The following is a 55,603-nucleotide window of genomic DNA, read 5'->3' on the forward strand; positions in this document are numbered from 1 at the left end:
GCGGGCACTCGTTCGCGGGACGGGCCTCGCGAACCCGTCCCGCACCCGGCACCACCCCGCTACACTCCCCACACCCAAGCCGTTGACCAGGCAAAACATCAAAGTCCGACTGGAGTACTAGAGCCTCCGGCTCCGAGTGCACGGCCAGCGGCCGCCGGGGAAGCCTCCAGCGGACGTCGCCGTCCCGCCGAGTTCGGCGAGCGGACTCGCGCTTACGGGGGCCCGGCCGCCTGCCGAGTGCCTGCCACTGTCGGGGATCCTGAGATGACGGGCGGTCGGCCATGCCTTCGACATCCCGGTCGTCAAGATCCCCGACCTCGGTACCCGCGATCAGCTCTGCGTGTCCTCGCGGCTTCCGACAGCGGCCGTGGCGGGGACGACGAGCAGCTTGCCGGTGGTACGACGAGCCTCCAGGTCGCTGTGGGCCTGGGCGGCCTCGGACAGTGCGTAGCGGCCCGTCACGGTGACCTCAAGCGCCTCGGAGCGCACCCACTCGAACACCTCGGCGGCGCGTCGGAGCAGTTCGGACCGATCGTCGATGAAGTCCCCGAGGCTGGGCCGGATCAGGGTCAGCGAACCGCCGTGGGCCAGCCGGATCGGATCAAAGGGAGGCACGGCGCCACTTGCCGCGCCGAAGAGCACGAGATGGCCGCGGGTTCGCAGGCTGGCGAGGCTGGCGTCGAAGGTGTGCGCGCCGACGCCGTCGAAGACAGCCGGCAGTCCCTGACCGCCGTTGAGCCGCCTCACCTCGGCCGCGAGATCGTCGACCGCGGAGGAAAGGATCACCTCGGCCGCCCCGGCACGCTTCGCCAGTTCGGCTTTCGCCGTGGTCGACGTCGTGCCGATCACCCTGCCCCCGAGATGGGTGATGAGCTGGGTCAACAGCAGCCCCATGCCGCCGGCGGCCGCATGCACGAGGACCGTGTCGCCCTTCTGGACCGGGTAGGCGTCCTTGACGAGATAGTGGGCGGTCATGCCTTGCAGGAGCACCGCGGCGGCTGTTTCGAAGCCGATGTCGTCGGGCAGCGGCACCAGCCGGGAGGAGTCCACGACAGCCCGCTCGGCATAGGTGCCGGGAATCTCCACCCAACCGACCCGGTCGCCGACTGCGACGTCAGCGACGCCGGGGCCGACCTCGACGACCGTGCCGGCGCCTTCGGAGCCGGGGGTGAAAGGCAGCGGGAGGCTGTACCGGCCTTCGCGGTGATAGACGTCGAGGAAGTTGACCCCTGATGCGGCGATCTCCACCACCGCCTCGCCCGGACCCGGCCGCGGCTGGTCCACCTCGGCCTCCTGCAGCACCTCGGGACCGCCCACTTCGTACACCTGAATCGCTCGCATGACCCCTCCAGTTACGGTTCATCCCCCCCAACCCCGTGGCGGGCGATCCGATTCCCGGACGGCCGATCAGTCGATGCACCCGTACCCGCACCCGCACCCGCACCCGCACTCGCACCCGCACTCGCCATCACCGGCCCCGGCCCCGACTCCGACTCCGACGCCTGGACCGGCCCGGCATCCAGGCCGGGGCGGCGGCGCGGATGCCGGTCGGTTCGTTGCGTTCGCTGTGACGTGATGGTGCGTCAGTGCGGGCAGGACGGTCGGACCCGGAGCAGTTCGGTCCGCAGCACGGGGGTGCCGTCGACCGGCGCCGGGTTCTCGGCGGTCGGTGTGATGCCTGCGGCGGCGACCTTGTCCAGGGTTGCCAGGCCATCGGGGCCGACGGTGCCGAACACCGTGTAGTCCGGCCGCAGTACGGAATCTCCGTAGACGACGAAGAACTGCGAGCCGTTCGTGTGCGGACCGGCGTTGGCCATCGCCAGCAGGCCGCGCTCGTACACCCGGCGGGTGCCGGTCGGATCGGTCGGCGCAGGCGGCAGGTCCACCGGGAGCTCGTCCTTGTACTTGTAGCCGGGCCCGCCTTCGCCGGTGCCGGTCGGGTCGCCGCACTGGAGGACCTTCAGTGTCGGATACGCCGTCAGGCGATGGCACACCGTGCGGTCGTAGAACCGGTGCCGCGCCAGGTGCAGGAAGCTCTGGACGGTGCACGGCGCCTTGGCCCGGTCCAGACGAAGGGGAAGCGGGCCCTGGCTGGTCGGGACGGCCACGGCGACGGTCCCCCGGCTCGGGGTGCGCCGCGGGTCGGGCGGCAGCGACACGGGGCGCGCGGGCGGCTCGTCCGGGGTCTGGGTGTACTGGCAGGGGCCGTGCGTGGTGCGCGGCGGAGCCGCGTCGGAGGCCGTGGCGACGCCCCCTGCGGAGACGACCAACGCCACGGCCGTGAATCCGCTGATCAGTAATCGGTTCATCTCGTACGCCCTCCCGATGATCTCCTGGTTCTGAAGCCGTCGCAGTCTAGGACGTGGGCCCGGTCCGGGGGAACGGGCAGTTGAAGGAGCGGCCGGTCGGTCCCCTTTCGGGGGGCAGGGACCGTGCGGTGCTTCTTCCGGTCGTTCCGCTGCCGAGGGTGGGCTGGGGCCGTCCCCTGGTTGTGTGCCAGCCGGCCGGCCAGCGCCGTCAGGGTGGCTCGCGCCTGACTCCCCGGGCGACGTCAGCGGCACGTCAGGGGGCCCGGGCAGTGTGCTCCCTATGCACGGCACGGGTGACCGGGCCGGACATGGGGAGAGGTGCCCGGAGTGGTTTATCGGGGACCAGAGCTCGCTCGAAGTCGGGTCCGAAGGGATCCACGCAGGTTCGAATCCTGCCCTCTCCGCCCCACCACCACCCACTGCGTACCGGACGGGTGGTGCGCCCGTCCTCGGCGCCGGGAAGCGTCCGGCAGTCCGTTCTCTCGTGCTGCAGGCACATGGATCCGGCACCCTGGCGGCCCGCGAGCTCGCCAACAGGACGCCCGTGCAGTGCCAGGACCAGGGCCTTTCGCCGTGTGGCGTCGGGTGAGGCGTTGCGGCGCAGGCGCCGGCCCCTTCCCGTCGGCGTTTGCCTGGCCGCCCGCCGATCATGCCCTGAGCAGCAGCAGCAGCAGCAGCAGCAGGAGGGGCCGGGCCCGGCAGAAGTACGCGGAGCCGTAGTTCTGCCGGTGGATCTGCCTGGGACAGGGCCCTCCCAGCGTGATCGACTGTGCCTGTCGCCGGGGCGCTCCACCGCCCTGCGCGGCCGCAAGGAAACGCGTCCGTGCCCGAACGGGGCGGTCGCAGGCACGAAGGAGAGACATGCTGGTACGCAAGTTGAAGGCGGCCGCGGTCGCGGCCACCGCCGTCGCGAGCGTCGCGGTGATGGCCGCACCGGCCCAGGCAGCGGCGGCCTACTGCTCGTACGGAGGTGGCGTCTACCTCTGCGACTACTCGCCGACCACCCGCGTACTGCCCGACGGCACCAAGCAGGACTTCGTCGTCGGCTCCGACCGCGCGGTGTGGACGCGCTGGACGGACTCCGACGGTGACTGGTCGCGGTGGATGTCCATGGGCGGCAAGGCGTACAGCAAGGTGTACACCTACGACTACGACACCACCGACCCCTGGTCCTTCCGCATGTTCTACTACGACCAGCAGGCGGAGTACTGGGGCCGCAACCGCGACCACGACGGCAACTGGTCCGGGTGGATCCACTACGACACCCCGCTCAACGGCTGACCACCAGGAGCCGACGGCCCGTCACCAGGGCTGATGGCTGGGTCAGTTGGAGATCCCGGGTCGTAGGAACTGCCGGGCCCCGCGCAGTGCGGTGCGCAGACCCCGCTGGGTCGCGCGGCTGTCGAGGCGTACGTCGAGGGCGCCGCGCAACGTGCTCTCGGCCCGCAGGCCGGTGGGGAGCCGGGAGGCGTCCAGTCCGTCCCGCTCGGCGATGAGGAGGCCCAGCTCGTGCCGGCTCACGGCGTCGGGCCCCGCGAGGTGGTGGACGCCGGCCGCGTTGGTGGCTGCCAGCTCCAGGAGGGCGGCGGCCAGGTCGGTGACGTGCACGGGGCAACGGAAGTCGTCGGTGAACAGGACGCCGTCGCGCGTGCCGGCGGCGAGTTCGTGCACGGCCCTCTCGTGCGCCGACAGCCCGTGGCCGACGATCAGCGAGGTCCGGGCGACAGCGGCTGTCGGATGCACGGCGAGGATGCCGGTCTCCGCCGCGGCCTTGGCCGCGCCGTAGGGGGTGACCGGGTCGGGGAGGCTGGCCTCGTCGTAGTGGACGTCCGCGCCGGAGAACACCGCGTCGATGGACACGTGGAGCATGCGGGCTCCGGACCTGGCCGCCGCTATCGCGAGGTGGATGGGGCCCGCTGCCGTGACCGCCCAGTCGGCTGATCCGCTCGACGCGTTGAGCACGAGCCGCGGGCGAACCTCGGCCAGGACGGCGTCCAGGCCTCCCGCGTCCCGGAGATCGAGATGGCGCCATGCGGTGGGGGAGGCGGTGCCGGGCTTGGTCGCGTACGTCGCGACGGTCGTATGCCCCGCCTCCATCGCCTGCCGGACCAGCTCGGTCCCGAGGAAGCCACTGCCGCCAACGATCAGAACTGTCATGACGACACCGTAGACCCGGCCCACCGCGACGGGGGCGGTCATCCTGGAGTCCGGGTGACCGCCCTCGTCAGCAGCGTGCCGGTATACCGGATCGGCCACACCGTGGCCCTTTCCGGCTGCCGGGAGGCCAGTCGTCAGGCGGCGCAAGCCGTCCAACCCACCGGCGCAAGCCACGCGGGAATCTCCCTCGTTCACGAGGGAGTGAGCTTCGAGGCAGCAAGTGCCCCAAGGCCGTCGCGAAGATCACCGAGGAGGGGACGAACTGCTCGCGTTCCACAACTTCCGCGCCGAGCACTGGACTCACCTGCGGACCACCAATCCCATCGAGTCGACCTTCTCCACGGTCGAGTTCCGCACCAAGGTCACGCGAGGCGCGGACAGCCCGACGGCTGCGTTCGAGATGGTGTTTAAGCTGGTCGCGTCCGCCCAGGCGCGATGGCGGGCGATCACAGAAGCCCACCTGGTGTCCCTGGTCCGCTCCGGCACACGATGCGAGCACGGCATGCCGGTCGAAAGCGAAGAGCAGGCCGCATGAACCTCGACGACATACTGCAGAACCCGGACGAGCACGTCCGCTTCGCGGCCTACCTCGACACGCTGGGGCACGTTGCCGACCCGGACGAGGTCGACCTGGTCGGCCGAGTGCTCACTGATCCGGACGAGGCGATGGCCCGGTCCGCCGTGCTGCGGCACCTGGACCGTCGAGCCGCTGGCCTCTACCCCGGTCCCACCTATGAGGGGTGGGCGCAGGCGATGGCCCGGGCCACGATCGACCACCCCTTCCTGGCTCAGCGTCTGCGGGAGTGGTCGCTCTTCCGCGCCGTCATGCTCAAGCTGCCCTGGCAGCCGGACGACCTGCTCACGTCATCCGACTGGCTCCAGCTCAAGACCGCCGCCGGGACGAACACCGAGGCCGCCGAGATCCTCGCCGAAGCCGGCCGCACCAAGCGGATCCGCCACACTGCCAGGACCACCCTCAACCACCGTAGCGAGAAGTGAAATCAACTCGCCGACAACTCCTGACTAATGCGGTCGAGGACGGCGTAGGATGCCCGCGCCGATGCGCGGCAGCGGATCGTCACCGCCGCCAAGGAGGAATTCGCCCGGTACGGGATCGCAGGCGCCCGCGTGGACCGCCTCGCCCATCAGACCCGGACCAGTAAAGAGCCCGTCTACGCCCACTTCAGCGGCAAAGAGACCCTCTACCAGCACGTCGCCGAGGAGGAACTCACCGCGCTCGTCGAGGCCACCCAGCTCGACACCGCCGACCTGCCCGGCTACGCCGGCATCCTCTTCGACCCCTCCAGGCCACCATCCCCCGCAAGATCGACCAACTCGCCGACGCCCAGACCGCCGGCCTCCTCGATGCGGGCTGGGACCCGGTCGACGTCCTCGCACTGATCAACCAGATCGCCACCACCTGGGCCGGCCGGCAAGCTCGGTGCAGTGCGCTGCGTCGGCCACTCCACCCGCTGGAGCAGCGGCCCCAGGGAAATCGGGTCGACGGAGCGTTGCGTAGCGGCAAGTATGCGACGCGACCGCCCAAGCTCCCGGAGACGCACGTGGGTAACCGACAAGCAGACATCGACTTCACCTTCCGGCGCCCAGCCACCGTGCGCGGCTTGCTGGAGCTGCTGACCCCGGCCGGCTGGTCCGCTGCGGAGCGCCCCGGCTGCATCTCGTACATGATCAACGACGCAGACGGCATGCACGAGTGGTACGACAGCACCCCCGACTGCCTGAACGCCGTGCTCGCGGAGCTGGACTCCGCGGCGAATCTGCCCCACACCGTGGCCCTGAACATCTACCACCCGCAGGGCGGGACCGGCGGCATGCTGATGTTCGCCGCGCACCGCAGGGAAGTCTCCTTCCTGCCCACCATCGACCGCCGGAGCATCCCGGACGCGCCACGGTTCACCGACCTCGCCTGGTACCTGTCGGCACTTGTCCCTTCCCTGTTCCGGGCCGGCCTCGAAGGGTACGAGGCCCGCGAGGACCCCCACTAGGCATCATCCACGGCGAAGCCCTTCGCCGCCGCTGGTCGGGCATGGCCGGAACACCAGACGACGCCGATCAACCTTCGATGGCGAACAGCCAAGGATCGCCTGCCTCGTCGCCGAACTCTTCCTGACACCGGCCAGGGCCAGGGACAGGGGGTAGGAGCAGGCGCGGGGTGTCCGGCCCGGGCCGGTACGGGGAGGGTCACCAGCGGAGGGCGGCCGCTGCCGGCAGGTGGTCGCTGACCGTGGCCGGCAGCACCCACGAGCGCAGCGGCTCCACCCCCCTCACCAGCACGTGGTCGATCCGCGCCATCGGGAAAGACGCAGGCCAGGTGAAACCGAAACCGCCCCCGGCGGCCCCCTGCACCGAGCGGAGCCGCGCGTCCGCACCGAGCCCTGCCAGGGCGCGGTCGTCGAGGGTGCCGTTCAGATCGCCGAGCACCACCACTCGCTCGCTGCGCTCCGCCGCGACGGCCGCGGCCAGCAACGCCGCACCGGCATCCCGGGAATCCGTCCAGAACCCGTGCCGGGGCATCAGCCGCACCGATCCCAGATGCGCCACGTACACCGCGACCGGCCCGCGCTCCGTGGCCACCGTGGCGCGCAGCGCCCGCGGCGGCTCCACGGGGCGGTCCTCGGCGCGCCGGCTCTCTGCCAGCGGCCCCGCATCGGGGCGCAGTACGTCCACCGGCCGGGAGTCCGTCAGCGGCAGTCGGCTCCACAGCCCGACCGTTCCCCGCACCGCGTGGTACGGGTACTCCGCGGCGAGGGCCGCTCCGTACGCGGCCGCGCCCTGTGGGGTCATCTCCTGGAGCGCCAGCAGGTCCGCCCCGGAGGCGGCCAGGGCGCGGGCGGTACCGGCCGGGTCCGGGTTTCCGGCGTTGACGTTGTGGGTGACCACGGTCAGGTCGCCGCCCGGCCGCGAGGAGTCGGCGAGCAGCCCGCCGACCAGCCCGCCGAACAGGCCGAACCAGCCGACGGCGGGCAGCAGCAGGGCGAGGGCGGCCGCGGCGGAACGCCGCCACAACGCCCCCGCCAGCAGGAACGGGACGGGCAGGCCGAACCAGGGCAGGAACGTTTCCACCAGGCTCCCCAGGCCGCCCGCGTCCGGCACCGAGGAGCGGAACAGCAGGAGCAGCCCGAGCAGCAGCGCGGCCGCGGTGAGTACCGGTCCGCGCCGCCAAGGGCCCGCCCCGGACAGGGCCCGGATCGCGCGGCCGACACCCGTCCGGAGGGCGGATCCCGTCTGGGCCTGCGCCTCGGGCCGTGTACGGGGATCGGGTCCGCGGTCCTGCAGGGTGTCGCTCACTGGTCGGATGTCCTTCGGGGGAGGGGCGGGGAGGGCAGGTGGACGGTGGCGCGGAGGCCGCCCCCGGATCGCGGGGCGAGGGTGAGGGAACCCCCGTGTACCTCGGCGATCCGCCGGGCGATGGCCAGACCGAGGCCGGCCCCGGCATGGTCCTCGCGGACGCGGCCGGAGGCGCGCTGGAAGGGTTCGGTGAGGGTGGCCACCAGGTCGGGGGAGAGAGGCCGGCCCGTGTTCTCGACCGTGAGCTCCACGGCCCCGGACCTGACCCCGGCCCTGCCCCCGGATCCGTCACCTGACCCGCTGTCGGCCTCGCCGCTCGTGACCCACACAGTGGCCCCGCCGCCCGGGCCCACGTCGGCCTCCACGCCTTCCCCCACGCCTGCCTCCACGTCCCCGGGCAGGTTGTGCACGATCGCGTTGTGCACCAGGTTCGTCGTCAGCTGCAGCAGCAGCGCCTCCGAGCCGAAGGCCATGACCGTGGCGGGGACGCTGGTGAAGGTCTCGATGGCGACGCCGCGGTCCTCGGCGAGCGGTAGCAGGGTCTCGGTGGCCTCCTCAACGAGGAGTGAGAGGTCCACGGGCATACGGGTGAAGGCCGCCTGGTCGGCGCGGCTGAGCAGGAGCAGTGCTTCGGTGAGGGCGATGGCCCGAGCGTTGACGGAGTACAGCCGGTCGATGGTCGGGACGAGGTCCCGCGTCGGGTCCTCGCGGGCCACCTCCAGCAGGGACTGCGAGATCGCCAGTGGGGTCCGCAGCTCGTGCGAGGCGTTGGCGGCGAACCGCCGCTGCTCCGCGACGTGCGCCTCCAGGCGGGCCAGCATGGTGTCGAAGGCGTCGGCCAGGTCCCGGAACTCGTCCCGGCGGCCCGGCAGCCGGATCCGGTGGGAGAGGGATCCCTCGGCGGCCCGGGCGGTCGCGTCCGTGATCCGGGTCAGCGGGGCGAGCATCCGGCCGGCCAGGAACCATCCGCCCAGCAGGCCGAACAGCAGCAGGAAGGCCAGCACCCCGGCCGCCCGCGGCGCGAAGACGTCCAGCAGGGCGGAGCGGACCGGGAACACCCCGCCGTCCGGCCTGTCGTCGGGGTTGATGAGCATCGCCCGGTCGGGAACGTAGCGCAGCAGGAACCCCCACACCGCGGAGAGCAGCAGCAGACCCGCGAACATCAGGAACCCGGCGTAGCTGAGGGCGAGCCGGAGGCGGACGCTGGGCCCCTGCCGGCGCGGCCGCCTATCCACGCGCCCCCTCCTGCCCGCCGTCCCCCGCAGGACCGGGGTCCGTCGTTCCGAGGTCGACGCGGTATCCGACGCCGGGCACGGTCGCGATGACCGGGGGGTCGCCGAGACGCCTGCGCAGGGACGACATCGTGATGCGGACGGCGTTGGTGAACGGGTCCGTGTGCTCGTCCCAGGCCCGCTCCAGCAGTTCCTCGGCGCTGACCACGCCCCCTTCGGCGGCCACCAGCACTTCGAGGACGGCGAACTGCTTCCGGGTCAGCGCAACGGGCCGGCCGTCCCGGAACACCTCCCGGCGGAACGGATCGAGCCGCAGCCCCGCAAGCTCTCGCACCGGCGGTCTGCTGTGCGCCCGCCTCCGGTCGAGCGCCCGCAGCCGCAGGACCAGCTCCCGGAGCTCGAAGGGCTTGGTGAGGTAGTCGTCGGCACCGAGCCCGAAGCCGGAGGCCTTGTCGTCGATCCGGTCGGCGGCGGTCAGCATGAGGATGGGGAGGCCGCTGCCGGAGGCGACGATCCGCCGGGCGATCTCGTCCCCGGAGGGCCCCGGGACGTCCCGGTCGAGGACGGCGATGTCATAGGCGTGGACGCCGAGCAGCGCCCAGGCCGTGTCGCCGTCCCCGGCGATGTCGGCGGCGATGGCCTCCAGACGCAGTCCGTCGCGGATGGCTTCCGCCAGGTAGGGCTCGTCCTCGACGATCAGCACTCGCATGAGGGGAGAGTACGAGCCACCCCATATCGCCGATGTATCCGAAACGGCTCGGGCCCGCCCGGATCGCCCAGGACCGCCTCGGACGCGGGTCCGGGCCGGGGAGCGGCAGCGGCGGATCGGCGGCCGGTGATCCTCTTCGGGGGAGTACGGCGAGCGCGGTGCCGCCGAGGATCAGGGGCAGACCGAAGAGGGTGTGGAAGAGCGCGGGTTCGCGCGCGAACCTGGATCGCAGAACGGCGGGTCAGTGGCTGCCCGTGAGTTCGCCGGTGACCCGGTGGACGACCGATTCGCCGTCGGGGTCGACCACGGCGGTGACCTCGGCGAAGTGGGCGACCCGCTTGGCGAGGACGACCATGGCGGTGATCGAACCGATGACGGCGCCGATGGCGAGGTCGTGGGTGGCGACCACACAGGCAACGGTGATCACCATGACGGCGATCTCGCCGGCGGGCATCCGCCTGAGGGTCTTGGGGGCGACGGAGTGCCAGTCGATGCACAGCACCATGAGGAACGCCCCGGAGAGGAAGGTGGACAGGCGCGTTCGGGCCCCGGAGACCTTCACATTGATCATGATCTGGCCGATCATGGCACAGCGGCCCATGGCGCCCATGCCGCCGAAGAAGCCGGTGACGATGTTCGCAATTCCCTGGCCGACCACGGCCCTGCGCTGCACTCCTCTTGCCTGGCCCTGGGAGGAGTCCGGTGGCCGGGGAGCCGTCGTCGGCAAGACCCCCGTCCGTGCCGACGGCGGCTCCCCGGCCACCGGACTCGTTTTCCCCGTCGCAGTGAGCGCGGCCGGACAGCGGTCCCAATCACATGGATTCGGGCCGGAGTCGGCGCGTCGTCACCTGATGAATCACCTGATGAAATTGCGGAAGGTCCTCGCGAATACCTCGGAAAGGCGAACCGATTCCGCACAGTCAAGCAAGGTCACCCATTTAACCTGGGGAACAGTATCTGCTGCACGATTTCCCTATCTTGCCAATTCAACAGTCTGAAGCCCTTGCAGCTCCAGGCAGGCCGGCGCCGAAGGCGTCATTTCCCGCCCGGTCGAAGACGACACTGAACACAATCGAGAAATCGATCCGTAGTCGCGTAGGACTCTCCCGGATTTCTCTGCGCCGTGTTGTGCTGCTGCTTTGTGGGCCGCTTGAGGACCGTAGCGCCGGGACAGGCCTTCAGGCAATCCCGATCAGGGGAGGCCGGAGCAACGGGCGATGCGGCCGTGATGCAGAGAAGTTGCAGCGTCGGTGTATGAGCCCGGCCACGGGCCGGGCCGGGCCTGCCGGCCACCTGCGGAGCCGTCCACTCGCGGGTGGTTCCCCTTTCGGGCCCCGATCCCTATGCGGTGTTCGAGATCTTGCTGCTGAGGGCGTCGGCTTCCTGGTGGCGGTGTTGGCTGCGGTAGTGGGCCTGGGCCTGTTTCCAGGCGTCGTGGGCCCCGGAGTGGTCCTCGGCTTCGTGGAGGAGGTCTCCGATGCGGCTCAGGGTGTCGGCCATCTGGTTGTCGTTGCGTTGTTCCTCGCGCAGGGCCAGGGCCTGGCGGTAGTGAGCGAGTGCCTGTCCGGTCTTTCCCGCGCTGCGGGAGATGTAGCCGAGGCTGTCGAGGGTCGCGGCTTCGCCGTTCGTGTCGTGGTGGGCGCGGAAGATGGTCAGGGCCTCGTGGCAGTAGGAGCGGGCCTTGGTGTAGCGGCCGAGGGCGGCGTGGCACCAGGCGACGGCGCTGAGGGCGTTGGCCTGCCAGATGGGGTCGGAGCGGCGGCGGTGGAGGTCCAGGGCGCGTTCGGCCTGCTCCAGTGCGCGTTCGTTGTCGCCCTGGACGAGCCAGGCGTGGCCGAGGGACTGGCTGGTCTGGGCTTGGCCCGCGAGGTCTTCCAGCCGGGTGTAGAGGGTGCGGGCTCGTTCGAGGTGGCCGATGGCCTCCTGGGGCCGTCCTCGCCATACGGAGGTGCCGCCCAGGTGCCAGAGCGAGAGGGCCTGCGCTTCGGGGTTGCCGGCGCGTTCGGCGGCCTCCAGTGCCTGCTGCCAGCAGAGCATGCGCTGGTCGTGCTGGTGGCGGCGGAAGAGGAAGGTGTGGGTGGCCCATGCCAGGTGCCACACCGCCTCGTGCACTCCCAGGTCGATGGCCAGTCGCTGGGCGGCGAGCAGGGCGTGGTGTTCGGTTTCGAACCAGGTCCACGCCGATTCGGTGTCCTGGAACTCCGCCCCGTGCTCTCCCGGCAGCTCCGCGGCATCGCCGGGGATCGCGGGCGGGCTCCCGGCCAGTACGGCCCGGGAGGGCCACAGCAGCCGGTCGGCCGCGTAGGCGGTGCGCGTCTGGGTCGCGATCAGGCGGTGCAGGGCCTTCGTACGGTCCAGTGCGGGAACCTCGGCGGCGCCGCGTTCGCCCGCGTGGAGCCTGACCAGGTCGTGCATGTGGTAGCGGCCCGGCTGGAGTTGGTGGAAGAGGTGCGCGTTCTCCAGGTTCTGCAGCAGCCGGCCCGTGTGGCGGACCGGGTGTCCGGTGAGTGCCACGGCGGTCCGGAGCGTGACGTACGGCCAGGGGATCATGCCCGCGAGGAGGAACAGCCGATCGGATTCCGTGTCGAGGGCCTGGCGGGAGGTCTCGAAGGTGGTGCGCAGGTCGGTGGCCACGTCACCGGTGTCCAGGGCGTCGAGGCGGTACTCCGGCCAGTGCAGCTCGTCGGCCAGGACGGCGAGGGGGAACTCGGGTCGGCCGGCGGCGCGGGCGGCGAGGATGCCGACGGCCAGGGGCAGTCCGGCACTCCGCTCGACCAGGACGTCCACGCTGGCGGCTTCCTCGTCCACGCGTTCGGTGCCGAGGTGGGCCGTGAAGGCCTCGCGGGCCTGGCCGGGCGAGAGCATGCCCAGGGGCATCAGGGACGCTCCGTGCGTGGTGGTCAGACCGGCCAGACGGTGGCGGCTGGTGACGATCACCGTGGCCTCCGTGCCGCCGGGCAGCAGGGGGCGCACCTGTTCCGCGTCGCGGGCGTTGTCCAGTACGAGCAGCAGGCGCCGGTCCGCGGTCACCGTCCGGTACAGCCCGGCCAGGGTGTCCTCGTCGGCCGGAACGGCCGCGGGCGCGACGCCCAGGGCGGACAGGAACTGGCGCAGCACCGCGGCGGGGGCGAGGGGAGCGGAGAGGGGGTCGTAGCCGCGCAGGTTCGCGTACAGCTGACCGTCGCGGTACTGCCCGCGCCGGCTGTGTGCCCAGTGCAGTGCGAGCGAGGTCTTTCCGACGCCACCGGGGCCGCTGACGACGGCGAGCGCCGGTCGCCCTCCCGGCGGGTCGGTGAGCATCCGGTCCAGCGCGGCACACTCGTCCCCCCGCCCGGCGAACACCGCCGGCGGGGCGGGCAGTTGGCGGGGGCCGTTCCACGCCGGTGCGATGTCGGTGGTGGTGGATCCGGTCGGGCGCGCCGGGCTGCCGGGGCCTCTGTCCGGGGTTTCGCGGTCCCGGTCCCGGGGCTCGGGATCCGGGCTTTGGCGGCCCGGGGCGTTCGCGGCGGGGGACTGCGGTCGCGGGGGTGGTGGCGGGAGGGACGGGGACGACGGCTGGTGGGCGTCGTCGGCGAGGACCTGCTGCTGGAGCCGCTGGAGCTCCGGGGCTGGTTCCAGCCCGAGCTCCTCGACCATGCGGCGCCGCAGCGCGGTGTACACCGACAGGGCGTCCGCACGTTGTCCGCCGCGGTGCAGGGCCCGTATGAGGTGTCCGTGCGCGCTCTCCCGCAGGGGGTGGTGGGCGGTGAGGGTGCGCAGGTCGTCGAGGGCTTCGCCGTGCCGGCCGAGCTCGATCAGTGCGGCGGAGCGCCCTTCGACGGCGACGACCCGAAGCTCTTCCAGGGGTTCTGCCTCGGTCCGGGCGAAGGGCAGGGCGACGCCTTCGAAGGGGGCTCCCCTCCAGAGGGCGAGCGCCTCGTCGAAGCCCGTGAGGGCGCTGTCGTGCCGGCCTTCGGCCAGGGCGGTACGGCCGCGTGTCACGCGGCGGCGGAACAGTGTCGCGTCGAGGTGGTCGGGGTCGAGGTGCAGTGCGTAGCCGGCCGCTTCGGTGCGGATGCAGTCGGCTCCGACCTCCGCACAGGCCTTGCGGACCCCGGCGACGAGCATGCGGATGCGGGACGCGGCCGATTTCGGTGGCGCCCCGTCCCAGGTGAGTTCCGCCAGCTTCTGTACGGACACGGATCGGTTCGCGCTCAGGAGCAGGATCGCCAGGAGGGCGGCTCGCTGGCCGGAAAAGCGCACCAGGCCGGCCGGTGCTTCCACCTCAACCGGCCCCAGCACCCGGAACCGCACGCCGACCGTGTCCTCGTCGCCCATGGATCACTCCTCTCTGGCCGAATATCATGCCCCACACGGCTTAAAGCATGATCGCAGGGAGACCCTTCCCCTCGCGTCGCGGCCCATCAACCCCAAAGGCGAGACGAGACGTATCGTCTTGACAGTCGGGCAGCAGCCCCCTACCCTCGTGCCCATGGGAACCCTGTGATGACAGCACGCGCCGCCGCGTAGAGCCCCGCTCCGCCGTGGACGCCCGCACCGCCAGCATCCGCCGTCACCGAAGGGGGTTCTGTTTTGCGTACCCATACCGCCCAACTGGCCGTACACGACCTCACCAAGCGCTACGACGAGAGGCCCGTCCTCGACCGCGTCCACCTCTCCATCCGGCCCGGCGAGAAGGTCGGTGTGATCGGCGACAACGGGTCCGGGAAATCAACCCTGTTGAAGCTGCTGGCCGGCCTCGTACGGCCGGACAGCGGCGAAGTCACCGTCAGCGCGCCCGGTGGGGTCGGCTACCTCGCGCAGGCGCTCGACCTCCCCGCCCAGGCCACCGTCCAGGACGCAATCGACCTGGCGCTGACCGAACTGCGCGCGCTGGAGCAGCGGTTGCGCAGCGACGAGCGGCGACTGGAGGAGGCCGACGAGGGCCCCGACCTCGAATCGGCTCTCCTCGCGTACGAGCGGCATCTCGCCCTGTACGAGGCGCGGGACGGCTATCGGGCCGACGAACGGGTCGGCACGGCCCTGTACGGCCTCGGCCTGCCCGGGCTGGCACGGGACCGGCGACTCGGCTCGCTCTCCGGCGGCGAGCAGTCCCGGCTCGCGCTCGCCGCGACGCTCGCGGCCCAGCCGGAGCTGCTGCTGCTCGACGAACCGACCAACGACCTGGACGACCAGGCCGTGGCCTGGCTCGAAGCGCACCTACGGGAACACCGCGGCACGGTGGTCGCGGTCACCCACGACCGCACCTTCCTGGCCAACCTGACCAGCACGATCCTGGAGGTCGCGGAAGGAAGGATCACCCGCTACGGCGACGGCTACTCCGGCTACCACACGGCGAAGGCCGCCGAGCGCAGCCGCCGCATCCAGGAGTACCGGCACTGGCGCGAGGAGCTCACGCGCAGCCGTCATCTGGCCGAGTCGAACGGGGCCCGCCTCAGGGCCATCCCGCGCAGTGCGCCGATGGCGAAGTTCGGGCACGGTGCGTTCCGCGCCCGGGACCGCAGCCACGGGGCGATGGTCCGGATCCGGAACGCGAAGGAGCGGGTCGCCCGCCTGACCGCCGCACCCGTCCAACTGCCGCCCGATCCCATGGTCTTCGCCGTATCCGTGCCCACCGGCACCAGCGACGGCCGGAGCGTCGGCGCGGCCGTCGAACCCGCCGCCGAGCTCGTCGACGTCCATCTGGACGACCGGCTCGACCTGCCACGGTTGTCGCTCGCCGCCGGTGAGCGGCTGCTGGTCACCGGGCCGAACGGTGCGGGCAAGTCCACTCTGCTCGGGATCCTCGCGGGCGAGGTCCGGCCGCAGCGCGGCACGGTGCGGGTGTCCGGGAAGGTGGGGATACTGCGCCAGCAGCAGGTGCCGTGGCCCTGTGGCCTGAGCGTGCTCGACGCCTTCTCCCGGGACCGGCCCGGCGACCGGGAGGAGCACCGCGACCTGCTGCTCTCCCTCGGCCTGTTCCGGCCCGGCGAGCTGCGGCTGAGGATCGGGGAACTGTCGTACGGCCAGCGGCGCAGGATCGAGCTGGCCCGCCTGGTCACCCGGCCGGTCGATCTGCTCCTCCTGGACGAGCCGACGAACCACCTCTCTCCCGCCCTCGTCGAGGAACTGGAGCAGGCACTCACCTCGTACGAGGGGGCCCTGGTGGTCGTCACCCACGACCGGCTCATGCGGGAGCGGTTCACCGGAAGCCGCCTCGAACTCGCCGACGGGCGGCCCGTGATGAGGGTCTGACGCACGGCGGAAGTGTACGAGGTCCCTCGCTCGGCGGTGAGACCCGCGGAGCCGCCTGGCGCCTGCCGCTGCAACGTCACGCAGCAGGCGCCAGGTCTCGGACGTCGCCTCGGCGAGGTGTCCTCCGCCCCGCTGCCCTGTCCGGCAGAGAAGGCCGGTCGGGAAGCGGGCAGCCCCGCCGGACACACCGCCGACACGGGCAGTCGTCGTGTACGCGGTCGTCAGTCCTCGTGTCCGAGTCGTACGTCGCGTTCGGTGCGGCCCGCGCCCGCCACCTGGAGGACGGTCGCCACCGGCGGGTAGCCGGCCGCGATGACCGTGTATTCGCCCGAGGGGAGGTCGACGAAGCGGAAGGTGCCGTCCGCGGAGGTGGTGAGGGTGTCGACCACGTTGCCCGTGGCGTCGAGCAGGGTGACCCTGGCGTCCTCGACGGGCCTTCCCGCGCCGGCGCGGACGGTGCCGCGGAGGACCGTGCCGCCGGCGAGTTCGATGTCCTGGCGGGTTTCGCGGGACGCCTGGACGCTGACCGGGAGTGCGGCAGGACGGAACGCCGGGGCACTCGCGGCCAGGGTGTACTCGCCCGCCACCAGCTCGGAGATGAGGTACACGCCCTCCGGCCCGGTGCGGGTGGAGGAGACCACCTCGCCCCGGACGTCGGTGAGGGTGACGGCGGCATCGCGGACGGGGGTGCCGTCGGCCGTGACCACGGTGCCGGCCAGGCGGCCGGCGCCGCCGAGCACCACGTCGAGGTCGACGGGCCGCTCGCCCACGTTCACACGGACGGCCTGCGGCTGATGGCCGCCGGCGGCCGCGATCAGGACGTACGAGCCGGGGCCGCGGACGCTGAGCGCGTAGCGGCCGTCGGTGCCGCTGGTGCCCCGGCCGACCTGGTGGCCGCTGCCGTCGATCAGGGTGAGGGCGGCGCTGGGGACCGTGCTGCCGTCGGGGTGCTGGACGGTTCCGCGGACCGGCAGCCCGCCCGGGTGGGCGGGGTCGGCGGGGACGCGTGCGGCGGGGACCTCGCCGGGGACCGGCTGCGGATGGGCCTCGGAGAGGAGGGGATCGGCTGCGGGGGCGTTGTGGGACACCAGCGGTTTCTCCTTGAGGAAGCAGGCGATGAGCAGGCCGAGGACGAGCACCGGCACCAGGTAGAGGAAGATCCGCGGCATCGCATCGGCGTAGGCCGCGATGTACGCGTCCCTGAGCGTCGGCGGCAGGGAGTGGACGAGCTGCGGGGTGATGGCGGAGGGGTCGGGGAGTCCGGCGCCGGCCGGCAGCCGGGCGGCCAGGGCGTCGGCGAGCCGGCCGGCGAAGACGGTGCCGAAGACGGCGGCGCCGATGCTGCCGCCCATCTGCCGGAAGTAGTTGTTGGCGCTGGTGGCGGTGCCGATGTCGGTGGGCCGCACCGAGTTCTGCACGGCGAGGACCAGCACCGGCAGGACGAGTCCGATGCCGATGCCGAGGACGGCCATCCAGAGGCTGTAGGCGAGCCGGCCGGTGCCGATGTCCAGCCGGGAGAGCAGCCACATGCCGAGCGTGGACAGCACCCCGCCGAGGACCGGGTACACCTTGTAGCGGCCGGTCTTGCTGATCAGTTGGCCGGAGGCGATGGAGGCGACGACGACCCCGCCCATCATCGGCAGCATCAGCAGCCCGGACTCGGTGGCGGTGGCGCCCTCGACCATCTGGAGATAGGTCGGCAGATAGCTGGCGGCACCGAACAGGGCGATGCCGACGACGGCTCCGACGAGCGCGGTGACGGTGAACACCGGGTCGCGGAAGAGCCGAAGCGGGATGAGCGGCTCGGCCGCGCGGTGCTCGGCGATCACGAAGAGGACGGATGCGAGGACTGCGCCGGCGGCGAGCCCCAGGATCATCCGCGAGTCCCAGGCGTACTCGGTGCCGCCCCAACTGGTCAGCAGGACCAGGCAGGTCGAGGCCGCGGCGAGGAGGGCGGCGCCGGTCACGTCGAGCCGGGGACGGACGGTGGGTCGGGGCAGCTTCAGCACCACGGCGATGACGGCCAGGGTGATCAGCCCGAAGGGGACGTTGATGTAGAAGCACCAGCGCCACGACGCGTGGTCGGTGAAGAACCCGCCGAGCAGGGGTCCGGCGACGGAGGCGAGGCCGAAGGCGGCGCCGATGAGTCCCATGAACCGGCCGCGCTGCCGGGGCGGCACGATGTCCGCGATGATCGCCTGCACGCCGATCATCAGGCCGCCGGCGCCGATGCCCTGGACCGCCCGGAAGGCGATGAGTTCGTTCATGGTGCGCGACCAGCCGGCCAGCGCCGAACCGATGATGAAGACCACGATGGCGAACTGGAAGACGCTCTTGCGGCCGAGGAGGTCGCCGAGTTTGCCGTAGAGCGGCAACCCGATGGTGGAGGTGAGCAGATAGGCCGTGATGGCCCACGACATCCGGTCCAGGCCCTGGAGTTCACCGACGATCTTCGGCAGGGCCGTGGCGACGATCATCTGCTCCAGCGCGGCGAGCAGCAGCGCCAGCATCAGCCCGACGAACACCAGCCGGACCCGACGAGGGCTGAACTCGGCCGGCGCCGGAACCACTTCGACGACAGGCGGCGGACCGTCCGCGGCGTCCCGACCACCCGGCGCGGGTCCGCTCGGGCTCCCCTTGTCGAAGCGGACCGCAGCCGCCTGCGGTGCGGCCTGCTCGTCCGTCACCAGAGTGATACCGCCCACGTACTGCTCCCCTCGTTGCCTCAGGCAATCGCGCCCGCGCCGTCCTTTTGTCGCACTCGGTAACAGCGGCGGCAAACATGGGGATTGACGTCCCGGACCCGTCCGAGGGGCATACGGGCTGCTGGGCGGGGGTGCCGCGAAGAATCGACCGTCACGGAGAACCACCCGAACCAGTGAAGGGCCGCCCCGGGCCGTGACCGGAGCGTGACGCCGGGCGCCGGAATCGGTCGAGGCCCTCGCCGGCACTTCCACAGCGGTGCTTACGGGGGGCAGGAGGATCAGTACCGCGCCCATGGACCCTACGCCGAGCCCGGCACCCGGTGCGGTCAGCCCCGGCGCGGCGCCGGGCGGCTCGGAGCGTGCCCGTCCGCTACCGGGAACTTGGCCAGTTCGCCGGGCTTCAGGACTCTGCTGAGGAATGCGTGATTCGGGCTGTCAGGCCACCGGCACCCCACTTGGCGGCACCCGCATTTCCCACCTCGAAGCCCTCGCACTCGCAGGTGAAGGCCTTGTGCCGGAACTTAGTCACAAAAACCAAGTGGGCGTGGAGGGCGAATGCGCAGTACCGACCTGTGCAGATACTCCGATGCGCAGTCATAAATCAACCGTAGTAAGATTGTTGGTGTGCAGCTTCGGTACCGCTTCCGCTTGTACCCGAACGGTCCGCAGCGTTCCGCGTTGGCCAGGGCGTTCGGGTGCGCACGCGTGGTCTACAACGATGCCCTTCGGGCTCGTGAGACCGCCCGCGTTGCGGGGCTGCCGTTCGTGACTTCGGCCGAACTGTCGAAGCAGGTCACGGCCGCGAAGCAGACCGAGGAACGTGCCTGGCTCGCCGACGTTTCCGCCGTCGTCCTGCAGCAGTCCCTCCGGGACCTGGACACCGCCTACCGGAACTTTTTCGACGGGCTCAAGGGGAAGCGTCCGCGTAGGGGTGCGCCGCGGTTCAAGTCGCGGAAGGACAACCGGCACACGGTCCGCTTCACCGCCAACGCCCGGTGGAAGGTCACGGCGGGTGGTGACCTGTCGTTGCCGAAGATCGGCGATGTGCGGGTGAAGTGGTCCCGTACTCTGCCGTCGGTCCCGTCCACGGTGACGGTGGTGAAGGACGCCGCAGGCCGGTACTTTGCCTCGTTCGTGGTGGAGACCGGCACGGACGAGACGCTGCCTGAGGTGACGCCCGTGGTTGGTATCGACCTGGGCCTGACACACTTCGCGATCCTCTCTGACGGCACAAAGATTGACAGCCCGCGCTTCCTGCGGCGGGCCGAGAAGAAGTTGAAGAAGGCGCAGCGGGACCTGTCCCGCAAGGCCAAGGGCAGCAACAACCGGGCGAAGGCCCGAGTCCGGGTTGCCCGTGCTCACGTCCGGACCGCGGATGCGCGGCGCGAGTTCCACCACCAGCTCTCCACGAAGATCATCCGCGAGAACCAAGCGGTGGCGGTGGAAGACCTGGCGGTCAAGGGACTGGCCCGCACCCGCCTCGCCAAGTCCGTGCACGACGCCGGATGGTCGGCATTCGTGACGATGCTGGAGTACAAGGCCGCCCGGTACGGGCGCGCCTTCACTCGTATCGGACGCTTCGAGCCCACCTCGCGGGTGTGCTCGCAGTGCGGTGTCAAGGACGGCCCCAAACCCCTTCCTGTCCGTACGTGGACGTGCGGGGTGTGCGGGGCCGTCCTGGACCGGGACGTCAACGCGGCGGTCAACGTCGCCAAGGCTGCCGGACTGGCAGTGTCAGCCTGCGGAGCGCGGGTAAGACCGGGATTCGTCCCGGCACAGCGCGGAGAAACAGGAACCCACCGAGACGGTCAGCCGACCGTGGTAGGAATCCCCTCCCTTTAGGGAAGGGGAGCGGAAGTCAAAAGCCGTCCGGCGACATCACCTCCATCTCCATCCGCCGGGACGACGGAGCGGCCGGCTTCACCACCGACCGCCAGTGCTTCACCTACGACCACCTGAGCCGCCTGACCGAGGCCTGGACGGGTAAGGGCGCCACCTGCGCGTCCTCGCCCACGGCCGCCGACATCGGCGGCCCCGTCCCGTACTGGCAGTCCTTCGCCTTCGACCTCACGGGCAACCGCACCAAGCTCGTCGACCACACGGTCTCCGCCCAGGGGGTCGCGCAGGACACCACCACGACCTACACCTCCCCCGACCCCGGCCAGGCCCGTCCGCACACGGTGACCTCGGCCACCACGACCACCCCCACGGGGGCCGCCGAGACCAGCTCCTACACTTACGACGCCGCGGGCAACACCCAGACCCGCCCCGGCGGCCAGACCATGGCCTGGGACCCGGAGGGCCGCCTGGCCTCCAACAACGGGAACGGCAACCTGTACGACGCCGAGGGGCAGCGGCTGCTGCGTGGCGAACCGGGAAGGGCGACGCTGTACCTCGGCGCCGACGAGCTCACGCTGACCGCCTCCAGCGGCAGAGTCACCGGCACCCGCACTTACCCGGGCATCGGCGGCGGCCCTGCCGTCATCCGCACGCCGACGGGCCTGATCTACGCGGCGGGCGACCACCACGGCACGGCGACCACCGCCCTGGACGCGTCCACCCTGGCGATCACCCGCCGCGCCCAGAATCCGTACGGCGAGTCCCGCGGGCCGGCCCCCACGGCCTGGCCGGACGACAAGGGCTTCCTCGGCCTGCCACAGGACGCGAGCGGCCTGACCCACGTGGGCGCCCGCGAGTACGATCCGGCGCTCGGCCGCTTCATCAGCGTCGACCCGATCATGGACCCGGAGCGCTCGCAGCAGATCCACGGCTATCTGTACGCGGGCGGCAACCCGGTCACCAACAGCGACCCGACGGGCCTGGACTACTGCCCGAGCGACATGTGCAACCACCACGACCCGGAGACCATCTCCATGCTGCGGGGCATCTCGAAGCAGGAGGGGGAAGAAGTCGTCGAGAACACGCGGAGGCTCTACAAGGAACTGGGCATCCCGTGGACTCCCTCGACGGTGAAGCCCAAGCCGACGCCGCCGCCCGCCAAACCGACGCAGACCATCATCAAGGTGACACCCCAGAACGACCCCCGCGCCGTCCCACCGGGGATCGCCGCACCGGGGTTCGACGCGCTGCACATCACCGACCTGTTCTACTGGGACCCCAACTGCGGCATGTCCAGCATCGAAGGGGCCTCGTGCTCCGTCCAGAACACGGCGGAGGGCCTCGTGTCCGTCATCACCGCCGGCCCGGAGGGGCTGCTGCACTACCTGGAGAAGAACAAGCTGCCGGTCCCGCCGAAGCTGGTCGACATGATGAAGACGGGCAACTACGTAGGGGCGATGCTCACGGTCGGGAACAACTTCCGCGAGGAGGGGTACACGTTCCAGGGCTTCGTCAAGGCAACCGCCAAGACCGCCTTCGAGGTCGCGTACGTCGGCAGGCTCACGGCGGCCGGCGCGGCGGCGGGCGGGGCGATGGCAGGACCTCCCGGCGCGGTCATTGGTGCGCTCGCGGGTGCCGGGTTCGCCGTGTACTCCGGCGACTGGTCGTCCAAGCAGTACGACGTCGCCGAGGCACGATTCATCGAGGGCGCCAGGACCGCCGCCACGTCGGTGTACGGCACCTGCTGGCTCCCGGGGTGCCGGCGCTGACAGCCCGGCACCCGCACCAGCCCGAAGGCCGGCTCCCTCGCGGAGCCGGCCCTCGGAGCCGGGCACGCATACCGCGGAGCGACCGGCAGGGGAAGGCCATTGTCCAGTGAGGACGGCACGCGGGATCGGATCCCACGTGCCGTCCTCGCCGTCGCCGGTCCCGGTCCAATTACCGCGCTGGGTCACCGAGGCGCCGCCCCAGCCGCCGGTGCCGATCCGGATCCGGGTGCCGAGCGCCCCGGTGCCGGTGCCGGGGTAGACGAAGAGCTTTCCGGAGTCCTCGACTGCGACGAGGGCCAGAGCGACCGGCTTCACCCCGCGATCCCGGTCTTGAGCAGGGGAGAGACGAGAGTGCCGGTAGAGGCGGTCTCGGCCGGACGCGCTTGCCCCCTCGACGCGCGGGGGCAGCTCGGTCATCGCGCACCTTCGGCGATGGGGTGTTCGCCAACGGCGTGTGGAGGGCGGTCCGCAGCACTTCCCCGGTGGTGGTGACCTGTGCGGCCGCGCGGGCGCGTTCGGTGAGGGCTTCGGGCGGGGCGGTACGCCGGCGGACCGTGTCCGGCCCCCACCGGTCCCCCACTTCCGGGTGACCTGGAGGCGGGGTCGGTTGGTCCAGTAGGTTCCGCACCGGAGCGGCACGGCCGCGCTGTCGGGAGGAATGATGCACAGCCGGCCCGTCAGCCCGGTCCCGCCGTGCTGGCCGGTCCCGCCGAGCAGTTGCCCGCCCTGCTGCGCATCCTCGGGCAACTGCTCCCACGCGCCAACATGCTGTGCGGATCGGTGGGCGGCCTCTTCGCACTCGGCTCCGAAGGCACCAGTCCGAAGTACGGCGTCCTGCTGTCCATCGGCGAGAAGAAGAGCGAGCTCATCGCCCAGCAGGCCCTGGAAATCGTGGCCGTCGCCACCATCGCCATCGCCGTGAGTTCCCTGTTCGCCCCGTAACTGACCCAGAGCGCAGGCCAGATCAACGTCGCCCTCGCCCCGCCGGACCTCGCCGCGGTGGGCGGCATCGGCCTGAGCATCGGCCTCCTCGCCACCGCGATCCTGGCCGCTTCCGTACTGCGGCTGAGCCCCCGCACCCTCCTCACGAAGGGCAAGTGAGCGTCATGGCCACCACCACGACCCCCGAAACCGCGGCCCCGGCCGCCCTGCACCTCCTGGACAACATCGGCCTCGACAAGGCAATGGCCACCCGCAACGAGGGCATCAAGGTGGACAAAGCCCGAGGCGGCCTTGACCTGAACTCCGTCCTGCCCTCGTAAGCCGTCCGGAAGTGCCTCCAGTACAACCCCGTGTCCAGGCAGGGCGGTGCCAAGGACAAACGTCCCGGACCCCGCTGGTGCACGTCGTCGCCTGGCCAGTGCCCCGCCAGGCGGCTCAGGGCCATCAGCGCCGCACGATGCGCCCGGCGACCAGCCGGGGTCCGCTGTTTCCTCACGGGAGCAGTGGAGTCCTGGCAGAGCCCGGGCAAGCGGCCACGGTTGCGCTGCCGCAGGTGGGACGCGGTCGGGTCACAGGAAGTTGTTGGGCCAGATCATGGTGCGCCACATGTGCGCGACGGGGGAGTCGTCGAAGCCGAGGCCGTCAGCGGGCTGGCGGAAGTGGCGGCCGACGACGTCCTCGAACTCCTGGAAGTCGACGTCCTCGTCGGGGTCGAAGGTGTAGACGTCGTTGATGGTGACGATCCGCGCGGACATGTACCAGCGGTGTTTGCGGGCCGCGAGGAAGGCGGCCTGGGTGTGGGCCGGAGGCTGGTACTCGATGCCGAAGAAGTCGTCGTACGCCTCCGGATAGCCGTAGCCGACGCTTTCGTCGGGGAAGTAGCGCAGGATCTCGTGCTGGCGGATCGCCCAGGCCACTTCCGGATCCACATAAGGCTCCACGAGTTGCGCGCCCCAGTGTCCGTGCTGGCTGCGCAGCAGGCCGGCTACGGAGATGTCGTGGAGGAGGCAGGCCAGCACGATTTTGTCGTCCATGCCCTGCAGGCGGGCTCGGCGGGCGCTTTGCAGCATGTGCCGGGTGGTGAACGGGTCGAGCATGAGCCTGAGTTGGAAGAAGTCGGCCAGAGTCGGCTCGGCAGGCATCGCGGGCAGCCTGGGGTTGTCGCCCATCATGAACACTTGTCCGGGCCCGCGCGATGCCAGATGCCGGTCCCCGGAAAGATGACTGACGGTGCCGAGGGTGGCTGCTGCCGGCGCACAGATCAGCCGGACGTGGTGGTGCTGGCCGTGAGACACGAACTGCCCTCCTGAGGGGATATGCCCGGCTGTGTTCGCCGGGCTTCGATCCCACCAGAGAGGTCAACACGGCCACTTCCAGATCCACCTGTACGGCGGAGCGCGGGGCGCAAGGAACACTCCCCTCAGTGGACCGGCGCACTGCTGTACTACATGGGCCGAAGGCCTGATCAGAACCGCTGGGCCACGGTGAGGGCGACCGCAGAATCCTCGACCGCTTCCCGACCCACGACCGCTTCCGGCAGGGCCGGCTGACGGATCGCAGGGTTCAGCCCGGACCCGAGGAGCCTCTGAGTCCTCGGAGTCGGCGACCATGAGCGTCAGGCCGACCGCGAGGCGCTCACGACCTCGTCCCGCACCACGCTGTTCCCCTTTCGCGTGGTCGCCCCGTGTCGGGGGTGGGTCAGCAGGTCTGTGTTCGTAGCGGGTGGGCCGGCTGGGCGCCGGTCCGGAGTCGCAGGCCGTCGGTCTTGGCTCGTGCGTCCTGCCGCTCACCGCCGTGCCGGTGCCAGGGACGGTCCGTGCGGTCGGGCCGCGACGGCAGGGTGGGCCGCGTGTTCGCCGCGCCCGCAGCCGCGGCGGGCGCGGCGACCGACAACGGCGGCACGCCCGGAACCGGAACGCAGGTCAATGTCGCCACTGGCGGTGGCGCGGGAGGAACGGGCCAGTTCCCGCTTCGCAACGGCGGCGCGGAGGCGGTTCCAGCGACATCCTCACCTGCGATTCCACTTCGCCCGGCTGCGTCCTGACCGGTGTACCGGCCACCGATCCGAGGCTGATCGTCGCGGGTGGCGGAGGCGGCTCCGCGCCCGGTTTCGCGGTCGTGACGAACCCGTCGCCGGGCGGCAATGCCGGAGACATCGGAAGCCCGGGGTCCACCCAGACGGGCGGCGCGGGCTTCGGCGGTGGCGGCACCCAGACGGCCGGCGGTGCGGGCGGCACCACCGGCACCGGAGCGAACTGCGTCCCGCCGGAGGCCGGCGACCTGCCGGGGGGCACCGGCACCCCGGGGGCCGGCGGCGCCGGAGGAGCCAGCGTCAACCTGGGCGGCGGCGGTGGCGGCGGCTGGTACGGAGGCGGCGGTGGTGGCGCCTGCATGGGCGGCACCTCGACGGCCGCCACCACGCCCGCCCGGGGACGGATCAGCATCTGTTGTCGGCGACGGCGACCGCCGTGGACAGGATGCGTGGGCGGTCCGTCGGGAACGGACGGAGCGGCCTGAGCAGTCCAGCCCTGGTCCAACTGCCTGGGGACATCACGGGCCCGCACCCCGGGTGCGGCTGGCCGCGTTCCTCTCTCCTCGTGGGCGCGCCGGCGCTGCCGGCGATGGACGCAGGACACAGCGGGGGCGAAATCGCGAACCGTCCCGCCGGTGTGCCGTGACCGCGGCCGGCAGGGGAGGCTCGACCTTCACGGAGGGGTTCTGCATAGGATCTGCGGGTCCCCCCAGCCGTGAGGAGTTCCGCCGGTGACCACCGTCCAGCAGTCCCCGACCGCGACCAGCGGCATACCGCTTCGGACGCTGTCCCGTGTCGAGGACGGGGAGGTTCTCCACAGCCTGCTGTGGCAGGCGGGTCCCGGCTGGCGGATGATCAGCAGCGCCGTGCTGGGCGGCGGTATCGGCGAGCGCGAGTGGGTGCTCAACGCCCAGGTCTCGCACGGGTACGACCGCACCGATCCCGCCCACCACCTCGCCGATCTCGCCCGTCGATCCGGCGCCCGAGGGCCTGGTGTCGGTCTGATGACCGCTGCCGACGTACGGGGGCACGGCCGTGCCCTCGACGACGGTGTCGAAGCCGCCGCCACCGCCGGGCTCGGGGTCCGCGGCTGGGCCGCGTCCGCCGCTCCGGGACTCCCGGGCACGCCCGCGCCGGGCACCGTCAACGTCATTGCCGTGATCCCCGCGGCCCTGACCGACGCAGCCCTGGTCAACGCGGTCGCCACCGCGACCGAGGCCAAGGTGCAAGCCCTCCTCGACCTCGGCTACGACTGCTCCGGCACGCCCACCGACGCCGTCTGTATCGCGGCGCGCAGCCCGAACCGGGGCGAGCCCCTCCACCCGTTCGCCGGACCCCGCTCACTGTGGGGAGCCCGCCTGGCCCGCGCCGTCCACACCGCCGTCTCCACCGCGGCCCGACGCTGACCAGTCGGCGTGACACGACTGACCGCGCCGCCCCCGGACGGGACGCTCCTGCTACCCCGGCAGGTCGCCGGGCGGCGATGAGGGCCGTCAGGGCGGTCAGGGCGTCGGTGATCGCCTGAGCGGTCGGGCCGCCGCCTTGGGCGAGTTCGGCGGAGCCGCCGCCGCGTCCGCTGAGGAGTTGCTTGACCAGCGCGGAGGCGTTCAGCCCGATGCCACGTGCGGCGGTGTTGGTGACGGCCACCAGGCCGGTGCCGGCGGCCTCCCCCCTCGGCATCGCCGTGGCCGCGCTCCTCGCCTTCTACGACGTCGGCGGGATCTTCGGGATCCTGATGTCCACCGCCCTCTTCGCGGTGCTGCTCGTCCGGCCGCTGATCCTCGCCTTCGCGTCCCTCCTGCTGTCCGCGTACGCCCTGGTAGCGCTCGCCGAAAGCGGAACCGACGGCCCGCCCGCCAGAGGGAGAGCCACTACCCGCCGCACGCGGCGCGCTCACCGGCGAGCCCGGGCTGATCGCCCGGGGCCCGGCAGGTTTCGCCACCCGCCGGGCGGAGAGAACTGGACACGTACCGACCGGCACCGCACTCCAGGGGGAGCATGTCCGACGGAAACGTCTCCTTCGGTATAGGCGCCGCCGCCCAGGCGGCCGCCTCGCTCGTCAACACACAGCAGCAGATCAGAGCCGGTGAACGGGCCCGGGCCGCACAGCACGAGTACGAACGGAAACAGGCCACCACCCGCTTCGACCGTGAGCTTCAGCTCGAAACCGTCCGCCACCAGCGCCAGTTCGAGCTCCGGCACCTGGAGTCCGACCTGCGCCGGCAGGAGTCCCTCGCCGCCCAAGAGTGCCAGACCCTCTACTCCACGTACCCCGTCCCGGAGGGGCCCGGCCACCTCCGGGCCGGCCTCCGACTCCTGACCGAGGACCTCGCGGAACTCCCGCCGCTGCTCCTGGTCCCGCCGCTGGCCGGCGCCGTCGACCCGCAGTGGGCCGGTCTGCGGTCCGCCGTCCTGGCCGGCCTTCGCGGCACTCTCGGCAGCGGCGGACTGGTCGAGACCTACGACCACCTCAAACTGCTGCCCTGGCCGCACGCCGGCCTGTACTGGAACGACCTCTACGGCATCCCCACCTTCGTCGCCCAGATCACGCTGTTCCGCGACACCCTCGAACTCGCCATCGGCGGCTGCCACCTCGGCCCCGCCGCGACCCGCGCCGAAGCCCTCCGCAGCGTCCTGCTGCACCGCCGGCGACCGACCGCGAGGAGCTGCGCAGCAGCGCCCGTCCTCCCCGCACCACAGCGGTGTTGGGGAGGACGGGCGCCTGGCCCGTCGGGTGTGTACCGTCAGTAGGGTGTGGGCAGGTCGAGGCGACCCTGTGCGTGGCGCCACCAGACAGGACGGGCGGCACCACACACAGGGCCGGGGTATGCGCGGTGAGCTACGGCTTGACCACCGGCGCGCCGGCCATCAGGGAAGACTCGATCAGCTCAAGCGCCAGCTTGGACTCGGCGGCACGCTCGCGCACGTCGGCCGGGATGTCCTCACGGGTGGTGAGCTCTTCGACCAAGGCCCTGCCCTTCTGGACGTCGAGGACGAGTCCCGAGCTGATGTTTTGAATGTAGAACGTCATGTAGAGCTCCCTGTGCGCGGTGAGTGTGGCGCAAGCATCGTCTTGGTGTGCGTGAGCCAGCGCCGGGTGACTGCCCAGATGGGGCGGTGTCCCAGGAGCGCCGCACGCCGCCCGGTCGTGGTTACGCGATCTTGCTGTCGATCCAGGTCCGGAAGAAGGCGACGTTGGTGAGGATGTCGGGCGTGCCCGCCCTGGCGCAGCCGCTGCCGTGGGAGATAACGCCGATGAGGGCGCCGTTCTTGTACAACGGGCCCCCACCGTCGCCCTTGCAGGTGCCCTTTCCGCCTCCCTGTACTCCGGCACAGACCATGCTGTCGGCGATCGACGCATCGTCGTACTGGATCCGGCACTTCGCCCCGGGCATCACTTGGGTGTTGACGTAGCGCAGCGTGGGGGAGGGCTGGCCTCCTTCACGGGTGGCGCCCCAGCCCACGGCCGTGGCCGCGCCGGTGAACGTGGCCCCCGATGCCGGAAGGGCGGCCGGCAGGGCGACGAGGGGGTTCTTGAGCTTGATCAGCGCGATGTTGTTCTGCCCGATGCCCGGGATGTAGTCGGGGTGCTGGACGATCTGCGCGACCTGCACCGTGGTGATACCGGGCACCGTCAGGTCGGTGAGGGCGAGCGCCCCGGAGACGACCTTGAGCTGGGAGGGGGCGGACCCGCTCGTGCACGCCGCCGCGGTCACTGCCCAGCCGGGCTTGACGAGGGTGGCCCCGCAGACCAGCTGACCGTTCTTCTGCAGCGCGAGGACGGAGGGGAACTGCAGCGGCTTGGCCTCGTACCCGCCGACGATGGCGTGCGCCTGGGGCGATGCCGTGAGGACCAGCAGTGCCGAGACAAGGGTGGAGCCCAGAGCGAGGAGGCCGCGACCGAGCGCGGAGCGCGGAGTCTTCATCCGGTGGATCTCTGTCATGTGGTGATCATGCTGGTGCGGAGCGTGTGCACGCGGTCGGTTGGGTCTACCGGAAGGAACTTGGCCTAATACTGTCGGACGGTAGGCGGAACAAGCTCAGGTGCAAACCCGAGGAGGGAAACGTGGAGCCCAGCACGCGGGCCTCGGGCGAGGAAGATCAGTCGAGGCCCGAGCCATCCCGTCGGCCCAGCACGATGCCTCCGGGGTGAGGCACGCAGGGGAATCGGCCGGCCTCAGTTGTGTGCTTCGGCTTCCCCACCACCTTGCTCCAGCCTGGTGAGGATGCGTGTCAGCGTCCCTCGGTGAACGTCGAGTAGGTCTCGATGACGAACCTGGAGACCGTTCGGGCCTGTGCCTTGACCGGCTCGGGCGCGTCCTTCAGCTTCTCCAGGCCGGCGGCCAGGGCGTGCGCCTGGGTCTCGATGTCCTTCAGGATCAGGGTGTAGTCCAGCGCGGTCGTCGTCAGTCCTCTTCTCTCTGGTCGGCTCGGGATGCCGGCTCACCGGGATCCCGAGCGTCGCTGATCGTCTACAGGCTCACCAGCACCCTTTCGAGCAGCTGCATTCAGCCAACGCGTCGCGGGCACACGTGAGGCCGCGAGCGGCACACCCGTCGGGGCCCGTAGGCCGGGGTCCCGGATCGGGGGTGAGCGGGCCGCGGCGGGCGGTGAAAGCGCTATGGCGCCCGCTCGTACGCCACCGTCGTGGTGGGGCAGTCCTCGGCGAGGCCGAGGAGCGCCTGGACCTCTGCGTCGTCGGCGGCCAGGTCCCAGCGCAGCTTCGTGCCGACCCACGTCGCGGCATAGGTGCAGTGGTAGGTGCCGTCCGAGGGCAGCCACTCGGCCGGGTCCTTGTCGGCCTTGGACCGGTTGGAGGCGGCGGAGACGGCGATCAGGGTGTCGGGGCTGTTCTGGTCGTTCGCGTACGCCTCCCGCCGCGCCGCCGACCACGGCACCTGCTCGGAGTCGAACACCTCGGCGAGCGGGACGAAGTGGTCGACGTCCAGGCGGGCAGCGTCGGTGACGATCAGGTTGTCGTAGGCGGAGCGCCAGGAGCCGCCCGTCAGCTTGCAGCCGGCCGCGACCGCGGGCCCTTCGACGGTTTCGGCGAGGATGACCTCCTTGCGGGTGTCACAGCCGTCCCCGGAGTTCAGCCCGCGGTTCCAGTGCTTGTACAGGTCCCGCTTGTAGCCCTCGCGGTGTTCGACGGCCACGGGGAGCCGGTCGATCGCCTCGAACAGCGGCAGCGGAGCCCGCACCCCGGACGGGTCGGCCACACTGACGGCCGGCACCACCGTAGAAGCGGGCGCGGAGTGCGCGGCCGGAGCCGCGAGGACGGGAAGGGCGCAGAGGGCGAGCGCGGGCAGTCCGCGCAGCATCAGGTTCTTGATCACACAGGCGGGTCTAGCGGGCCCGACACCCGCCCCGACAGGTCATCAGCGGACAACTCACCCGTGTGGACGGCCGGATTCACCGCAGAAACGAGCCTTCGCCCTACGTCTCTGGGTGTGGCCAGGCTCGCGGTCGGCATTTGCTGCTGGCCGGGGCTGGTGATCAGGCCGCCCGGGTAGAACTGGCGAGCCCATTTGCGGAAGGGGCCGATCGGCCCGTCGCCCTTGTTGAGCTTGGGGTGGGTGAGGTAGGCCTTGTGGTGGTAGATGGGGAAGTCAGTCCGACCGTCACGGACGAGCCAGTGGTTCATCAGTGAGGTGACCGCCTGTTCGAGGGGCCGTCGTGGAAGGCGGTGCCAAGGCGCCGGAAGCCGGTCGAATCCGATGGTTGCGGACGAGGCGTACCAAATACGTACGCGCCAGGGTCCGATCGGGGTGACCAGTACCCAGGCGTCGGCAGTCAGCAGCCCGTCGGCGACCTTGATTTTCGCATGTGTTCCCGCGAGGCCGATGAACGTGAACTTGATCGTGTTGATCACGGTGCCCAGCGGGGGCATGGGACGCGCCAGTTCGTACGTCAGGTGGTAGGTCTGCTCCTTGGCCACGGGTTCGGCGAGCACCGTAGGTTCGATGCCGTGCACGACAGGCAGGTGGCCGTAGTCGATGACGTTCTCCATGATGTCCTGGGCGTGGCCGGACATGTCCGTCGCGTGGTGGGCGGGGATTCGGCCGCTGGTAGGCAGGTCGGGCAGCTCCCAGGCGGGAGATTGGTTGTCGTGGGAGTGCCAGACCCAGGTGATTCCGAAGGCTTCCCGGGTGGGCAGCAGCGACAGGCCGGCGCGGGGCGGGCTCCCGTAGGGAGTGCGCTCGCACGTGCCGTCCGGGCCGAAGGCGAAATTGTGGAACGGGCAGACCAGGAGTTCGCCGTCGACGCGCCCGCCAGCCCCGAGATGTGCGCCCAGGTGCGGGCAGTAGGGGCGGGTGACCTTGATCGTGCCGCGCCGCGTTCGGTAGATGACGACCTCTCCGCCCATAAACAGGCTGGTCGTCACGGTGCCAGGTTTGAAGTCGCTGACGAACCCCACGCAGAACCAGCCCTGCGGATAGGGCAATGGAGGTGTGTCCATCGCTGCGCTCCCGGCGCGGAGCGGGCTGCGGTATTCATGGATGCGCATCTCTGCTCTCCTTTGGTCAGAGTGTCCGATCGAGGTTGGGGTGCTTCACTGCGCAGTCAGCGCTGTAACGGGTGGGAGATGAAGGACGGTGGTTGCACGGGGCGAAGGGCCTTGCGGGGCGCTCACCGGTGGGCTGCTGCTCTGCACATGCCGCATGCCCTCCTGCAACGCCAGCCTCCGCCCGCCCCCGCGTGCAGCCTGGGTACCGAGAGCCGGAGGAGAGTCCGGAGGACCAGTGATGCTCAGGTCCCTCGGGTCCCTAGCGATGTGTCCGCTACCTCGCCTAGCCCGCCGTTGCCGTAGTGGAATACGCCCCAGATGGAGCACTGCAAGACGCCGGTGGACGGCCGGTTTCCCACCAGGCGACGAAACAGTTCGTCGCCGACGCAGACAAGGCACCCGCCGCTGTCGTCTTCGGGGCCGACGTCAATCCCTACTTTGCGCCGCTTGCCCTGGGAGGCATTGAAGAATCGGCAGGCCAGTTCGCGTGCGTTCTCCGGGACGGCGTCCTCCATGCCCCTGCCCACCAAGCAGCCAGCCATCGTGGCCAGTTCCCACACGCCGTCAACCCACCTGGTGTGACCAGTTCCCGCGCTACCGTAGCCCTTGAGAATCCCGGGCACCCGTCCCCTGATTTCCAAAGTGGACCGTGAGGCCTTCAGCAGTGGGTCGCGCTCCTCGGGAGGAAGATGGCTGGCCCTCTGCGCGCACCATTCGTGGATGCGATCTGCATGAGCTGCTGTGATGTGCGGCCGCGACTCGCGCAGTACACCTGTCAGCGCGCCGACGAACGAAACTTCGATCACCCGGTCATGCGGACTGCCGCGACCCCGCCAGTTGGTCGTCAGGGTGGACATCCAGGCCGCGCCACGCCATCGGAATTCGGCGACTTCGGTCTCATTCATGTCGCCCACGGCACGTTGCAGTTCGTCACACATCTGCATGACCCTGCCTTTGAGCCGGGGTGTGTGGTCGGAGATGAGCAGGTCGCGCGTACGGTCCATGTGCGCTGCCGCTGGGGCTGGAGGGTTGACCCAGGTGTTCACGTGATCGGCTCCGCGCACCAGAATGTCGACCATTTCGGCAGGCCACTTGTGTGCGTCGCCGAACGTGCGGATAGCGGCCTCGCCAGGGGCCCTGCCGCGGACCTGCGGACTCCAGGCCTGGTGCGGGTGTGTGCCCCGGTAGTGCGTCCACAATGCTCCGGCCATGTGATGGGGCGCGATGACGTCGTGGATGCGCTCCAGAGCGGCGTCGTTCGCCGGATGCTGGCCCGCCTCGTCCACAGCCAGATAGGTGCACACGAGACCCCAAAGGGCCGCGCCCTTGCACCAGGCTTCCCCCATGGCGGGAAGCTCCCACTCGTCCACACCGCCGCTCGTGCGAACCCACTTGAAGCCCTGGTGTACTGCGGCAGCGCAGAATTCGCCGAGCAGGCCGATCCACTCGGCTCCGCTGTCGGTCCTGCACAGACCCCGGAATGCGCCGTGCCGGTAGCCCGCTTCCAGCACACCCAGGGCGCGGTACTCGTCGCTGTCGGCCAGTACCTCAACGGGTGCCGTGCCCTGGGTGAGGTAGGACGATTCAAAGTCGAGGAAGTCTTCGATTCCTTCGACCCAGGGTTCACTGCTGCCCCTGACCTTGCCGCGCAGCGACTTCAGTAGGTCGGCCTTCTGGACGGGGCTGCGGCACTGTTCGATGGCGTGGCAGTCGTTGTAGACCGACACCATGAAGGCGTTCTTCTTCTTGCCGTAGAGCCAGTCTGCCCAGATGTATCCGTACGTTCCCGCCAGTTCTTCCGGGAGTGTCCGGTCAGTGGCTGCTCTGTCGACTGGCGGTGTCTGTGCGGGTCCGTTTTCCGAGATCGTGGTCATCTCAGGCTCCATTCGGCTTCTGGGGGGCCTCTTGCTCGGTCGTCTGCCGACCGTTTTGAGGGGACGAAGGGAGTGCCGACGATTGCTCCGCAGCAGCATCCGCCCGAAGGGCGGTGCCGGTGCTCAGCGTGTTCTATGAGGTGCGGTGCACAGCCTGCGTGGCGATCCGTTGCAGGGCGGCGATGGCTGCGGGTGGGCAGGGGGCGTCCTGGAGGGCGGTGAGGGCCTGTTCGTAGCGAGTGGTGATCATGTGCTCCACCTGGAGGCGGGCACCGGTTGCTTCGAGTACCTGCCGGATGCGGGTGGCACCGTCCTCGTCCAGGTCGGGGGCGCCCACCAGATCGTGCAGAGTCTGGTGCTGGTCGGCGGTTGCGTGCTGGGCGGCCAGGGCGATCAGGACGGTGTGCTTGCCCTCGCGGAGGTCGTCCAGGACGGGTTTGCCGGTGTCCTGGGGCCGGCCGTAGACGCCGAGGATGTCGTCGCGTAGTTGGAAGGCTTCGCCAAGGGGCAGGGCGTAGCGTGAGAGTGCGGCAAGGAGTTCCGGGTCGGCGCCGGCGAGGGCTGCGCCGGCGTGCAGGGGCCGTTCGATGGTGTATTTGGCGGTCTTGAATCGGATGACTTGCAGGGCCGAGTGGTGGTCGGTGAGGGGTGTGAAAGGGGCCATGAGGTCCAGGTACTGGCCGTAGATGACCTCTTGGCGCATGGCGCTGATGACGTGGCGCAGTGCGGCCTGCAGATGGGGTGCACGGTGGGGTGAGTGGAGGAGTTCGTCGGACCAGGCGAGGGCCATGTCTCCGATGAGGATCGCGGCGCTGGTGCCGATGTGGTCGTGGCCGTACCGGTGAGCCATGGCGCGGTGCACGGTGGGGCGGCCCCGGCGGGTTGAGCTGCTGTCCATGATGTCGTCGTGGATGAGGCAGAAGGCGTGGAACATTTCCACCGCTGCTGCGGTGCGGACGACCTCTTCGTCATCGCCGTGCCCTCCGGCGGCGTGCCAGCCCAGGACACACAGCAGTGGACGCAGCCGCTTACCGCCCGAGGCGAGAAATCCACCCAGTGCCTCAGTCACGTCCACGGGCATGGAACGGCTTTTGGCGTGGTCATGCTTCGCATCGAGGAAGTCGTCCAGAGTCTTGTCGACGCGGGCTCGTACGGCTGCGAGATCAATGCTCTGGGGGTGAGTGGAGAGGGAGGTCATGAGGTTTCGCCTTCCGCTGCGGTGGCTGTGCGGTTAGCCATCCGCAGCTCCTTGGCCAGGAGTGCTCCGGCAATCTGGGGCGCAGGGACGGTGTGTACGGCCTGACCGCGAACGAGGACCTCAGCCCGGCCGTTGAGGTCGGCCGCGCGAGCTTTTGGCCCGGAGCCGCCGACCACGCAGTCCATGACGGTAATCGGCAGGTTTCGGCACACGAGGCGCCGTCAGCCTGGCGCAGGGCCGTGCACTGCGCGACGTGGCCGATGGCAGGCCTTGGGCGGTGAGCCTGGTGGACGGCGGCGCAGGCCAGGGCGTCACAGGGTGCTGGCCCGCCGGTCGGTCGCAGCACGTATCAGGGGCACTCTCTCCTTCGCCGCGGGCAGAAGTGGGCATGCGCGGCACATGGGCGGGACTGGCCATTGGACGCGCCCCGCCCGGGTACTTGTTCAGTACAGCGTCTTGCTTGCGGGCCGCACAGAACGCGAGGGCGTTGGATGTGCTGCAACCGCTGCAACATTGCGCCTTTGTGAAAAACGGTGAGGGCGGTGGTCGCCGCGACCGGACCTGGGAGGTAGGGGCATGCCGAAAACACCCAACACCCGCCTGAAGAGCCTGCTCACGGAAGCGGGATGGAACGGGACGCAACTCGCCTCAGCCCTACGGCGCGTGGCCGCCGAATCCGGCCTCTGCGCCGCATACGACCGTTCGACAGTCTCCCGCTGGCTCTCCGGCACTACTCCCCGCCCACCTGCATCCACGCTGCTGCTGGAGGCACTGTCACGGCGTCTCGCGCGCCCCGTAACCTCGATGGAGGCGGGGCTCAGCCAGACCCCGTCCACGCTGGTCGACCTGTCCGGGGAGGCTGATCCCTTGCACCGGCTGTCCCACCTCACCACTGCCGAAATCGATCCCACCCGCCGTCATTTACTGGGCACCGGCATCTACAGTCTCACTGCCCTCGCGGCGCCCGCCCTGTGGCATCCCCTCCTCGACCCCCCGCATCCGCCCGCCCCCCACCCGGGGAAGAACCGTCGGGCCGGGCCAGCGGAACTGGGTCAGATGCACACCATGATCCACAACTTCGCGCAGAGCTCCCAGGCCCACGGCTCAGCTCACCTGCGCACCACGCTCGCCGCCTACCTGCGCCACAACGTCGCCGGCTATCTACACCGCTCCGCCGCCCTGGGCATCCACGAGCAACTGTTGTCCGCCGCGGCCCAACTGACCCTCATCCTGGGCAATATCTGCGCCGGCGACGGAAGCGATGCCCACGCCCAGCAGTACCACCTGATCGCCGCCCGACTCGCCCGCGATGCCGGTGACGCCGCCACGTACGCCATCACCCTGCGGACCATGTCCGCCCACGCCTACGACCTCGGCCACCACACCACAGCCGTCCTGCACCTCGCCGAACACGCCGCCCGCAGCAGCCGCAGTGCACCACCCGTGGTCCGCGCCTACGCTCACGCCCACCTGGCCGTCATCCAGGCCAGCTACGACAAGCACGCGGCCCTGGCCGAAATGGCCACTTCAGAACGTCTCCATGAACAAGCCACCACCACCGCCCCCGGCCCCTTCACGCACTACCCCGCCGGAGCCCTGCATTACCAGCGCGCCCAAGCCCTGACCACCCTCGGCGATGCCTCCGGCGCCATCAGCGCATTCACGACCTCACTGCGCCTGCGCACCCAGACCGAACGCCACGCCACCGCCCTCACCCGGGCCCGCCTCGCAGAAATCCTCCTCGCCCAGGGACGCCTCGACGCTGCCCTCGCGCACTGGGAAACCTTCCTGGACGACTGCCCCACGCTGCACTCCGCACTCGTGGAACGAAAGATCCAGAACATGCGCCGTTTGCTGCACCCCCACCGCCGCCACACCTCCACAGCCCAGCTCCTGACCCGTGCCGCTCACCACTGACACATCCGGCAGCACCCCGCCACCTGCACGGGGAGCACCGTGTACGCCCCAGGCAGAGGGCAACGAGGCAGGAGCGAACAGAGCGCAATCAAAAGGATCTTGCATAACCGAAAGCATGACCCCGCTCCCTCGTCCGCCGTGTAGCCCCGCCCGGCCCCCATGAGGAGGTTCATACAAACGGATCAACATGCAGACTCGCTTTGGCGCCCATGAAGTTTCCCCGTGATCTCGGACACGTGATCGTTATGCCGCGAGGGCGCGCTGGCGGAGTGTCATGAATCAGGTGGGCACTTGCTCAGAAGGGACCCCTGATGGACGCGAAGACTGGTCACCTGATCGAGGACGCTGACGGCGTGTCGGTTGCGGTGCTGGACGATGGCGTCGACGGTGCCGGTGTGACATCGAAGACGACGGCGGCGAGCCGGGAAGCGGCGGCCGCGCACGGGCTGAGCCCCGCTCTGTTGGACGAGCTGGCCGAGCTCGCTGCCGGCAAGGTCCGCGACGGCGGGCTGCGGCTGATGGGCGAGGGCGGCCTGCTGGTCGAGCTCACCCGGCATCTGATGCAGGCCGCCGTCGAGGCGGAGATGGACCTGCACCTGGCCGAGGAGGCCGGCCGCACCTGCGGCCGGGGCTCCCGGTCCGGCGGCAATGCCCGCAACGGCTACCGGTCCCGGAAGGTGATGACGGAAGTCGGCAGCGTGACGGTGCAGGTCCCACGCGACCGGCTGGGCACCTTCGCCTCCGGCCTGCTGCCGAAGTACGCACGCCGTACCGGCGGCCTGGAGGAGATGGTCCTCTCGCTGACCGCGAAGGGCCTCACCACCGGGGAGATCGTCGCGCATCTCGCCGAGACCTACGGCATGGAGACATCGAAGGAGACGGTCTCCACGATCACGGACAAGGCCCTGGAAGCCATGGCCGACTGGCGCACGCGTCCGCTCGATGCGGTCTACCCGGTCCTGTTCGTGGACTGCGTGAACGTGAAGATCAGAGACGGTGCGGTGGCGAACCGGCCCCTCTACGTGGTCCTCGCGGTCACCTGCGACGGCCACCGCGAGATCCTCGGACTGTGGGCCGGCGACGGAGGCGAGGGCGCCAAGTACTGGCAGAACGTCCTTGCCGAGCTGCAGAACCGCGGGGTGAGGGACGTGCTCATGCTCGGATGTGACGGCCTGAAGGGCCTGCCCGAGGCGGTCAACACCGTCTTCCCCCAGACGGTGGTCCAGCTCTGCATCGTTCACCTCATCCGCACCACCCTGAAGTACATCTCGCGCGCCGACTGGGACAAGGCCGCCCGCGACCTCAAGCCCGTCTACACCGCCGCCAACGAGGACGAGGCTCTCGCCCGGCTCGCCGAGTTCAGCGAGACATGGCAGGCCAAGTACCCCGCCGCGGTCCGCGCCTGGGAAAGATCCTGGAGCGAGGTCGTGCCCTTCCTCAGCTTCCCGCCGCCGATCCGGAAGATCATCTCGACCACGAACGCGATCGAGAGGAGCAATGCTCAAGACCTGTGGATCGGACTCGGGAGGGGTGCCTCACGGAACGCGGAGGGCGTACCTTCCCGAGTGATCGATTTCTGGTCATCGAGTAGGCCCGCGTTGCAGCGCGGGTCGGGAAGGCACGCCCGTGCTGAGCGTGGTCAACGAGGACGGCACCACCCAGAGCGGCTCCCTGATGGACGACATCGTCCGTGAGGGCGCCCGTCGGATGCTCGCCGCGGCCCTGGAAGCCGAAGTCAACCAGTACATAGCCGAGTTGGCGGGCGAGCGGGACGAGGCCGGTCGCCGTCTGGTGGTCCGCAACGGCCACCACCGCGAGCGGACGGTGACCACCGCCGCCGGGCCGATTGCGGTGAAGGCGCCGCGGGTGAACGACAAGCGGGTCGATGGTGAGACGGGCGAGCGCAAGCGGTTCTCGTCGAAGATCCTCGCCCCCTGGTGCCGGAAGTCCCCGAAGATCAGCGAGGTCCTGCCCCTCCTCTACCTGCACGGTCTGTCCTCCGGCGACTTCGTGCCCGCGATGGAGCAGTTCCTCGGCTCGGCCGCTGGGCTCTCGCCGGCCACGGTGACCCGGCTGACCAGGCAGTGGATCGACGACCACGCCGCCTTCCAGGACCGGGACCTGTCCGGATCCGACTACGTGTACGTGTGGGCCGACGGCGTCCACCCCAAGATCCGCCTCGGCCAGGCCCGCTCCTGCGTCCTGGTCCTCATGGGCGTGCGCACCGACGGCAGTAAGGAGCTGATCGCGCTCGCCGAGGGCCTGCGCGAGTCGACCGAGTCCTGGGCCGACCTCCTGCGTGACTGCCGCCGGCGCGGCATGCGCGATCCCCAGCTCGTCGTCGGCGACGGAGCCATGGGACTGTGGCGGGCCCTGGCCGAGGTGTTTCCGCAGGCCAGACATCAAAGGTGCTGGGTTCACAAAACCCGGAACGTGGTCAACTCCCTGCCGAAATCGGCCCAGCCCGGCGCGAAGAAGGCGCTGCAGGAGATCTACAACGCCGAGGACCGCGATCACGCCGAGAAGGCGGTGAAGGACTTCGAACGCTTCTACGGCGCGAAGTGGCCCAAGGCCGTCAAGAAGATCACCGACGACGTCGACGAGCTCCTGGCGTTCTACGACTTCCCGGCCGAGCACTGGGTCCACCTGCGCACGACGAATCCGATCGAGTCGACCTTCAGCACGGTAAAGCTGCGGAACAAGGTCACCCGCGGCGCCGGCAGCCCGGCCGCGGCCCTGGCGATGGTGTTCAAGCTCGCCGAGTCCGCCCAGGCCCGCTGGCGCGCGATCACCGCACCCCACCTCGTCCTTCTCGTCCGCAACGGCGCCCGGTTCGAACGCGGTGCCCTGGTCGAGCGTGAGCAGGAGGCTGCGGCATGAGTGAGCGCAAGCAACGCCCGCTGCTGTTCCTGGACGTCGACGGACCTCTCCTGCCGTTCGGTGACGGCCCGCAGCGCGAACCGTCAGGCACCGCGACAGATGCGCACCTGACGCGGCTCGACCCACACCTCGGGCCTCTCCTCGCGGCATTGCCGTGCGAGCTGGTCTGGGCCACCACCTGGGAAGAAGCGGCGAACATCGACATCGCGCCGCGGCTCGGCCTGCCACCCTTGCCGGTCGTGCACTGGCCGGAAACCTCCGACGCGCATGCACGCGAGGACCAGTGGTACGGGCTCCACTGGAAGACCCGAACCCTGGCGGCATGGGCGGACGGACGCCCGTTCATCTGGGTCGACGACGAGATCACCGAAGCCGATCGAGACTGGGTGTCCACCCACCACCCCACCCCGGCCCTACTCCACCGCATCACGTCGTCCCGCGGCCTCACCAACGAAGACTTCGCCGCCCTCGATCAATGGCTGCGGGCCACTTGAGGCTGCCCGCGGTGATCCACAGGAATTGACAATTGCTCCTGTTGGGCAGCACGTGAACTGTGAGGGGACGGGTCGGCACCGGCGGCCGGCGGGGGAGGCGCCCGTGAAGCCGGGTCCGGTCTGTGTCTGTGGGGGTGCGGGGTCTACCACCCGGCCTGTCTCCCGCTCGTCCCGGCGCTTGGACCCGCCCGGCACGCCAAGTCCCCTGCCGCTCCCGAGTAGGCTCCCCGGCCCTGCGGTCGGTAGTCGGGACCACGGTGGTGCGGTTGCTGGCTGCATGGCCGACCTGCTGGAACCGGTAGCTGCACCGGGGCCGGGGGAGGGCCGCTACGGCCATTCCATGTCGCGGGGGCCGGGGTTGAGTGCCCGGGTGGCGGTGTGGAGGTTGTGGTGGAGGAGCGTGGTCCCGGACTCGGGTTCGGTGTAGGCGGTGTGGACTCCGCCGAGGACCAGGCCGGGGGAGGAGAGGGTGTCCCACACCACCGCGTAGGTGTCCGGGCCGCCCGCCCCGGCGGGGGTGAGGATGCCTCGGGTGCGTTCCTGCCCGGTGGTCGCCGTCAGCTCGGCCACCGAGACCGCGAGGAACCGTTGCCCTCCATCCCGGTCCGCTCGTGCGTGAACACGGCCACGGGGTCGCTGCCCGGGGGCGGGGCGTGCTGCCGATAGTGCCGCAGGTGCGGCACGGTCGTCAGCGCTTTCAGCGTGCGCGCGGCCTGGGCGGCGTCTTCGGCGGCTTCCTTTCCGCCGTTCTCGGCGAAGACCCGGCAGGCTTCCAGGAGGGGCGCGAAGATGCTGCGGGCCGGCCACGTCACCACCAGGGTGCTGCGGCCGGCCGGCGAGCCGGGTCCGGCGAAGGCAGGATCGGCCGGCCTTGCCGAGCGCGGTGAGCGCCGCCCTCCAGGCAGGAGCGGACGCACACCTGCTCAGCCTGACAGGCCACCTGGACCAGCCTCGGATCACGGCCATCTCTACTATCGCCGGATGACCGATGCATCAGCTCTGGCCCCGTTCCGCCTGGACGAAGGCAGCGACTCTGATCCCTTCCACTGCCTCTACTTCGTCGAAATGGACCAGGTCGCCGACGTCTTCGGTGAGCACCACGCCGAGAGCAACGGTCACGGCTGGGAAGGCCTGGCGGAGTCCCTGGTCCACTCCCACATGCCCGAAAGTGTCGAAGAACTCCACTTTGGATCAGAGGGCGACGCCTTCGTAGTCACAAGCCTCGATCTCAAGGCCCTCACGGAGCTGGCCGTTCTCCTGCACTCCGCCTTCCATAACCGCGAACTCCTCAGCCACTACCTCCTCACGGCCGACCGATGCTTCCTCGATCGATAGAGCCCGTATCCGGGGCCAGGGCTGGCCGGAACTCGGGGCCACCGATAGTCGTGAACAAAGCCTCCCCCCGATGTTCAGATGGCTTGTGGTCTCGGTCCCTCGGCGATAGCTGAGGCCAGCTGCGTGATCGGGTTGCCTTGGACCTGGCGCTTCGAACGGTCGGTGGGCCATGTGGAGAAGCCGTCATTGCCCCACCGAGGGATCACGTGGAAGTGCAGGTGGGACACGGATTGCTCCGAACCGGGGCCGCTGGCATGGAGGATGTTTATCCCGCCGGCCTGAAGCGCGGACCGCATGGTGTCGGTCACCCGCCGCACCAGCGCCATGGTCTCCGCAAGGACCTCCGGCGGCGTGTCGAAGATGTCGGCGAAGTGCGATGTCGGGACGACCAGTGTGTGGCCGGGGGCTATCGGTGTGAGCGGGGCGAAGGCAGAAGCCACCGGCCCGCGAGAAACCCACAGGGCCGAGCCAGCATGAATGAGTCCACAGAAGGCACAGTCCATGACATCCGACCCTGGCAGGCCTTGAGCGGCTTTGACCAGTCGTTTTGGGGTTGGCACCCGGCGACGAGAGGCCGTGCCGCAGAGGTCGACGTCAGCCGGACGCTTCCGGGGTGGCTGGTGGTGGGGTGAGGTCGAAGAGGGAGAGGGCTCCGCAGCGGTCGAGGAACTGGAGGAGTTGTGGTTGGGGCTCGTTCAGGCGGAGGGTGCGTCCGTGGGCGAGGGCTGCCAGTTGGGCGCGCAGGAGCATGTTGAGTCCGGTGGAGTCGCAGAACGCGAGCTCGCTGACGTCGACGGTGATCTCCGCCGGGCTGTCCGGGTCGGTGGCGAGGCGTTGCAGGGTGGCGTCGATCCGGGCGGTCTGGTCGGCGTCCATGTCGAGCTCCCCGGTGATGCGCACCGCTGGTGGCCGGGCCGCGGGCAGGGGTGTGGGCTGTTCGTGATCGGTCATCGTTCCCCCGTGGTAGCCGTTTCCCCCGCCGACCGTAACCGCTGGGGGGTGGTGTGCTCGCGCCCCGCCCTCACCTGGCCTGATCGTCTTCCGCGGCGGCAGGCGTTCGCACGCATCTACCCGCCATCGCGGACATCATGCCCCTCCGGCGTTCGATTACCTCCCTGTCACCTATCCGAAAATCTATGACGGCCGGAGTAGACATCCGGTGCTGTGGTGGTTATGGTTTCTCTCGTAACCCAGAAAGAACGAAGGGCCTGGCAGAGACGAACTGCCGGGCAGCAGTACAGGTTGTTGCAGTTCGGCAGTGCGGTGCGGTGGTGGAGTGTCGAAGCCAGAGCGGTTGCAGGTCGGCGACGGGACTGGTCACCGGACCGGGTGGCCCGCGGTCATCAGGGGCCACCACACGCAGTACCAGCAGTTCGCAGTAGGCAGTACCTCGGTCAGGCGTCGAAGGCAGGCGTCCGCACCGGGACGTTCGGCAGTGGGGTTCTAAGCCAGAGCAGATGCAGGATGGGCGACGGGGCTGGCTGCCGGAAGCGTGGCGCTCGGTCAGGCCACGAGCAGTTCGCATCACCAGCAGTACCAGCAGTTCTGAGTGGAGCAGTATCAGCAGTCCCAGTGGTATGCAGTTGATCATCCGAGGGATGAACGGAGGGATTGAGCGCCATCAGGATCGCCCGGACGCCACGCGAGTCCGGGTACCGCAGGACATCGTTTGTGAGGTGGTCTCCGGTCGAGCAACCGCGATCCCAGCAGGACCTGCCCATCCCCCGGACGGGCTTGCGGAGTTGATGAGGCCGGCGCAGTACCAGGGCCGGCAGATGGTGTAGCAGTTCCTTCGGGGCCCTGGTGCCACAGGCACCAGGGCCCCTCCGTGTTCCAGAACGAAGGTGTGATGACCACAGACGACACGCTCGGCCGTCTCGACGACGATGACTTCCCCGCCTACACGATGGGCCGGGCCGCCGAGATGCTCGGCACCACCCAGAGCTTCCTGCGCGCGATCGGGGACGCCCGCCTGATCACCCCGCTCCGCTCCCCGGGCGGCCACCGGCGGTACTCCCGCTACCAGCTGCGCATCGCCGCCCGCGCCCGCGAGCTCGTCGACCGGGGCACCCCCGTCGAGGCGGCCTGCGGCATCGTCATCCTCGAAGACCAGCTGCAGGAGGCGCAGCGCATCAACGCCGAGCAGCAGCAGGCCGCCACCGCTGCTACGGCGCCGGCGAGGCAGCGGACCGCGGCCTGACCGGCACCCGCTTCACGCACCTTCACGAGCCGATGTGGAGAACCCCCGCATCGGCTCTTCCCCATCCCCCTGCCCAGCCGAAGCCCCTGACCCCGATCAAGGAATGCCCGTGGGACAAGACGTCGTGGTACTTCCTGACGAGGGCGACGGCGTCCGCGTGATCGCGTGCTCCGGAGACTTCGACCAGGCCACCTTGGCCCCGCTGCGGCGGGCCTGCGCACGAGCCCTCGCCGACCCGGCGGTCCGGCGGATCGTCCTCGACGTCAGCCGCGTCACCTTCGTCGACTCCTCCATGCTCGACGCCATGCTGCACCTGCAGCGCAGCGGCCGCCTGGTCCTGGCCGGCCCGCTGCCCCGCCTCCTGGCCCAGGTCCTGGAGATCGCCCTGGCCGGCCAGCTGTTCACGATCGCCGGCAGTGTGGAAGAGGCCCGCGCCCTGTAGTCGCGGCACCCGGCGACGGCGTGCACGGGTCAGGCCCGGTGCCCGCTTCGGCCGGGGACGGCGCCGCCGGGCCGCCCCCGTTCATGCGCGGTGAGGGCGGCGGCGAGCTGGAGCCGGGCCTTGAGGAGCTCATGCCATTCGGTGCCGGTGAGCTGGCGGCGGATGAGAGCGGCCTCGTACACCGCGAACCGGCCGGGCCCAGCGGCGGATCGGGCGGGCCGGTGTGCGTGGGGGCGTCATGCCGTTGCAACGCCGGCGTAGCGGGGCTGCGGCCATGCCGGTGGCACCCGGGAGCGCCGCCGGAACCCGCGGGGGCCGGCTTGTCATGGGGTGGGAATGCGTGCCGCCCCGGGATCTTCTTCCCCGAGCTCCCGGGGCGGCCCCCGCACGCCGGCTGTTCAGCGGCCGACTGCGGCGGGAGGGAATTCGACGCCCGCCCGGGTCTGCGTTCGGGGTCCGGCCGACGGTACGGGGGCGCGGCCGGAACCATCCCGGTCCTCGCCTGCCCGCTACAGAAAGCGGTCCGACAGCCTGTTCAAGGTCACCAACACCGCTCCCGCCCTCCGCTGGGCGGACAGTCTGCAGCAGGCGATCAACTGCCGAACGCCGCACCCTCGGCCGATTCGGACGCCACATCCCAGGGCAGGCGATACAGCATGAATCCGACCGCAGCCGTCGACGGCACCCCCGGCCCCCACCACAGCCGCCCCGTCGCGCAGGCGGCCGGCACCGCGGCGGCCGCCCGCCGCCGGGTCACCGAGCTGCTCCGGGCTGCGGGCGCCGCCCTCGACAGCACCGCCGCCGGGGACGCCCTCCTGGTCGCCTCGGAGCTCGTCACCAACGCGATCCGCCACGGCGGCGGCATCACCGCCTTCCACGCCGCCTTCAACGGGGACACCCTGCGCCTGGCCGTCAGCGACGCCAGCCCCGAATGTCCCGCGGCCCGCTCCACCGGCCACGGGCACCCCGGCGGATACGGCTGGCCCCTCATCCGGCTCCTCGCCGATCACATCGACATCACCCTCCTCGCCGGCGGCGGGAAGACGATCACCGCCGTCCAGCGCCTCACAGCGAACCCGGCGTAAAGGCGTGTACCGCACCCATGACGGTGCGGTGTCGGTGCCCGGGATGAGCAGAACTCACCTGGGCCCACACCCGTTCAGGGGCGCCTCCACCAGGCCCACGCCGAATACCGGGCCGATGTGGCCGGTCTGCCGTGGAGTGTGGAGCCGATGCCGGGCTGGCCGCGCGGCCAGCGGTACTCCCACCGCGGCGACGTCCCCGACAGCCCCGGCTGGACCGAAGAGCAGAAGGCCACAGCGGACACCCTGTGGGCCGAGATCCGCGAGCTGGACCAGGACCTCGTAGCGGCCCGCATGGCCCTCAAGCGGCAGGCCCGGCTGGCTTCTGCCGAGGCGGCGTAGCCGGTCATGCCCGACCCCCCTCCTGCCGCCCCCGCGGTACGAGCTCCAGACGCCACACCGCGGGCGGGCCGGGGCGGCGGTGCTCACCCCCGGGCGGACGGCTCCTTCAGAGGGTGGGCGCGGGGGAGTGAGGTGGCGGGGGTGTCGAGCCAGGGGGTGTGGTGGCCGTCGGCGGTGACGGTCATCCCGTATCGGGCGACCGCGGGCCGGCCGGCCGTCTGCCACCACCGGTGGGCGCGTTCGATCTCGTCCCAGAGGCGGCGGGGGCCGGATTGGCGGACGGTGAAGGTGTCGGACTGCCGGCCGTCCCAGTCGCTACTGGCCCGGCTGTCTCCGCCGGTCTCGGCGACCCACAGCCGCACCGGTGCGTGCTCGCCGGAGGTGTCCCAGGAGTGCCAGGCGCGGGGGACGGCCTGTCCGATGTGGAACTGGGCGTCGAGGTCCTCCCCGGCGACCGCCCACGGCGAGAGGACGCTCTCGCCGGTGTCCGCCCGCCGGCCGGGCCCGGCCGCGGTGTCGAGGGCGGCGGCCACGCGCTGGGTGGAGATCAGCATGTACGAGCCGTGCGCCGCGAACCACCCCGACACCGCACCCCCGTTCTCGGGGCACCTGCCTTCGTCTCCCCTCCCAGGCTGCACCCGATGCGCGGATCCGGCGGCCGGAGCGCGTCCGCCCCGGTGCCGTCCGGGCCAGGCCACCGCGGTGGTCGGTGGAGTGGCCGGCGGGGCAGGTGACCGGCGGATGCCGGGCTTGTATCGCTCACTGGCCGAGGGCTGGAGGGATGCGGACCCTGGTGTGGAGGTGGGTGGGGGCCGTCGTAGGCTCCTGGTCTGATCATGCGGATCTCAGGGGGGGGTGCCGCCATGGCTATGGCGAGTGGGAGCAGGGGTGGGGCCGTGTTGGCGGCTCTGGTGTGTGCTTCGGTGGCGGGGGCGGTTCTCGCGCCGGTCCCGGTGTCGGCAGCGGAGGACCGGTCGGCGGTGGCCGGTGCGGCGGCCGCGGGGGTGAAGGCGCGTTTCGATCTCGACGGTGACGGCCGCAGCGAGCGTCTGCACCGATCGGCCTACACGGGGCGGCTGATCGTGACCCAGTCCAAGTCGGGTGCGGCCTCCACGTTCGCGATCGGTACCGGCCCGGAGGATGCCACGGCGAAGGAGATCCTTCCCGCGGGCAACCTGGCGGGCAGCGCGGCCCCCGACATCCTGATCCTGCGCTCCGACGGCGGCCTCTCCCTCTACGCCACCGTGAGCTCCACGGCCACCGCCAAACCCGCTTCCTGGACCGGGTACGGCTGGCAGATCTACAGCAAGGTCGTGGCTGCCGGTGACCTGACCCGGGACGGGCATCTGGACCTGCTGGCCCGCACCCCGGAGGGTGCGCTGTACCTCTACACGGGGACGGGCACCGTCACCGTGCCGTTCAGGGCGCGGGTCAAGGTGGGTGACGGCTGGCAGGGCTACGACCAGCTGGTGGGCACGGGTGACCTGGACGGGGACCAGGTCGCCGACCTGGTGGCCAAGACGGTCACCGGCGACCTGTAATTCTACAAGGGGACCGGCTCGCCCAAGGCTCCCTTCAAGGCGCGGGTGAAGGTGGGCGGGGGCTGGAACGCCTACAACCAGATCATCGCCGCCGAAGACCTCGACAACGACGGCAAGGCGGACCTGCGGGCCCGGACCCTGGAGGGCGCCTACTACCGGTTCCGCTCCTTGGGCGGCGGTAAGTTCGCCGCCCGCGCCTACGAGGCCAAGGGGGGCGAGAGCGTCGCCTACCAGGTGGGCGAGGGCGGGGTGCCGGACTACGGCCGGCACGAGCTCTACTTCGTCGACCGGGCCTACAGGACCTTCACCGCCCGCACCCTCGCCAACGGCAAGCTGGCCCCGGCCAAGACGCACGGTACCGGCTCGAACACCAGAGCCTGGAGCACCAGGTTCGGCTCGGCACTGGACGAGAGCGACGAAGGCTGCCTCCTCGACGCCTTCCTGCCGGGCCTGATGTGCGGCGTCGAGGTCTCCAAGAGCGACAAGTTCTACAGCTACGCGGAGATGGTCGGGCCGGGAGACTTCAACGGCGACGGCAAGGGCGACGTCATCGGCATCGACAGCTGGGGAACGCTGCTCCTGCACCCCGGGACGCCGGGCCAGGTCTACCCGAAGGTGGGCTGGCCCGTGCGGATCGGGACCCGCTGGTCGACGGACATACTGGCCGCCGGCGGGGACATCACCGGCGACGGCCGCCCCGACCTCATCTCCCGCGACGGCGACCGCCTTTACGTCCACCCCGGCACCGGCTCCCCGACGGCCCCCTTCCCCACCCGCGTCCTGATCGGTGGGGGATGGGGCGCCTACGAGCACCTGGCCGTGCCCGGCGACATGACCGGCGACGGCCGCGCCGACCTGATCGCCGTCACCCCCGCCGGTGACGCATACCGCTACAACGCCACCGGCCTGCCCGGCACGGCCACCTTCGCCGCGCGCACGAAGATCGGCACGGGATGGCGCTACGAGTACATGAGCTGAAAGGGATGGCCCCGACGGACATACCAGTCGGAACGGCCGGACTCTTCCCGCCCCCGGCCGCACGGCGGCCACCGCGAGCTCACCCCCCGTTCCCCCGTAGGCCGCACAGTCCAGCCCAGAAGGGGTGCCGGGGGCCCAGGGGAGGAAGTCAGGGCCCGGCACCCCGGAGCTGGGGGACGGCTCGGTACATCGACCGGTCCAACGCCCCAGGCGCTGAAACGTCACGGCACCCGGGCCGAGGCACCCACGGGCCGGTGAACGGCCGGCACGGCTGCCAGCCGCGCCCAGCACAATCCCTGTATGTGCTACGACGTGGCCGTAGGGGAAGGCGTCCGCCCTGCCGACGACGCGGCGGCGACGGCGACCTTCGAGGACCTGTACCGCCGGCAGGCACATGAGCCACGAGGGAGGCCGGAAGACTCTGCCGACGCCCTTGATCAGGCAGTACGTTGAGGCGCTGGTGACCCGCTGGCCTGACCTGGGCCCCGATGACGACGAGGAGAACGAGGACGCCAGCCCCTGGTCCGACGGCCCGCTGATCGACAACGCCAGCGGCCCGCTCTTCTACTTCGGCATGGTCTTCAGCAAGTGCCGGCAGGCCGCACCGTTCGCCGCGGACCTCGCCCGAACGCTCGGTCCCGTCTGCTTCGACCCCCAAGACCAGCGCCTGACCTCCGCACCCACCGCACCGGTGGCCACGGTCACGGACGGACACGCACCACTGATGACGCTCTCCGGAATCGGCTCTGACCGTGATTGCGTGATGGTCGAATGGGCGGGCGAAAATGGGGCTGTGCCAGAGTGAGAACCATGACCCGTTCCCAGTGTGAAGACGAGCTCACCTCGTTCCTTGAGGGCTCGACTTCCCCTTCATGGTCCGTGAGAGCAGCCTCAGGCCGGAGCCTGGCGCCCCATGCCGAGGTTCCCGAAGTAGCTGAGGTCCTGCACCGGCTGCTGCTGGATGACCGCGACACTTTCGTCACTCAGGAGACGGCGGAGGCTCTGCTCGAACGCTGGGACGTTCTTGGTCTGCGCATGGTGTTGACCGCATTCGCCAGCGCGGACGACGACGCTGGCGATCACCTTGATGCTGCGATCCTAAATGTCTGCTGTCAGTCCACGGAGGACGGGAAACGGTTCGCGGCACTCTGCTCAGCGTTGATGTCGGATGCGGATAGCGACGTAAGGAAGGAAGCCCGCAGGATTCTCAAACCACTGCAGTGAACTGAATACCCAACCGAGGCCATGGAAGGACACCCTCCATGCCCATCGGCCCTGGACACGACGACTCCGAGTTCGACAACTACGACCCCGCCGGGAAAGAGCAGAACACCCCCTTCAGGGACTGGCTGACCGACAAGCTCGCCACCGTCGGCAACAGCCACCCCCACGACATCGCCGCCGTCTGCGCCCCCTCCAACCGCTACAACGGCCTCACCGACACCGACAAGACCACCCTCGCACTGCTCAGCGTGACGTCCTTCGACGCCGTCCACGCCGCGCACACGGCAGACCTTGCCGAATGGGCGGGGAAACAGCGACTGCGCGCCCACCTGGACCTGGCCGTCCTGGACGCGGACCTTGACCGGATCCGCCACCGTTCCTGAGACGCCCTGCGAGAGTGGATCCGGCTGGCCCCTGCTGCCGACTTCGGTCACCTGGTGCTGACGCCCGGCTGGTTGGGTATCGCCCTACAGGCAGCCACCGCCTGGCGCCTGACCCGCGCCGGCCGCCCCCCAGTCCTGTAGAGGCCCAGACCGCCCTCCGACCCCGAGGAAGGCCCGCAGTGCCGCCTACCGAACCCGTCCTGCCCGCCACCAACTCACCGGGGACTCAGCCCCGCTGGATCCTACGGGTGTCGATGAGGAGCCCGCGGATCCCGTCTCGGGTCTGCACCACCAGCACATCGTCAAGCAGATCCACGGCCAGGTACCACGTCCCCGGCACCAATTCCATGTCCAGCGTCGCCGTGCCGTCCTCGCTCAGGATCTGGCGGGCCTCCGGGACGGCGAACCAGTAGGGCTCGAAGGCCGGTGTCTCGGCCACCGGATCGTTTGCGTGGGCGTATCCGTATTGGATGCCGCCAGTCTCAAACAGGAGCCCTCGGCGGCCGTCGGCGGTTTGCACGATGAGGGCTTCACCAAGCCACTCCACGCCCAGGTACCAGACTCCTGTGGCCAACTCCGTCATCGGGGTCAACGAGCCGTCCAGGCCCATGAGCGGACGCGGCACCGGCACGGCGAACCAGAACACCTCCAGGTCTGTTTCAGGGGTGGCTGCGGCGGCACTGGCGAGGCTTCGTGCGGGGTCCCGCCGCTCTACCGGTTCCACTGATTCGCCTTCGGCCTCCTTCGAGGCGTCCTCTTTCCGAACAGCCCGGTTGCGGGCGATCGCGATCTGGCCGCCTGTGTTGCGGTTGCGCTGTTGCGGGAGCGGGCGGGACCGGCCTGCCAGCTGCTGGTACATGTGGCGGTAGAGGGCGTCCATGTCGAGCGGATCGGGCTGGTCGGGGATCCCCTCGGTCAGGGTCCGGATCAGCTCGCCGGTGAACGCGGTGTACGTCTCCCCTGGCGGGGAGAGCGCCGGACGGGTTTCGGAGGAGGCGGTGAGCAGGAAGGTTCCCTCGACGACGGCATGGTCGGCGATATGCGCGCTCGCGCTCATCTGACCGATCAGGGCACGGCCGCTGTAGCAGCAGTCCAGGATGACCACGGTGCGCAAGGCCCGCGACTGTAGGTCCAGCACGGCCCGGCGCAGGTACTCATACCGCAGCGAGGTGTATTCGCGGTCGCGGTCCGAGTCCGGGAGGGTCAGGTACAGCTCGTCCGTGTACGGATCTGTCAGGCCGTGCCCGGCGTAGTAGACGAGCAGGGTGTCCTCGGCCCGGCGGGCTCCCTCCCGGACCGCATCGATCACCTCGCCGGCGCTGCGCGGCTGCGAGATCACGGTGCATGCCGTTTCCGGCAAGCCCCATACCTCTGGGTCGATGAGCGTCCTCTGTAGGCCTTCCAGGTTGCGGGCGACCGCGGGCAGGTTCTCCATACGCGCGTACTCGTGGACCCCGACCAGCACGGCCTCAGACCGCGCCGGGTCCGACAGCTCTGCCACGGTCTACTCACTGTCTCCGTCCGCCGGGGCGGATACGGGCCCGGAGTGTGCGTTCCAGATCCGCAGAATCTCCTCGACGGTCTCGGGCGAGCCGTCCTGCAGGGTGATCACTGCACCATCGCGTTCGAGCCGCACCTGGGGTGGGCGCGGACGCGTGCCTCTCCATGCCGCAACCGCGGCGATCAGGTTGGCCACGGCGATGCTGTTGCTGAGCACGACGTTGACGATTTCCAGGGCATTGCCCATATGGCCTGTGTCAGGTCTCTGCCCCGACCTCATCGAAACGCTCGCGTGGCGGCGCAGCTCGGGGTCCGCTGCCAACCACCGGTACAGCGACGTCACATATTCGGTGGCGGGACCGGCGCTGCGACCGCCGGCCGCACCGCCCGTGCCGTCGCTCAATGCGAGGTTGATCTCCACGCGCTGGTCCCCTCCCCCGATGGTGCCTGGCAGGACTCATGGTACGGGCGGGCCTGTATGTGCGACGGGGTTTCCGCGCGCTCGCGTGGCCCGCTTACCGAAGCGGGACCATGCCCTCGGCGGCGAAGGCGTCGAGTTCCTGTCGAGTCGTGCACTGTGCTCGCTGGGGAGGGGTGCCCCAGGTGTTCCAGCCAGAGCGCTTGTCCTTTTCCCACTTCTCCCATGCGCGCTTTCGGCGCTCCTCCAAGGTCACGCCCGGGCGCCGTACAGGGCCCCGGGGGACGGTCCCCCCTCTGGTGGTTCAGCGCGGCCACCCGACCTTCGTCACCCTCGGCGCGAGCTTCTTCGCGGCGCCGGCCCAGGCGGCGGCACCCTTGGCAGCCATCGATCGGGGTGGGCTCCACGGGGTCACGCCGCGCGGCCGGCGGAGCTGCCCCGCCGCGGTTCTTCGTCACACAGCCTCCTCTGTACGGCGCCCCGCGGGCGCAGCTCTGCTGGTGGTCGCGGTACTACTGGGCGCCCTGCACTACCCTGTCCGGCGAGTCGAGCCAGACACGCGGGCCCTACCAGTCCACGGTGAGACCGAAGTGGTCATGCGCGGGACGGCCTTCGTCGTCCCACCACTGGAAGGCGGCCTCAGTCTCGTCACAGATCCGGCGTCGTCGGCCCCATCCGCCTTAGCCGGGCCGCGCGGTGCAACGCACCACCATGTGCGACCGAGGGAAGCAGCACACACCATGAACCGTCATAGCGGCATCGACGGCGGCGGCGACCGCGTCACCGAGATCCTGCGGACGGCCGGATTCACCGTCCCGTCCGCAGGGGTCGAACAGGCATGGGCGCGTTCCGGCGCGCGGGTCCTGGGCCGCCCGATCCCGGCAGGCGGTGCCGAGTCGATGTGGCGCGGGCTGCTGGGGCTGCGGGAGAGCACCGGCTTCCACCCGGTGCTCTCCGAGCTGCCTCCCTCGCTCCTGGTGGCCGGAGAGCCCGCCGACCCGGACGTCTTCGACGAACGGGCCGCGCGGGTCCCTGGCGAGATCGTCGCCGAGATCACGGCGGCAGCCCTCGCCGAGTCCCTCGCGTATGCGGAGGACCAGGACGAGGCGGAAGGCTGGCGGGCCGACTTCGACCCGGAGCGACTGGCAGGGGAGATCTCCCCGGAACCACACCCGGCCCCGGCCCTCGATCTCCGGCCCGACTGGCTCTGCCTGGTCGAGACCGGAACCGGGGACGGAGTGGGGGAGGGCTGGTCGGTGCCGGAGGTGCTGCCCGGATACCCGTACGCCCCGGCGTGGGCGCACGGCCCGGACGGCCGCCCGATGTTCGACTCCGACCACGCGGCCTTCCTGCACATCTGGCACGACCGGTTCGGGGCCGAGCTGATGTACATCGGCCGGCGGAGCCTGATCCTGGACGTGGCCCGGCCGCCCCGGGAGTCCCGGGAGGTGGCGCGGACCGCGATCGGGCAGTACGCGTACTGCCCGGACGGGAACGACACCACCTCCTGGGCGAACCGCTGGACCCGCTCCGGGACCTGGCAGTTCACCTGGGACTGACCGCAACCGTCCCGCACGCCGGTGGCCCCGGCGGGTATCCCCCCGCCGGGGCCCCGGGCTATTCCGCGAGGATGAGCGAACCAATCACCGCTGACCGCAGGTGTTCCCATCTGCCAGTGGCACCTCCTGGCCGCCGTGGGCATTCTGGCGCCGCCCCTCCGCGAGCTCCTCAACGACCTCATCGACCGGGACGCGCCCAGCGCCGGGGCGGGGGCCGATGTCAGACCGCCCTCGTAGCGTCGAAGGAGAGGGGCCGAACCCCGACGGCCCCGGAGCACCCAAAGGGGCCGGCCATGGGCGAGATCAGCATCGAGCGCAAGCACCTCGACCGGCTGCTGGCCGACAGCGCGAGCGCCTACGGCGCCCCCTACCAGCGGGCCTTCGCCGAACTCGCCGAAGCCCACCGCGGCCGGCCCGCCCCCGAGATCCTCCCCCTGCTGCGCCGGGCCGCCGACGAAGCGCTGATCGGCTTCACGGACGCGGACCTGCGCGAGCAGGCCCAGGCCATCAGCACGGGGGAGCCGTACATCCTGCGCGTCACGGTGGCTTGACTCAGACGGGCATGCCCCCCCGGCCGGCAGGCCTCAACGGGCCCAGGGGCAACGCCCGGCCCGGCCCCGAGAGACAGATCCTCCTCCCGGCGGGACGGGGAAGCCCGCACCGTGGCCGTCAGAGCACTTCGACCTCGCCGCGCTCCCCTGACCGGGAGCGCACGGTGTGCTCGCCCTGCGGCCCGTCCTCGGCCAGCTCGATCGGTACGCCCGCCTGAGAGCTGTCCCGTAACTACTGATCGGGGCGGACGCCCCGGACGTGCACGATCACGTCTGGTTGGCCCAGGCCGGCATGGTTGATCCGGCCTCGGCCTCGGATCACGCCTTCCGCGGCCAGGTGTTTCCTCAGTGCGTCGGGTGCCAGAGGGGTCTCGAAGCCCTCGCTGAGTCCTCGCCCCGTATCTGCGTACTCGTAGCGGATCGCGTACATCCTTCCCGCGTGATGCCATTCGCAGCGGACCAGGGGTCGCGCGAGGACTGACTCGAACCACTCTGCTGCCCGGTTCGCCAGCTCTGTAGGTCCGCCTGCGGCTTCCAAGGTGAACTCGCTCGCGGTATGCAGGATGGCGAAGTCCTGGTTGTGGAGCTTGCCACCGCGGACCGCGGAGCCGTCGAAGTGGGCGCCCACGGTCAGAACCCCCTGGTCGCGTTGCGGGTCATCGATGTCCAGATAGACGATCAGCCGGCCGTTGAAGGTGTTCGTGGATGGCAGCACGACAGTGTCGAGCGGGTCCACCAGCCAGGAGCCCGCTCGTTCGGCCAGAACGTCCACGAACGCGCGTTGCGCGACGTCCAGGTCGTCTTCGTCGTACTCGAACCAGGGGATCTCGTCCATGACCGCACACTCTACGGGCGGAAGAATGGGTGTCCAGGAGCTGGCGGTCGGGGTGAGATGATCTTGGTATTGCTGGTGTGATCACGGCGTCGGAGACCTCCTGAATAGCCCCGTTCGCCGGGGCGGAGCCCGCTCGTCTTCGGGAAGCTGGTCACCGTGCTGCGGCACGAGGGTGCGAACGTGGTCCGCAAGGGCCGGCCCTGGAGCCTGCCGCTGGAGGACCGGGCACTGCTGGTCGCGGCCTACTGGCGAACGAACTTGAGGATGCGCCAGCTCCGCTTGCGGGGCTGCAGGGGGAGCATCGGCCCGAGGTGGTCGATGATGCGGTCCGCTGCCGACTTCGCGACCCCGAAGCGCGGACCGCCACAAAGGCGCGAAGTCCACCACGCCATGCTCGGCATCGTCCGTCTGCACAACCTCGCCCTCGCCGGATGGACAAGCGGCCCGCACACCGTTGACGGCCCCGGCCTGGCGACTCAAAGATCATTTACGGGAAGCCCTTGTCTGCTGTGCGGCCACGGCGCGGGCAACCGGCCTGAACCCCAAAGGGATGACACTGATGGGTGGGAGAGGCGGCGGGAGTGTCCGGCCGGCCTCCCCTCAGCCCCGGTCCGTTGGGCGACGTCTTGTGGACTATGCCGTTCACTCGGATTCCTGAGTCAGCCCAGCTGGCGTCACTCGATAGAAACGCTCTGGATCAAGGGCGAGCACTCAGCACATTCCTCAGGGTGCCCAGCAAGACGGCACAACGAGTTCGTGCGGGCGTTCTCGACGCCCTCCGTGCTCCACGACAGAACCTGCGCGATCTCCTGGACGTCGTGGGTGCTGTAGCCGTATGGAAGCGCGGCGGCGATCGAGTCGGATAGTTCGTCGTGCGCGTTCTTCCACGCCTGGAGGGACTGCATCATGGCGGCACGGTCCGTACGGATCCGCTGCATTGCGGTGGCGGTAGTCACGCGGTCAGCCTGCCAGTCTGAGGCGGAGACCGCAGGAACCACGAACATGAAGACCGGCCCCAGCGGCGTTCACCGGTACGTGCCGCGGCACAGCTGCGTGATCGCCGGGTTCGTGACTCCCTGAGAAGCCCCGCACAGTTCAGCCATGT

Annotated in this window: 54 protein-coding genes, 1 tRNA gene and 4 pseudogenes; 31 read left to right on the top strand and 28 right to left on the bottom strand. The window is 70.3% G+C overall.

Going from position 1 to position 55,603, the window contains the following annotated elements; genetic code table 11:
- Positions 1-330: 330 nt before the first annotated feature.
- The gene (locus ACZ50K_RS31490) at positions 331-1,341 is read right to left on the bottom strand and encodes a quinone oxidoreductase family protein (protein ID WP_468909359.1); all 1,011 of its coding nucleotides are present in this window, start codon (positions 1,339-1,341) and stop codon (positions 331-333) included.
- 242 nt (positions 1,342-1,583) lie between these two features.
- Positions 1,584-2,309 (bottom strand): peptidylprolyl isomerase, encoded by a 726-nt coding sequence (locus ACZ50K_RS31495; protein WP_468909361.1) that lies wholly within the window; start codon positions 2,307-2,309, stop codon positions 1,584-1,586.
- Positions 2,310-2,621: 312 nt separating this feature from the next.
- Here ACZ50K_RS31495 and ACZ50K_RS31500 point away from each other — a divergent pair.
- A tRNA-OTHER gene (locus ACZ50K_RS31500) sits at positions 2,622-2,713 on the top strand.
- A 243-nt stretch (positions 2,714-2,956) separates the two neighbouring features.
- Here ACZ50K_RS31500 and ACZ50K_RS31505 read toward each other — a convergent pair.
- On the bottom strand, positions 2,957-3,172 hold the full coding sequence (locus ACZ50K_RS31505; protein ID WP_468909364.1) for a hypothetical protein: 216 nt from the start codon (positions 3,170-3,172) through the stop codon (positions 2,957-2,959).
- On the opposite strand from ACZ50K_RS31505, the gene ACZ50K_RS31510 reads away from it, so the two are divergent.
- Positions 3,171-3,590: a hypothetical protein gene (locus tag ACZ50K_RS31510; protein WP_468909366.1), complete on the top strand. Its 420-nt coding sequence runs from the start codon at positions 3,171-3,173 to the stop codon at positions 3,588-3,590. The two genes, ACZ50K_RS31505 and ACZ50K_RS31510, sit on opposite strands and share 2 nt — an antisense overlap.
- Before the next feature lie 42 nt (positions 3,591-3,632).
- Here ACZ50K_RS31510 and ACZ50K_RS31515 read toward each other — a convergent pair whose 3' ends face one another.
- Positions 3,633-4,466 (bottom strand): SDR family oxidoreductase, encoded by an 834-nt coding sequence (locus tag ACZ50K_RS31515; protein WP_468909369.1) that lies wholly within the window; start codon positions 4,464-4,466, stop codon positions 3,633-3,635.
- A 212-nt stretch (positions 4,467-4,678) separates the two neighbouring features.
- On the opposite strand from ACZ50K_RS31515, the pseudogene ACZ50K_RS31520 reads away from it, so the two are divergent.
- From ACZ50K_RS31520 to ACZ50K_RS31535, 4 genes and pseudogenes are all read left to right on the top strand, one after another.
- A pseudogene (locus tag ACZ50K_RS31520) lies at positions 4,679-5,001 on the top strand (transposase); the annotation flags it as partial.
- Positions 4,998-5,465, top strand: coding sequence for a HEAT repeat domain-containing protein (locus tag ACZ50K_RS31525; protein WP_468909372.1), 468 nt, complete (start codon positions 4,998-5,000; stop codon positions 5,463-5,465). The pseudogene ACZ50K_RS31520 and the gene ACZ50K_RS31525, both read left to right, overlap by 4 nt.
- 129 nt (positions 5,466-5,594) lie before the next feature.
- Positions 5,595-5,867: a hypothetical protein gene (locus ACZ50K_RS31530; protein ID WP_468909375.1), complete on the top strand. Its 273-nt coding sequence runs from the start codon at positions 5,595-5,597 to the stop codon at positions 5,865-5,867.
- Complete coding sequence (locus ACZ50K_RS31535; RefSeq protein ID WP_468909586.1) at positions 5,792-6,472, top strand: hypothetical protein; 681 nt, start codon at positions 5,792-5,794, stop codon at positions 6,470-6,472. The genes ACZ50K_RS31530 and ACZ50K_RS31535 overlap by 76 nt, the downstream gene beginning before the upstream one ends.
- 196 nt (positions 6,473-6,668) lie before the next feature.
- Here ACZ50K_RS31535 and ACZ50K_RS31540 read toward each other — a convergent pair whose 3' ends face one another.
- From ACZ50K_RS31540 to ACZ50K_RS31560, 5 genes and pseudogenes are all read right to left on the bottom strand, one after another.
- Entirely contained in the window at positions 6,669-7,676 is a 1,008-nt protein-coding gene (locus tag ACZ50K_RS31540; protein WP_468909588.1) for an endonuclease/exonuclease/phosphatase family protein, read from the bottom strand.
- A gap of 95 nt (positions 7,677-7,771) precedes the next feature.
- The gene (locus tag ACZ50K_RS31545) at positions 7,772-9,010 is read right to left on the bottom strand and encodes a sensor histidine kinase (RefSeq protein ID WP_468909377.1); all 1,239 of its coding nucleotides are present in this window, start codon (positions 9,008-9,010) and stop codon (positions 7,772-7,774) included.
- Positions 9,003-9,716, bottom strand: coding sequence for a response regulator transcription factor (locus tag ACZ50K_RS31550; RefSeq protein ID WP_468909380.1), 714 nt, complete (start codon positions 9,714-9,716; stop codon positions 9,003-9,005). The genes ACZ50K_RS31545 and ACZ50K_RS31550 overlap by 8 nt, the downstream gene beginning before the upstream one ends.
- 256 nt (positions 9,717-9,972) lie before the next feature.
- A pseudogene (locus ACZ50K_RS31555) lies at positions 9,973-10,380 on the bottom strand (SulP family inorganic anion transporter); the annotation flags it as partial.
- Between the two features lie 677 nt (positions 10,381-11,057).
- On the bottom strand, positions 11,058-14,033 hold the full coding sequence (locus tag ACZ50K_RS31560; protein WP_468909383.1) for an AfsR/SARP family transcriptional regulator: 2,976 nt from the start codon (positions 14,031-14,033) through the stop codon (positions 11,058-11,060).
- Positions 14,034-14,288: 255 nt separating this feature from the next.
- Here ACZ50K_RS31560 and ACZ50K_RS31565 point away from each other — a divergent pair, with 255 nt between their 5' ends.
- A complete protein-coding gene (locus ACZ50K_RS31565) occupies positions 14,289-15,950 on the top strand; it encodes a TlrC/CarA/OleB/SrmB family ABC-F type ribosomal protection protein (protein ID WP_468909386.1) in 1,662 nt (553 codons plus the stop codon).
- Positions 15,951-16,171: 221 nt separating this feature from the next.
- On the opposite strand, the gene ACZ50K_RS31570 is transcribed toward ACZ50K_RS31565, so the two are convergent.
- Positions 16,172-18,655, bottom strand: coding sequence for an MFS transporter (locus ACZ50K_RS31570; RefSeq protein WP_468909388.1), 2,484 nt, complete (start codon positions 18,653-18,655; stop codon positions 16,172-16,174).
- Positions 18,656-19,279: 624 nt separating this feature from the next.
- Between ACZ50K_RS31570 and ACZ50K_RS31575 the strand changes: the two genes are divergently transcribed.
- The 4 genes from ACZ50K_RS31575 to ACZ50K_RS31590 all read left to right on the top strand — a co-directional run bounded on the left by ACZ50K_RS31575 (position 19,280) and on the right by ACZ50K_RS31590 (position 23,525).
- Positions 19,280-20,497, top strand: coding sequence for an RNA-guided endonuclease InsQ/TnpB family protein (locus ACZ50K_RS31575; protein ID WP_468909390.1), 1,218 nt, complete (start codon positions 19,280-19,282; stop codon positions 20,495-20,497).
- A gap of 338 nt (positions 20,498-20,835) precedes the next feature.
- The gene (locus ACZ50K_RS31580; RefSeq protein ID WP_468909393.1) at positions 20,836-22,263 is read left to right on the top strand and encodes an RHS repeat domain-containing protein; all 1,428 of its coding nucleotides are present in this window, start codon (positions 20,836-20,838) and stop codon (positions 22,261-22,263) included.
- Between the two features lie 693 nt (positions 22,264-22,956).
- Entirely contained in the window at positions 22,957-23,205 is a 249-nt protein-coding gene (locus tag ACZ50K_RS31585; RefSeq protein WP_468909394.1) for a hypothetical protein, read from the top strand.
- Positions 23,206-23,369: 164 nt separating this feature from the next.
- Positions 23,370-23,525, top strand: a complete 156-nt coding sequence (locus tag ACZ50K_RS31590; RefSeq protein ID WP_468909397.1) for a hypothetical protein — start codon at positions 23,370-23,372, stop codon at positions 23,523-23,525.
- A gap of 249 nt (positions 23,526-23,774) precedes the next feature.
- Here ACZ50K_RS31590 and ACZ50K_RS31595 read toward each other — a convergent pair whose 3' ends face one another.
- Positions 23,775-24,500, bottom strand: a complete 726-nt coding sequence (locus tag ACZ50K_RS31595; RefSeq protein WP_468909399.1) for a hypothetical protein — start codon at positions 24,498-24,500, stop codon at positions 23,775-23,777.
- 823 nt (positions 24,501-25,323) lie between these two features.
- Here ACZ50K_RS31595 and ACZ50K_RS31600 point away from each other — a divergent pair.
- From ACZ50K_RS31600 to ACZ50K_RS31610, 3 genes are all read left to right on the top strand, one after another.
- Positions 25,324-25,722, top strand: a complete 399-nt coding sequence (locus tag ACZ50K_RS31600; protein ID WP_468909400.1) for a hypothetical protein — start codon at positions 25,324-25,326, stop codon at positions 25,720-25,722.
- Between the two features lie 246 nt (positions 25,723-25,968).
- Positions 25,969-26,643, top strand: coding sequence for an adenosylcobinamide amidohydrolase (locus ACZ50K_RS31605; RefSeq protein ID WP_468909402.1), 675 nt, complete (start codon positions 25,969-25,971; stop codon positions 26,641-26,643).
- A gap of 592 nt (positions 26,644-27,235) precedes the next feature.
- Positions 27,236-27,988 carry a hypothetical protein gene (locus ACZ50K_RS31610; RefSeq protein ID WP_468909404.1) on the top strand — a complete coding sequence of 251 codons (753 nt, stop codon included), beginning with the start codon at positions 27,236-27,238 and terminating at the stop codon, positions 27,986-27,988.
- A gap of 88 nt (positions 27,989-28,076) precedes the next feature.
- Here ACZ50K_RS31610 and ACZ50K_RS31615 read toward each other — a convergent pair whose 3' ends face one another.
- From ACZ50K_RS31615 to ACZ50K_RS31640, 6 genes are all read right to left on the bottom strand, one after another.
- Positions 28,077-28,268, bottom strand: a complete 192-nt coding sequence (locus ACZ50K_RS31615; protein WP_468909407.1) for a hypothetical protein — start codon at positions 28,266-28,268, stop codon at positions 28,077-28,079.
- Between the two features lie 121 nt (positions 28,269-28,389).
- Positions 28,390-29,181, bottom strand: a complete 792-nt coding sequence (locus ACZ50K_RS31620; protein ID WP_468909409.1) for a serine protease — start codon at positions 29,179-29,181, stop codon at positions 28,390-28,392.
- A gap of 675 nt (positions 29,182-29,856) precedes the next feature.
- Positions 29,857-30,558, bottom strand: coding sequence for an HNH endonuclease family protein (locus ACZ50K_RS31625; RefSeq protein ID WP_468909591.1), 702 nt, complete (start codon positions 30,556-30,558; stop codon positions 29,857-29,859).
- Between the two features lie 11 nt (positions 30,559-30,569).
- Positions 30,570-31,745, bottom strand: a complete 1,176-nt coding sequence (locus ACZ50K_RS31630; protein WP_468909410.1) for a Rieske 2Fe-2S domain-containing protein — start codon at positions 31,743-31,745, stop codon at positions 30,570-30,572.
- Positions 31,746-31,987: 242 nt separating this feature from the next.
- Entirely contained in the window at positions 31,988-33,619 is a 1,632-nt protein-coding gene (locus ACZ50K_RS31635) for a hypothetical protein (protein WP_468909411.1), read from the bottom strand.
- 133 nt (positions 33,620-33,752) lie between these two features.
- A complete protein-coding gene (locus ACZ50K_RS31640) occupies positions 33,753-34,688 on the bottom strand; it encodes a polyprenyl synthetase family protein (RefSeq protein WP_468909412.1) in 936 nt (311 codons plus the stop codon).
- A 1,185-nt stretch (positions 34,689-35,873) separates the two neighbouring features.
- Here ACZ50K_RS31640 and ACZ50K_RS31645 point away from each other — a divergent pair.
- The 4 genes from ACZ50K_RS31645 (at position 35,874) to ACZ50K_RS31660 (ending at position 40,108) form a co-directional block, all read left to right on the top strand.
- Positions 35,874-36,734 carry a hypothetical protein gene (locus tag ACZ50K_RS31645; RefSeq protein WP_468909414.1) on the top strand — a complete coding sequence of 287 codons (861 nt, stop codon included), beginning with the start codon at positions 35,874-35,876 and terminating at the stop codon, positions 36,732-36,734.
- Between the two features lie 446 nt (positions 36,735-37,180).
- Positions 37,181-38,428, top strand: a complete 1,248-nt coding sequence (locus ACZ50K_RS31650) for an IS256 family transposase (RefSeq protein WP_468909593.1) — start codon at positions 37,181-37,183, stop codon at positions 38,426-38,428.
- Positions 38,361-39,614, top strand: a complete 1,254-nt coding sequence (locus tag ACZ50K_RS31655; RefSeq protein WP_468909415.1) for an IS256 family transposase — start codon at positions 38,361-38,363, stop codon at positions 39,612-39,614. Before ACZ50K_RS31650 ends, ACZ50K_RS31655 begins: the two co-directional genes overlap by 68 nt.
- On the top strand, positions 39,611-40,108 hold the full coding sequence (locus ACZ50K_RS31660; protein WP_282685289.1) for an HAD domain-containing protein: 498 nt from the start codon (positions 39,611-39,613) through the stop codon (positions 40,106-40,108). The genes ACZ50K_RS31655 and ACZ50K_RS31660 overlap by 4 nt, the downstream gene beginning before the upstream one ends.
- A 327-nt stretch (positions 40,109-40,435) precedes the next feature.
- Here ACZ50K_RS31660 and ACZ50K_RS31665 read toward each other — a convergent pair whose 3' ends face one another.
- Positions 40,436-40,678, bottom strand: coding sequence for a hypothetical protein (locus ACZ50K_RS31665; protein ID WP_468909417.1), 243 nt, complete (start codon positions 40,676-40,678; stop codon positions 40,436-40,438).
- Positions 40,666-41,025, bottom strand: coding sequence for a hypothetical protein (locus ACZ50K_RS31670; protein WP_468909419.1), 360 nt, complete (start codon positions 41,023-41,025; stop codon positions 40,666-40,668). The genes ACZ50K_RS31665 and ACZ50K_RS31670 overlap by 13 nt, the downstream gene beginning before the upstream one ends.
- A gap of 64 nt (positions 41,026-41,089) precedes the next feature.
- On the opposite strand from ACZ50K_RS31670, the gene ACZ50K_RS31675 reads away from it, so the two are divergent.
- Complete coding sequence (locus ACZ50K_RS31675; protein WP_468909421.1) at positions 41,090-41,443, top strand: Imm51 family immunity protein; 354 nt, start codon at positions 41,090-41,092, stop codon at positions 41,441-41,443.
- 74 nt (positions 41,444-41,517) lie between these two features.
- Here ACZ50K_RS31675 and ACZ50K_RS31680 read toward each other — a convergent pair whose 3' ends face one another.
- Both ACZ50K_RS31680 and ACZ50K_RS31685 read right to left on the bottom strand, forming a co-directional pair.
- The gene (locus tag ACZ50K_RS31680) at positions 41,518-41,883 is read right to left on the bottom strand and encodes an HIT family protein (RefSeq protein WP_468909424.1); all 366 of its coding nucleotides are present in this window, start codon (positions 41,881-41,883) and stop codon (positions 41,518-41,520) included.
- Positions 41,884-42,037: 154 nt separating this feature from the next.
- Positions 42,038-42,394 (bottom strand): STAS domain-containing protein, encoded by a 357-nt coding sequence (locus tag ACZ50K_RS31685; RefSeq protein ID WP_468909427.1) that lies wholly within the window; start codon positions 42,392-42,394, stop codon positions 42,038-42,040.
- A gap of 898 nt (positions 42,395-43,292) precedes the next feature.
- Here ACZ50K_RS31685 and ACZ50K_RS31690 point away from each other — a divergent pair.
- Positions 43,293-43,643 (top strand): MerR family transcriptional regulator, encoded by a 351-nt coding sequence (locus ACZ50K_RS31690; protein WP_468909430.1) that lies wholly within the window; start codon positions 43,293-43,295, stop codon positions 43,641-43,643.
- A gap of 109 nt (positions 43,644-43,752) precedes the next feature.
- The gene (locus ACZ50K_RS31695) at positions 43,753-44,085 is read left to right on the top strand and encodes an STAS domain-containing protein (protein WP_468909433.1); all 333 of its coding nucleotides are present in this window, start codon (positions 43,753-43,755) and stop codon (positions 44,083-44,085) included.
- 29 nt (positions 44,086-44,114) lie between these two features.
- Here the strand turns inward: ACZ50K_RS31695 and ACZ50K_RS31700 are convergent, their stop codons facing one another.
- Positions 44,115-44,267, bottom strand: coding sequence for a hypothetical protein (locus tag ACZ50K_RS31700; RefSeq protein ID WP_468909436.1), 153 nt, complete (start codon positions 44,265-44,267; stop codon positions 44,115-44,117).
- A gap of 474 nt (positions 44,268-44,741) precedes the next feature.
- On the opposite strand from ACZ50K_RS31700, the gene ACZ50K_RS31705 reads away from it, so the two are divergent.
- Together ACZ50K_RS31705 and ACZ50K_RS31710 are read left to right on the top strand one after the other, a co-directional pair.
- The gene (locus tag ACZ50K_RS31705; protein ID WP_468909438.1) at positions 44,742-45,170 is read left to right on the top strand and encodes an ATP-binding protein; all 429 of its coding nucleotides are present in this window, start codon (positions 44,742-44,744) and stop codon (positions 45,168-45,170) included.
- A gap of 117 nt (positions 45,171-45,287) precedes the next feature.
- Positions 45,288-45,509 (top strand): hypothetical protein, encoded by a 222-nt coding sequence (locus tag ACZ50K_RS31710; protein ID WP_468909441.1) that lies wholly within the window; start codon positions 45,288-45,290, stop codon positions 45,507-45,509.
- A gap of 83 nt (positions 45,510-45,592) precedes the next feature.
- Here ACZ50K_RS31710 and ACZ50K_RS31715 read toward each other — a convergent pair whose 3' ends face one another.
- The gene (locus tag ACZ50K_RS31715) at positions 45,593-46,096 is read right to left on the bottom strand and encodes a methyltransferase domain-containing protein (RefSeq protein ID WP_468909443.1); all 504 of its coding nucleotides are present in this window, start codon (positions 46,094-46,096) and stop codon (positions 45,593-45,595) included.
- 336 nt (positions 46,097-46,432) lie between these two features.
- On the opposite strand from ACZ50K_RS31715, the gene ACZ50K_RS31720 reads away from it, so the two are divergent.
- The 5 genes from ACZ50K_RS31720 to ACZ50K_RS31740 all read left to right on the top strand — a co-directional run bounded on the left by ACZ50K_RS31720 (position 46,433) and on the right by ACZ50K_RS31740 (position 49,635).
- Positions 46,433-47,050, top strand: coding sequence for an FG-GAP repeat domain-containing protein (locus ACZ50K_RS31720; protein WP_468909446.1), 618 nt, complete (start codon positions 46,433-46,435; stop codon positions 47,048-47,050).
- Between the two features lie 45 nt (positions 47,051-47,095).
- Positions 47,096-48,028 (top strand): FG-GAP repeat domain-containing protein, encoded by a 933-nt coding sequence (locus ACZ50K_RS31725; protein ID WP_468909447.1) that lies wholly within the window; start codon positions 47,096-47,098, stop codon positions 48,026-48,028.
- Between the two features lie 433 nt (positions 48,029-48,461).
- Complete coding sequence (locus tag ACZ50K_RS31730) at positions 48,462-48,833, top strand: hypothetical protein (RefSeq protein ID WP_468909450.1); 372 nt, start codon at positions 48,462-48,464, stop codon at positions 48,831-48,833.
- 5 nt (positions 48,834-48,838) lie between these two features.
- On the top strand, positions 48,839-49,252 hold the full coding sequence (locus ACZ50K_RS31735; RefSeq protein ID WP_468909452.1) for a HEAT repeat domain-containing protein: 414 nt from the start codon (positions 48,839-48,841) through the stop codon (positions 49,250-49,252).
- 38 nt (positions 49,253-49,290) lie between these two features.
- Positions 49,291-49,635: a hypothetical protein gene (locus ACZ50K_RS31740; protein ID WP_468909455.1), complete on the top strand. Its 345-nt coding sequence runs from the start codon at positions 49,291-49,293 to the stop codon at positions 49,633-49,635.
- Between the two features lie 226 nt (positions 49,636-49,861).
- Here ACZ50K_RS31740 and ACZ50K_RS31745 read toward each other — a convergent pair whose 3' ends face one another.
- Complete coding sequence (locus tag ACZ50K_RS31745) at positions 49,862-51,136, bottom strand: caspase family protein (protein WP_468909459.1); 1,275 nt, start codon at positions 51,134-51,136, stop codon at positions 49,862-49,864.
- A gap of 3 nt (positions 51,137-51,139) precedes the next feature.
- Complete coding sequence (locus ACZ50K_RS31750; protein WP_468909462.1) at positions 51,140-51,556, bottom strand: effector-associated constant component EACC1; 417 nt, start codon at positions 51,554-51,556, stop codon at positions 51,140-51,142.
- A gap of 737 nt (positions 51,557-52,293) precedes the next feature.
- Here ACZ50K_RS31750 and ACZ50K_RS31755 point away from each other — a divergent pair.
- Together ACZ50K_RS31755 and ACZ50K_RS31760 are read left to right on the top strand one after the other, a co-directional pair.
- Positions 52,294-53,112 carry a DUF4253 domain-containing protein gene (locus tag ACZ50K_RS31755; RefSeq protein ID WP_468909464.1) on the top strand — a complete coding sequence of 273 codons (819 nt, stop codon included), beginning with the start codon at positions 52,294-52,296 and terminating at the stop codon, positions 53,110-53,112.
- 293 nt (positions 53,113-53,405) lie between these two features.
- Positions 53,406-53,663, top strand: coding sequence for a hypothetical protein (locus tag ACZ50K_RS31760; RefSeq protein ID WP_468909466.1), 258 nt, complete (start codon positions 53,406-53,408; stop codon positions 53,661-53,663).
- A 232-nt stretch (positions 53,664-53,895) separates the two neighbouring features.
- On the opposite strand, the gene ACZ50K_RS31765 is transcribed toward ACZ50K_RS31760, so the two are convergent.
- The gene (locus ACZ50K_RS31765; protein WP_468909467.1) at positions 53,896-54,498 is read right to left on the bottom strand and encodes a hypothetical protein; all 603 of its coding nucleotides are present in this window, start codon (positions 54,496-54,498) and stop codon (positions 53,896-53,898) included.
- Positions 54,499-54,602: 104 nt separating this feature from the next.
- Between ACZ50K_RS31765 and ACZ50K_RS31770 the strand changes: the two are divergent.
- A pseudogene (locus ACZ50K_RS31770) lies at positions 54,603-54,774 on the top strand (IS5/IS1182 family transposase); the annotation flags it as partial.
- Here the strand turns inward: ACZ50K_RS31770 and ACZ50K_RS31775 are convergent.
- Both ACZ50K_RS31775 and ACZ50K_RS31780 read right to left on the bottom strand, forming a co-directional pair.
- Positions 54,774-54,857: pseudogene (locus tag ACZ50K_RS31775) on the bottom strand (IS5/IS1182 family transposase); the annotation flags it as partial. The pseudogenes ACZ50K_RS31770 and ACZ50K_RS31775 sit on opposite strands and share 1 nt — an antisense overlap.
- Positions 54,858-55,172: 315 nt before the next feature.
- On the bottom strand, positions 55,173-55,454 hold the full coding sequence (locus ACZ50K_RS31780) for a hypothetical protein (protein ID WP_468909469.1): 282 nt from the start codon (positions 55,452-55,454) through the stop codon (positions 55,173-55,175).
- Between the last annotated feature and the right edge of the window lie 149 nt (positions 55,455-55,603).

This window comes from Streptomyces sp. NPDC033845, assembly GCF_055576225.1.

What these genes read in the sequence shown, in the direction of transcription:
- ACZ50K_RS31490 (WP_468909359.1), bottom strand. Translation starts at nt 1,341, where the DNA reads ATGCGAGCGATTCAGGTGTACGAAGTGGGCGGTCCCGAGGTGCTGCAG.
- ACZ50K_RS31495 (WP_468909361.1), bottom strand. Translation starts at nt 2,309, where the DNA reads ATGAACCGATTACTGATCAGCGGATTCACGGCCGTGGCGTTGGTCGTC.
- ACZ50K_RS31510 (WP_468909366.1), top strand. Translation starts at nt 3,171, where the DNA reads ATGCTGGTACGCAAGTTGAAGGCGGCCGCGGTCGCGGCCACCGCCGTC.
- ACZ50K_RS31505 (WP_468909364.1), bottom strand. Translation starts at nt 3,172, where the DNA reads ATGTCTCTCCTTCGTGCCTGCGACCGCCCCGTTCGGGCACGGACGCGT.
- ACZ50K_RS31515 (WP_468909369.1), bottom strand. Translation starts at nt 4,466, where the DNA reads ATGACAGTTCTGATCGTTGGCGGCAGTGGCTTCCTCGGGACCGAGCTG.
- ACZ50K_RS31525 (WP_468909372.1), top strand. Translation starts at nt 4,998, where the DNA reads ATGAACCTCGACGACATACTGCAGAACCCGGACGAGCACGTCCGCTTC.
- ACZ50K_RS31550 (WP_468909380.1), bottom strand. Translation starts at nt 9,716, where the DNA reads ATGCGAGTGCTGATCGTCGAGGACGAGCCCTACCTGGCGGAAGCCATC.
- ACZ50K_RS31560 (WP_468909383.1), bottom strand. Translation starts at nt 14,033, where the DNA reads ATGGGCGACGAGGACACGGTCGGCGTGCGGTTCCGGGTGCTGGGGCCG.
- ACZ50K_RS31590 (WP_468909397.1), top strand. Translation starts at nt 23,370, where the DNA reads ATGGCCACCACCACGACCCCCGAAACCGCGGCCCCGGCCGCCCTGCAC.
- ACZ50K_RS31610 (WP_468909404.1), top strand. Translation starts at nt 27,236, where the DNA reads ATGTCCGACGGAAACGTCTCCTTCGGTATAGGCGCCGCCGCCCAGGCG.
- ACZ50K_RS31615 (WP_468909407.1), bottom strand. Translation starts at nt 28,268, where the DNA reads ATGACGTTCTACATTCAAAACATCAGCTCGGGACTCGTCCTCGACGTC.
- ACZ50K_RS31620 (WP_468909409.1), bottom strand. Translation starts at nt 29,181, where the DNA reads ATGACAGAGATCCACCGGATGAAGACTCCGCGCTCCGCGCTCGGTCGC.
- ACZ50K_RS31625 (WP_468909591.1), bottom strand. Translation starts at nt 30,558, where the DNA reads ATGCTGCGCGGACTGCCCGCGCTCGCCCTCTGCGCCCTTCCCGTCCTC.
- ACZ50K_RS31630 (WP_468909410.1), bottom strand. Translation starts at nt 31,745, where the DNA reads ATGCGCATCCATGAATACCGCAGCCCGCTCCGCGCCGGGAGCGCAGCG.
- ACZ50K_RS31635 (WP_468909411.1), bottom strand. Translation starts at nt 33,619, where the DNA reads ATGACCACGATCTCGGAAAACGGACCCGCACAGACACCGCCAGTCGAC.
- ACZ50K_RS31645 (WP_468909414.1), top strand. Translation starts at nt 35,874, where the DNA reads ATGCACACCATGATCCACAACTTCGCGCAGAGCTCCCAGGCCCACGGC.
- ACZ50K_RS31660 (WP_282685289.1), top strand. Translation starts at nt 39,611, where the DNA reads ATGAGTGAGCGCAAGCAACGCCCGCTGCTGTTCCTGGACGTCGACGGA.
- ACZ50K_RS31675 (WP_468909421.1), top strand. Translation starts at nt 41,090, where the DNA reads ATGACCGATGCATCAGCTCTGGCCCCGTTCCGCCTGGACGAAGGCAGC.
- ACZ50K_RS31685 (WP_468909427.1), bottom strand. Translation starts at nt 42,394, where the DNA reads ATGACCGATCACGAACAGCCCACACCCCTGCCCGCGGCCCGGCCACCA.
- ACZ50K_RS31690 (WP_468909430.1), top strand. Translation starts at nt 43,293, where the DNA reads ATGACCACAGACGACACGCTCGGCCGTCTCGACGACGATGACTTCCCC.
- ACZ50K_RS31705 (WP_468909438.1), top strand. Translation starts at nt 44,742, where the DNA reads ATGAATCCGACCGCAGCCGTCGACGGCACCCCCGGCCCCCACCACAGC.
- ACZ50K_RS31735 (WP_468909452.1), top strand. Translation starts at nt 48,839, where the DNA reads ATGACCCGTTCCCAGTGTGAAGACGAGCTCACCTCGTTCCTTGAGGGC.
- ACZ50K_RS31740 (WP_468909455.1), top strand. Translation starts at nt 49,291, where the DNA reads ATGCCCATCGGCCCTGGACACGACGACTCCGAGTTCGACAACTACGAC.
- ACZ50K_RS31755 (WP_468909464.1), top strand. Translation starts at nt 52,294, where the DNA reads ATGAACCGTCATAGCGGCATCGACGGCGGCGGCGACCGCGTCACCGAG.
- ACZ50K_RS31760 (WP_468909466.1), top strand. Translation starts at nt 53,406, where the DNA reads ATGGGCGAGATCAGCATCGAGCGCAAGCACCTCGACCGGCTGCTGGCC.
- ACZ50K_RS31765 (WP_468909467.1), bottom strand. Translation starts at nt 54,498, where the DNA reads ATGGACGAGATCCCCTGGTTCGAGTACGACGAAGACGACCTGGACGTC.